Source organism: Gemmatimonadaceae bacterium, assembly GCA_037721215.1.
Classification (GTDB): domain Bacteria; phylum Gemmatimonadota; class Gemmatimonadetes; order Gemmatimonadales; family Gemmatimonadaceae; genus UBA4720.
Genome location: JBBJNV010000024.1, coordinates 1 through 57,671, shown reverse-complemented (window position 1 = coordinate 57,671; position 57,671 = coordinate 1). Strand labels below are relative to the sequence as shown.

52 protein-coding genes, 1 other RNA gene and 1 pseudogene (1 of these 54 running past the window's edge) are annotated in these 57,671 nt (G+C 59.9%); 22 read left to right on the top strand and 32 right to left on the bottom strand.

Going from position 1 to position 57,671, the window contains the following annotated elements:
• Positions 1 to 346 carry the 3' portion of a transcriptional repressor LexA gene (lexA, locus tag WKF55_13310; GenBank protein ID MEJ7760555.1) on the top strand. It extends 263 nt beyond the left edge of the window, so only the last 346 of its 609 coding nucleotides appear in the window; its start codon lies off the left edge, out of view; the stop codon is at positions 344 to 346.
• On the opposite strand, the gene trpD is transcribed toward lexA, so the two are convergent.
• Both trpD and WKF55_13300 read right to left on the bottom strand, forming a co-directional pair.
• A complete protein-coding gene (gene trpD / locus WKF55_13305; protein ID MEJ7760554.1) occupies positions 343 to 1,392 on the bottom strand; it encodes an anthranilate phosphoribosyltransferase in 1,050 nt (349 codons plus the stop codon). The two genes, lexA and trpD, sit on opposite strands and share 4 nt — an antisense overlap.
• Positions 1,393 to 1,402: 10 nt before the next feature.
• Positions 1,403 to 2,302: a hypothetical protein gene (locus tag WKF55_13300; GenBank protein ID MEJ7760553.1), complete on the bottom strand. Its 900-nt coding sequence runs from the start codon at positions 2,300 to 2,302 to the stop codon at positions 1,403 to 1,405.
• A gap of 184 nt (positions 2,303 to 2,486) precedes the next feature.
• Between WKF55_13300 and truA the strand changes: the two genes are divergently transcribed.
• From truA to WKF55_13225, 15 genes are read left to right on the top strand one after another with little or no spacing between them, the layout of a single operon-like run.
• Positions 2,487 to 3,260 (top strand): tRNA pseudouridine(38-40) synthase TruA, encoded by a 774-nt coding sequence (truA, locus tag WKF55_13295; GenBank protein ID MEJ7760552.1) that lies wholly within the window; start codon positions 2,487 to 2,489, stop codon positions 3,258 to 3,260.
• Positions 3,261 to 3,923 (top strand): transaldolase family protein, encoded by a 663-nt coding sequence (locus WKF55_13290; GenBank protein MEJ7760551.1) that lies wholly within the window; start codon positions 3,261 to 3,263, stop codon positions 3,921 to 3,923.
• On the top strand, positions 3,920 to 5,323 hold the full coding sequence (locus tag WKF55_13285; GenBank protein ID MEJ7760550.1) for a trypsin-like peptidase domain-containing protein: 1,404 nt from the start codon (positions 3,920 to 3,922) through the stop codon (positions 5,321 to 5,323). Before WKF55_13290 ends, WKF55_13285 begins: the two co-directional genes overlap by 4 nt.
• On the top strand, positions 5,323 to 6,756 hold the full coding sequence (gene purB / locus WKF55_13280; protein ID MEJ7760549.1) for an adenylosuccinate lyase: 1,434 nt from the start codon (positions 5,323 to 5,325) through the stop codon (positions 6,754 to 6,756). The genes WKF55_13285 and purB overlap by 1 nt, the downstream gene beginning before the upstream one ends.
• Complete coding sequence (locus tag WKF55_13275) at positions 6,756 to 7,709, top strand: phosphoribosylaminoimidazolesuccinocarboxamide synthase (protein MEJ7760548.1); 954 nt, start codon at positions 6,756 to 6,758, stop codon at positions 7,707 to 7,709. The genes purB and WKF55_13275 overlap by 1 nt, the downstream gene beginning before the upstream one ends.
• Positions 7,706 to 8,359 carry a phosphatidylserine decarboxylase family protein gene (locus WKF55_13270; GenBank protein MEJ7760547.1) on the top strand — a complete coding sequence of 218 codons (654 nt, stop codon included), beginning with the start codon at positions 7,706 to 7,708 and terminating at the stop codon, positions 8,357 to 8,359. Before WKF55_13275 ends, WKF55_13270 begins: the two co-directional genes overlap by 4 nt.
• The gene (pssA, locus tag WKF55_13265; GenBank protein ID MEJ7760546.1) at positions 8,356 to 9,312 is read left to right on the top strand and encodes a CDP-diacylglycerol--serine O-phosphatidyltransferase; all 957 of its coding nucleotides are present in this window, start codon (positions 8,356 to 8,358) and stop codon (positions 9,310 to 9,312) included. The genes WKF55_13270 and pssA overlap by 4 nt, the downstream gene beginning before the upstream one ends.
• Before the next feature lie 3 nt (positions 9,313 to 9,315).
• Positions 9,316 to 9,573: a phosphoribosylformylglycinamidine synthase subunit PurS gene (gene purS / locus WKF55_13260; GenBank protein MEJ7760545.1), complete on the top strand. Its 258-nt coding sequence runs from the start codon at positions 9,316 to 9,318 to the stop codon at positions 9,571 to 9,573.
• Positions 9,570 to 10,262, top strand: a complete 693-nt coding sequence (gene purQ / locus WKF55_13255; protein ID MEJ7760544.1) for a phosphoribosylformylglycinamidine synthase subunit PurQ — start codon at positions 9,570 to 9,572, stop codon at positions 10,260 to 10,262. The genes purS and purQ overlap by 4 nt, the downstream gene beginning before the upstream one ends.
• A 1-nt stretch (position 10,263) precedes the next feature.
• Positions 10,264 to 12,570, top strand: a complete 2,307-nt coding sequence (gene purL / locus WKF55_13250) for a phosphoribosylformylglycinamidine synthase subunit PurL (GenBank protein MEJ7760543.1) — start codon at positions 10,264 to 10,266, stop codon at positions 12,568 to 12,570.
• 2 nt (positions 12,571 to 12,572) lie between these two features.
• Positions 12,573 to 13,955: an amidophosphoribosyltransferase gene (gene purF, locus WKF55_13245; GenBank protein ID MEJ7760542.1), complete on the top strand. Its 1,383-nt coding sequence runs from the start codon at positions 12,573 to 12,575 to the stop codon at positions 13,953 to 13,955.
• Between the two features lie 4 nt (positions 13,956 to 13,959).
• Entirely contained in the window at positions 13,960 to 16,629 is a 2,670-nt protein-coding gene (ppdK, locus tag WKF55_13240; protein ID MEJ7760541.1) for a pyruvate, phosphate dikinase, read from the top strand.
• On the top strand, positions 16,604 to 17,809 hold the full coding sequence (locus WKF55_13235) for a glycosyltransferase family 4 protein (GenBank protein MEJ7760540.1): 1,206 nt from the start codon (positions 16,604 to 16,606) through the stop codon (positions 17,807 to 17,809). The genes ppdK and WKF55_13235 overlap by 26 nt, the downstream gene beginning before the upstream one ends.
• Positions 17,806 to 18,495, top strand: a complete 690-nt coding sequence (locus tag WKF55_13230; protein ID MEJ7760539.1) for a polysaccharide deacetylase family protein — start codon at positions 17,806 to 17,808, stop codon at positions 18,493 to 18,495. The genes WKF55_13235 and WKF55_13230 overlap by 4 nt, the downstream gene beginning before the upstream one ends.
• Entirely contained in the window at positions 18,492 to 19,484 is a 993-nt protein-coding gene (locus WKF55_13225; GenBank protein ID MEJ7760538.1) for a lysylphosphatidylglycerol synthase transmembrane domain-containing protein, read from the top strand. Before WKF55_13230 ends, WKF55_13225 begins: the two co-directional genes overlap by 4 nt.
• 5 nt (positions 19,485 to 19,489) lie before the next feature.
• On the opposite strand, the gene WKF55_13220 is transcribed toward WKF55_13225, so the two are convergent.
• The gene (locus WKF55_13220; protein MEJ7760537.1) at positions 19,490 to 19,864 is read right to left on the bottom strand and encodes a protein-disulfide reductase DsbD domain-containing protein; all 375 of its coding nucleotides are present in this window, start codon (positions 19,862 to 19,864) and stop codon (positions 19,490 to 19,492) included.
• 1 nt (position 19,865) lies between these two features.
• Here WKF55_13220 and WKF55_13215 point away from each other — a divergent pair, with 1 nt between their 5' ends.
• Positions 19,866 to 20,120 (top strand): hypothetical protein, encoded by a 255-nt coding sequence (locus WKF55_13215; protein ID MEJ7760536.1) that lies wholly within the window; start codon positions 19,866 to 19,868, stop codon positions 20,118 to 20,120.
• Positions 20,121 to 20,190: 70 nt separating this feature from the next.
• On the opposite strand, the gene ssrA is transcribed toward WKF55_13215, so the two are convergent.
• Positions 20,191 to 20,551, bottom strand: a transfer-messenger RNA (tmRNA) gene (ssrA, locus tag WKF55_13210).
• Between the two features lie 115 nt (positions 20,552 to 20,666).
• Positions 20,667 to 21,665, bottom strand: a complete 999-nt coding sequence (dusB, locus tag WKF55_13205) for a tRNA dihydrouridine synthase DusB (protein MEJ7760535.1) — start codon at positions 21,663 to 21,665, stop codon at positions 20,667 to 20,669.
• Positions 21,666 to 21,741: 76 nt separating this feature from the next.
• Here dusB and WKF55_13200 point away from each other — a divergent pair, with 76 nt between their 5' ends.
• Both WKF55_13200 and WKF55_13195 read left to right on the top strand, forming a co-directional pair.
• Positions 21,742 to 22,242, top strand: a complete 501-nt coding sequence (locus WKF55_13200; GenBank protein MEJ7760534.1) for a PTS sugar transporter subunit IIA — start codon at positions 21,742 to 21,744, stop codon at positions 22,240 to 22,242.
• Between the two features lie 191 nt (positions 22,243 to 22,433).
• The gene (locus WKF55_13195; protein MEJ7760533.1) at positions 22,434 to 22,808 is read left to right on the top strand and encodes a GxxExxY protein; all 375 of its coding nucleotides are present in this window, start codon (positions 22,434 to 22,436) and stop codon (positions 22,806 to 22,808) included.
• 275 nt (positions 22,809 to 23,083) lie between these two features.
• Here WKF55_13195 and guaA read toward each other — a convergent pair whose 3' ends face one another.
• From guaA to hisS, 5 genes are read right to left on the bottom strand one after another with little or no spacing between them, the layout of a single operon-like run.
• Positions 23,084 to 24,628, bottom strand: a complete 1,545-nt coding sequence (guaA, locus tag WKF55_13190) for a glutamine-hydrolyzing GMP synthase (protein MEJ7760532.1) — start codon at positions 24,626 to 24,628, stop codon at positions 23,084 to 23,086.
• A complete protein-coding gene (locus tag WKF55_13185) occupies positions 24,625 to 25,113 on the bottom strand; it encodes a YfcE family phosphodiesterase (protein ID MEJ7760531.1) in 489 nt (162 codons plus the stop codon). Before WKF55_13185 ends, guaA begins: the two co-directional genes overlap by 4 nt.
• The gene (gene lysA, locus WKF55_13180; GenBank protein ID MEJ7760530.1) at positions 25,110 to 26,441 is read right to left on the bottom strand and encodes a diaminopimelate decarboxylase; all 1,332 of its coding nucleotides are present in this window, start codon (positions 26,439 to 26,441) and stop codon (positions 25,110 to 25,112) included. The genes WKF55_13185 and lysA overlap by 4 nt, the downstream gene beginning before the upstream one ends.
• Positions 26,438 to 27,907: a proline--tRNA ligase gene (gene proS, locus WKF55_13175; GenBank protein MEJ7760529.1), complete on the bottom strand. Its 1,470-nt coding sequence runs from the start codon at positions 27,905 to 27,907 to the stop codon at positions 26,438 to 26,440. Before proS ends, lysA begins: the two co-directional genes overlap by 4 nt.
• A gap of 7 nt (positions 27,908 to 27,914) precedes the next feature.
• The gene (gene hisS, locus WKF55_13170) at positions 27,915 to 29,303 is read right to left on the bottom strand and encodes a histidine--tRNA ligase (protein MEJ7760528.1); all 1,389 of its coding nucleotides are present in this window, start codon (positions 29,301 to 29,303) and stop codon (positions 27,915 to 27,917) included.
• An 81-nt stretch (positions 29,304 to 29,384) separates the two neighbouring features.
• Here hisS and WKF55_13165 point away from each other — a divergent pair, with 81 nt between their 5' ends.
• Positions 29,385 to 29,792 (top strand): hypothetical protein, encoded by a 408-nt coding sequence (locus WKF55_13165; GenBank protein ID MEJ7760527.1) that lies wholly within the window; start codon positions 29,385 to 29,387, stop codon positions 29,790 to 29,792.
• A 99-nt stretch (positions 29,793 to 29,891) separates the two neighbouring features.
• Here the strand turns inward: WKF55_13165 and WKF55_13160 are convergent, their stop codons facing one another.
• From WKF55_13160 to WKF55_13095, 14 genes are all read right to left on the bottom strand, one after another.
• The gene (locus WKF55_13160) at positions 29,892 to 31,220 is read right to left on the bottom strand and encodes a folylpolyglutamate synthase/dihydrofolate synthase family protein (protein ID MEJ7760526.1); all 1,329 of its coding nucleotides are present in this window, start codon (positions 31,218 to 31,220) and stop codon (positions 29,892 to 29,894) included.
• On the bottom strand, positions 31,183 to 32,046 hold the full coding sequence (accD, locus tag WKF55_13155; protein MEJ7760525.1) for an acetyl-CoA carboxylase, carboxyltransferase subunit beta: 864 nt from the start codon (positions 32,044 to 32,046) through the stop codon (positions 31,183 to 31,185). Before accD ends, WKF55_13160 begins: the two co-directional genes overlap by 38 nt.
• Positions 32,047 to 32,142: 96 nt before the next feature.
• Positions 32,143 to 33,387 carry a rod shape-determining protein RodA gene (rodA, locus tag WKF55_13150; protein ID MEJ7760524.1) on the bottom strand — a complete coding sequence of 415 codons (1,245 nt, stop codon included), beginning with the start codon at positions 33,385 to 33,387 and terminating at the stop codon, positions 32,143 to 32,145.
• A complete protein-coding gene (gene mrdA, locus WKF55_13145; protein MEJ7760523.1) occupies positions 33,387 to 35,171 on the bottom strand; it encodes a penicillin-binding protein 2 in 1,785 nt (594 codons plus the stop codon). The genes rodA and mrdA overlap by 1 nt, the downstream gene beginning before the upstream one ends.
• The gene (gene mreD / locus WKF55_13140; protein ID MEJ7760522.1) at positions 35,168 to 35,656 is read right to left on the bottom strand and encodes a rod shape-determining protein MreD; all 489 of its coding nucleotides are present in this window, start codon (positions 35,654 to 35,656) and stop codon (positions 35,168 to 35,170) included. Before mreD ends, mrdA begins: the two co-directional genes overlap by 4 nt.
• The gene (gene mreC, locus WKF55_13135; GenBank protein MEJ7760521.1) at positions 35,656 to 36,822 is read right to left on the bottom strand and encodes a rod shape-determining protein MreC; all 1,167 of its coding nucleotides are present in this window, start codon (positions 36,820 to 36,822) and stop codon (positions 35,656 to 35,658) included. The genes mreD and mreC overlap by 1 nt, the downstream gene beginning before the upstream one ends.
• Before the next feature lie 10 nt (positions 36,823 to 36,832).
• Positions 36,833 to 37,867: a rod shape-determining protein gene (locus tag WKF55_13130; protein MEJ7760520.1), complete on the bottom strand. Its 1,035-nt coding sequence runs from the start codon at positions 37,865 to 37,867 to the stop codon at positions 36,833 to 36,835.
• 9 nt (positions 37,868 to 37,876) lie between these two features.
• Positions 37,877 to 38,992, bottom strand: coding sequence for an alanine dehydrogenase (gene ald, locus WKF55_13125; protein MEJ7760519.1), 1,116 nt, complete (start codon positions 38,990 to 38,992; stop codon positions 37,877 to 37,879).
• Between the two features lie 37 nt (positions 38,993 to 39,029).
• Positions 39,030 to 40,298: a pitrilysin family protein gene (locus tag WKF55_13120; GenBank protein ID MEJ7760518.1), complete on the bottom strand. Its 1,269-nt coding sequence runs from the start codon at positions 40,296 to 40,298 to the stop codon at positions 39,030 to 39,032.
• Complete coding sequence (locus tag WKF55_13115; protein MEJ7760517.1) at positions 40,295 to 42,577, bottom strand: polyribonucleotide nucleotidyltransferase; 2,283 nt, start codon at positions 42,575 to 42,577, stop codon at positions 40,295 to 40,297. The genes WKF55_13120 and WKF55_13115 overlap by 4 nt, the downstream gene beginning before the upstream one ends.
• 83 nt (positions 42,578 to 42,660) lie before the next feature.
• Positions 42,661 to 42,921 carry a 30S ribosomal protein S15 gene (rpsO, locus tag WKF55_13110; protein MEJ7760516.1) on the bottom strand — a complete coding sequence of 87 codons (261 nt, stop codon included), beginning with the start codon at positions 42,919 to 42,921 and terminating at the stop codon, positions 42,661 to 42,663.
• Between the two features lie 1,644 nt (positions 42,922 to 44,565).
• Entirely contained in the window at positions 44,566 to 45,393 is an 828-nt protein-coding gene (locus tag WKF55_13105; GenBank protein ID MEJ7760515.1) for a hypothetical protein, read from the bottom strand.
• A 243-nt stretch (positions 45,394 to 45,636) separates the two neighbouring features.
• Positions 45,637 to 45,933, bottom strand: coding sequence for an exodeoxyribonuclease VII large subunit (locus WKF55_13100; GenBank protein ID MEJ7760514.1), 297 nt, complete (start codon positions 45,931 to 45,933; stop codon positions 45,637 to 45,639).
• A gap of 1,063 nt (positions 45,934 to 46,996) precedes the next feature.
• On the bottom strand, positions 46,997 to 47,572 hold the full coding sequence (locus tag WKF55_13095) for a S8 family serine peptidase (protein ID MEJ7760513.1): 576 nt from the start codon (positions 47,570 to 47,572) through the stop codon (positions 46,997 to 46,999).
• On the opposite strand from WKF55_13095, the gene WKF55_13090 reads away from it, so the two are divergent.
• Positions 47,495 to 47,827: a hypothetical protein gene (locus WKF55_13090; protein ID MEJ7760512.1), complete on the top strand. Its 333-nt coding sequence runs from the start codon at positions 47,495 to 47,497 to the stop codon at positions 47,825 to 47,827. The two genes, WKF55_13095 and WKF55_13090, sit on opposite strands and share 78 nt — an antisense overlap.
• A 636-nt stretch (positions 47,828 to 48,463) precedes the next feature.
• Here WKF55_13090 and rpsO (WKF55_13085) read toward each other — a convergent pair.
• A pseudogene (gene rpsO / locus WKF55_13085) lies at positions 48,464 to 48,659 on the bottom strand (30S ribosomal protein S15).
• 248 nt (positions 48,660 to 48,907) lie between these two features.
• Positions 48,908 to 50,128 carry an exodeoxyribonuclease VII large subunit gene (gene xseA, locus WKF55_13080; GenBank protein MEJ7760511.1) on the bottom strand — a complete coding sequence of 407 codons (1,221 nt, stop codon included), beginning with the start codon at positions 50,126 to 50,128 and terminating at the stop codon, positions 48,908 to 48,910.
• 855 nt (positions 50,129 to 50,983) lie between these two features.
• On the opposite strand from xseA, the gene WKF55_13075 reads away from it, so the two are divergent.
• On the top strand, positions 50,984 to 51,295 hold the full coding sequence (locus WKF55_13075; GenBank protein MEJ7760510.1) for a hypothetical protein: 312 nt from the start codon (positions 50,984 to 50,986) through the stop codon (positions 51,293 to 51,295).
• A gap of 807 nt (positions 51,296 to 52,102) precedes the next feature.
• Here WKF55_13075 and WKF55_13070 read toward each other — a convergent pair.
• The 6 genes from WKF55_13070 to WKF55_13045 form a co-directional block, all read right to left on the bottom strand.
• Positions 52,103 to 52,486: a hypothetical protein gene (locus tag WKF55_13070; GenBank protein ID MEJ7760509.1), complete on the bottom strand. Its 384-nt coding sequence runs from the start codon at positions 52,484 to 52,486 to the stop codon at positions 52,103 to 52,105.
• Positions 52,487 to 52,747: 261 nt separating this feature from the next.
• Entirely contained in the window at positions 52,748 to 53,677 is a 930-nt protein-coding gene (gene folD / locus WKF55_13065) for a bifunctional methylenetetrahydrofolate dehydrogenase/methenyltetrahydrofolate cyclohydrolase FolD (protein ID MEJ7760508.1), read from the bottom strand.
• Positions 53,667 to 55,256, bottom strand: coding sequence for a ribonuclease Y (gene rny, locus WKF55_13060; GenBank protein ID MEJ7760507.1), 1,590 nt, complete (start codon positions 55,254 to 55,256; stop codon positions 53,667 to 53,669). The genes folD and rny overlap by 11 nt, the downstream gene beginning before the upstream one ends.
• An 82-nt stretch (positions 55,257 to 55,338) precedes the next feature.
• Positions 55,339 to 55,635: a cell division protein ZapA gene (locus WKF55_13055; GenBank protein ID MEJ7760506.1), complete on the bottom strand. Its 297-nt coding sequence runs from the start codon at positions 55,633 to 55,635 to the stop codon at positions 55,339 to 55,341.
• A complete protein-coding gene (locus WKF55_13050) occupies positions 55,632 to 55,925 on the bottom strand; it encodes a hypothetical protein (GenBank protein ID MEJ7760505.1) in 294 nt (97 codons plus the stop codon). The genes WKF55_13055 and WKF55_13050 overlap by 4 nt, the downstream gene beginning before the upstream one ends.
• The coding region (locus WKF55_13045) for a phenylalanine--tRNA ligase subunit beta (protein MEJ7760504.1) at positions 55,900 to 57,671 on the bottom strand (1,772 nt) is incomplete at its 5' end. The genes WKF55_13050 and WKF55_13045, both read right to left, overlap by 26 nt.

Sequence of the window (57,671 nt, the reverse complement as noted above, 5' to 3'; positions counted from 1 at the left end):
TATGCCTATCGAGGCGATTCAGAGTCAGGAGATGATCGACATTCCAGACAGCCTCGTGCGTGGCGGTGGCAGTCATTATGTGCTGCGGGTCCGAGGTAATTCCATGATCGACGAGCAGATCCGCGACGGTGATTTTGTAATTGTCAACGAGCGACAGAGCGCGGACAACGGCGAGATGGTAATTGCCCTTGTGGATGGCAACTCCGCGACGGTGAAAAAGCTCTACCGTGAGAAAGACGGCAGGATCCGGCTCCAGCCGGCAAATGAAGCGATGGCTCCCATCTACGTACACGAGAACGACATCTCCATTCAGGGCATCGTCGTAGGAGTGGTGCGTCGCTGTTAAAGGTGGGAACTGGGGCTTGCACGCCTGAGCTTCTCGAGGGCTTGGAGGCCGAGTCCGCCTGACAAGGCATCGCGAGCAACTTTGATTCCGGCTGCGTAGCTGTCGACACGGCCGCTGACGTATACCGCGGCCGCCGCGTTCAGTATCGTCGCGGCTCGCGCCCCCTCGCTTCCGCTGCCGCCCAGTACGTCCAGAATTATTTGTGCATTAGCGCGAGGGTCACCACCGGCGAGTTCCTTTGCGTCGGTCACTGCGAGCCCGTAGTCCGATGGATCGATGGTCCATTCGGTGGTGGCGCCATCGCGAATCTCGACGACCTGGGTAAGGCCAAGCGGTGAAACCTCATCAATTCCTGGCTCGCCGTGAACGACGAGCGCATGAATCGCGTCCAGGTCGGCCAGGGCTCCGGCCATCGTCGCGACGCGGTTTGCATCTGCGACACCTACAACCTGCCTTCGCGCGCCTGCCGGATTGGCGAGGGGGCCGACGATGTTCATGACAGTGGGTATCGCGAGCTCGCGCCGTACTGCACCCACATGCTTCATGGCTGGATGCATTAACGGGGCGTACATAAAAACGATTCCCGCGTCTTTCAGAGCGGCGGCCATTGACGCGAGTGGGGCATCGATCATCACGCCGAGTGCTTCGAGAACATCCGCACTGCCGCATCGAGACGAAAACGAACGGTTGCCGTGTTTGGCGATGCGAACGCCGGCACCCGCAGCGAGCAGCGCCGCGGCGGTAGAAATGTTGAACGTCGGTACAACGCCCCCGCCAGTGCCACAGGTATCGACCAGGCTGTCGGGGTCTATTGCCGGCAACCGTACCATCACCTTCCTCAGCGCTCTGACTACCCCGGTAATTATCGCCGCATTCTCCCCGCGTACGCGCAACCCCATGAGCATCGCAGCGATCTGCAGCGCGCTGGCCTCTCCGCGCATGATCACGCCGAACGCCTCGGCCGCATCGTCACGGGTCAGCTGCTGATGATGAGCGAGCTTTACGATTGCCGCGTGAAGCGGCGTGAAACCCTGAATCGACGTCACGGGGGGCGAGCTAGGCGCGTCGAGCGAGGATGGTTCTGATCTTCTTCAGTACGGCAGCCGCATCTGCCCCGCCGTTGTCCTCGTTCAAGGCGCGCTGCACGTCATAAATCAAGTCGGCGTCGATGCGCGACTGCTGACTTTGAGAACGAAGATCCGCATGGGCCTTTTGCAGTTTTTCCACGGCAAGCGAGACCTGATCTTCGACTGCGGCGAGTGTTTCAGCCCGCCTCTGTGCCTCCGCGAACGACGCTCTGGCGGCGTTCTCGAGCTCCGCGATGCGTGTTGCATCCCGCGCGGCTGGGAGGACGGTGTTCGCCCGCAATTCGGTCACCTCCGCCTTCAGGTCCCGCACCGCCCGGTTGTACTCGGCGTGGATGTTCCGGGTCAGCTCCTCCAGAACGCGTACGGCCTCAAATCGCGCGTCGTGTTCGGCAATCCGTTCGAACGCGAGGGCAAAAAGGTCAAGCGCCGGGGAGATCCGCTCGACTACGCGGGGGCCGAACCGGCGCTTCGCTTCATGCATTGCGACAAATCCGGCCAGCTCGCCGTCGAGTGTCAGGCCGCGGACCGTGAGAATTCCCCCAGGCTGCGCGGCCGTCACACCAAGAAGCTTCATGTAGTCGTCGGACTCGGCGCCAAAATCGGCGAGAGTCGTGCCGAAGTTCAGTGCCCGCCGGATGGGTGCAGGCAGGTGATCGATCGCGACGTTCATCGGAGTTCGAGCTACACCGCCGGCATTGGGCACCAGCTTTTCCGTAATCAGCTGACGTCTCGAGTCGCACATGAAAAGCGCCAGCTGCGCGGAGCGATCGATATCCCACGCTTCGGCTTGCAGGAGCGTGAAGGCAGCGTCGGCGTCACGGGCCCCGGAAAGTACTGTGGCGAGCGTAGCTAGTGTGCGTGGTGCCATCGAGTCAGTAAGGAGGAGCGGATGTCAGCGTGCTGAGTCTGCTGTTTCACGATTGGATTGTCAACGCCCCACGACGGCGGTGTCCCCACGACGGCTGCAACGACTGGAATTCTTCAGGGGCGCAGCCAGAGAGGGCCGGCTGAGGCAAGTTTGCCGCTGGGGAATTGGAGCGATAGCTTGCGAAATGCCGTCACGAAGCGTCCAACTCGTTCTGCAGTACGACGGCGCGCGCTTCGCGGGATGGCAGCGTCAGCGGAATGTGAGGACGGTTCAGGGAGCTCTGGAGGACTGTCTTTCCCGACTTTGCGAGGAGCACATTGCCGTCACCGGGGCCGGTCGCACCGACGCCGGGGTGCACGCGCTGGGACAGTCGGCTGGAGTCAGGGTGAGAGATACATGGGACCCCATGGAACTGCGACGGGCGCTGAATTCGATCTTGCCCGATGATCTGTGGGTCGCCGCAGCGCACGAAATGCGGGACGAATTTCACGCAAGATTCAGCGCAAGCTCGCGGGCGTATCGCTACCTGGTCGGAACGGACGAAAATGCGGAATCGCCATTTCGAAGGCGGCGCGAGCTCGTGTGGCGCCGTCCGCTCGATCGGGCTGCGCTCGATACCGCCGCACTGGCGCTCGCGGGGCGGCACTGCTTTCGTGGCTTCGCGGTGAGGGGCACAGCTCCCGCCGCTGACAATCACATCTGCGATGTTCATGAAGTGTCCTGGCGTGACCGTGAGGGTGGGATGGTTTTCGCCATTCGCGCGAACCGTTTCTTGCACCACATGGTGCGGTTTCTCGTCGGCACAATGCTGGACATCGCCTGCGGCCGAAAGAGTGCCGGCACACTTCGGCGATTGCTGGAGGCAGAAGACAACAAAGAAGTATCTGCGCCAGCGCCAGCGCACGCCCTGTATCTGGAACGCGTCGAATATCCACCGGACCTTTATCTGAGTAACTGAATGAACATTTTTGTCGAGAGTACATCGGTCGAGGAAATTCGAAAATCCTGGTCGGCGGGTTTGGCCGACGGTGTCATGCTGGGAGGTGGCGTGCGCGCCGGGATCACTTCCGGCGCCGGATTCGAATTGCTCGAGACCATCGCCAGCGAGTTTGCTATTCCGATATGCGTCGAGGTCGGAGCGATCAGCGAAACCGATATGTACAATCAGGCGCGCGAACTATCGAAGATCTCTCATCACATCGTGATTCAGCTTCCGCTCGTTGAAGATGCCGTGGGACCGATGCACCGCCTCAGTATGGAAGGTGTTTCAGTGTGCGCAAACTTCGTTTTCAATGGTGCTCAGGCGGTGCTGGCGGCGAAGGCTGGCGCATCCATGGTTCGGGTTTCCCTCGACGATCTCGATGCACAGGGCCAGACAAGTGCCGGCACCGTCAGTGAGATAAGGGCATTGCTCGAAGCCAGCAATTGCGAATGCGACGTCATGGTGGCGTCGCCTCACACCACGGCGCAGTTCACCGAGTGCGTATCAGCGGGTGCTCAGATTGTTTCGATCCGGCCCGAGGTTCTCAATTCGCTGCTTCTCCATCCGCTCACTGATCGAGGAGTGGACCGATTTCTGAGCCAGCTCGGCCGGCGTTCGCCTCCCCGGGACGATACGTGAGATCAGTCTGTCTGGGCGCAGCATTGATTTTATGCGTCTCGGGCTGCGAGCGCAGCACGACGTCCACAGCGCAGGCCAGTCAGGGGGCGGCAGATCGTTCGGCTGAAGTTTCGGCGGCGCGCCGTACCGCGATCACCTCTGCGGTGGAACGCGTCTCACCGTCGGTAGTCACTGTTCAGACAGAGGTAGTCGAACGGGTACCCGCTGATTTCTATGAGCAATTTTTTGGCGGCAGATCAGGCCGCCGGTCTTCCGAAGGACTCGGGTCGGGATTTATCGTCTCGGCGGATGGGGTGATTGTTACGAATGCTCACGTGATCAACGGAGCGACGCGAATATCGGTTGCACTCCGCGACGGCACGCGATACCAGGCCCGGCTTCTCGGAGCGGATGAATCGAACGATCTCGCCGTTGTGAAGATCGACGCCCGGGGCCTTCCGGTTGCTCCGCTGGGCAATTCCTCCAATCTGCTGGTAGGCGAATGGGCAATAGCCATTGGAAGCCCCTATGGTTTTCTCCTCGACAATACAGAGCCAAGCGTGACGGCAGGCGTGGTGAGCGGAACCGGCCGCAATCTTCCCGCCGAGAGTGCCGGCGCCGGAGTTTACGTAGATATGATCCAGACCGACGCATCGATCAATCCTGGAAATTCGGGCGGCCCGCTGGTCAATGCGCTGGGCGAAGTGATTGGAGTCAACAGCTCGATCTTCTCCCCCAGTGGCGGCTCGATCGGACTGGGCTTCGCAATCCCCATCAACCGCGCGCGGCGGGTAACTGAAGACCTGCTGGCCCATGGCGTTGTGCGTCGGCCCTGGGTGGGCTTCAAGCTGAAGGCCCAGCCTCGGCGGACGCAGGGGACGCAGGGCGCAACACTCATGAGAGGCGCTCTCGTAAGCGCCGTTGTGCCCGGATCGCCTGCCGCGCGCGGTGGAGTTCAGGTGGGTGATCTACTTGTGCAGTCGCGCGAGCGAAGCGTCAGGACTCCCTACGACTGGGAAGCAGAGCGCCTTGAGCTGCGTGTGGGTGAGGAGGTTCCACTGCTGATTGAGCGCAATGGCAGAGAAATTCGCGTGAGTGTCAAAGTGGCCGATTTGCCGGAGGTAAATGCGCCCAAGGTTACGGTTCTGCGTGAAATTCAGCTTGTGACACTGACGCCGGCGATTCGAGCCGAGCGAAATGTCCGCCGTGCCACCGGCGCACTCGTGCAGAGCGTCAGTGAACGGGTGGCGGGACAGCTGGGCATTCAGGCAGGGGATGTAATTCTGCAGATCAACAGGGTCCCGATTGCGGATGCCGAGGCGGCCGCCAGAGCTCTGGACTATTATGGCGGCCGGGGTGCGATCGTGATGTATCTCGAGCGACAGCGCCAGGTGTACACCACTGAATTCGTGATTCAGTAATGTTGCACGACGTTTACAGCTCCCCCCTTGCAGAGCGCTACGCATCGCGCGCAATGCTGGAACTGTGGTCGCCGCAAGCCCGCTACAAACTTTGGCGACAGCTCTGGCTTGTGCTCGCAGAGGCACAGCGGGAGCTCGGCACGGACATTCCTGTTGACGCAATCCAGCAGATGGGGGAGCATCTCGACGACATTGACTTCGATGCTGTCGCGGCCTACGAGCGAAGGTTTCGCCACGACGTCATGGCACACATACACACGTTCGGCGACGCGGCCCCGCTGGCCAAGCCTTTCATCCATCTCGGCGCCACAAGCGCGTACGTTACGGACAACGCCGATCTCATTCTCATGCGGCGGGGGCTCGACATTCTGCGTGGCCGGATCATCGGCGTCCTGAGGTTGCTGGCAGCATTCGCGCGTCAATGGCGAAACGAGCCGACACTTGGATACACACATCTCCAGCCAGCGCAGCTCACGACCGTCGGCAAGCGTGCCACGCTCTGGATGCAGGATCTGGTTCTCGATCTGCAGGAAATCGACTTTCGTCGCTCGACGATGCCGTTTCGGGGAGTGAAAGGCACGACTGGCACTCAGGCAAGTTTCCTCGAGCTCTTCAACGGGGATCATGAAAAAGTGCGGCAGCTCGACAGCCTGGTGACCTCCAGGATGGGTTTTTCTGCGTCTCTTCCTGTTACCGGTCAGACGTACTCGAGAAAAATCGACGCGTTCGTTCTTTCGTCGGTTTCGGGCGTGGCCGCGAGCGCTGCCAAGTTCGCGAGCGACGTGCGGATGTTGCAGTCGTTTGGAGAAATCGAAGAGCCGTTCGAGACTGAGCAGATTGGATCTTCGGCAATGGCGTACAAGCGGAATCCGATGCGCTCGGAGCGCATCAACTCGCTGTCGCGATTCGTACTGTCGCTGGAAGGCAACGCCAACCAGACGCACAGCGTTCAGTACTTCGAGCGAACACTCGACGACAGCGCGAACCGGCGCATGTCGATCCCCGAATCTTTCCTCGCAACCGATGCGATAGTGGTTCTGATGGCAAACATTGCGGGCGGCCTCGAGGTTCACCGTGCACGGATACGCCAGCGAATCGAGGCGGAGCTCCCCTTCATGGCGACTGAGAAGCTCATCGTCCAGGCGGTGCAGGCGGGTGGTGACAGGCAGGCCGTACACGAGGTGATTCGCCGGCATTCTATCGCTGCTGCACGGGCTCTCAAGGAGGGCGCATCGGGCAACGATCTTTTCGGCAGGCTCGCGAGTGACGGGGCGCTTGGTCTCAGCGCCGGGGAAATCGCAGCTGCCGCCGACCCACGCCACTTTATCGGGCGTGCTCCCGAGCAGGTCGATGAGTTTCTGGACGGCACGGTGGCAGGCGTGCTGGCTGGTACTTCCCGGAGTGACTTGAGCGACGCCGAAATTCGCGTCTGATGCTGCTCTCACACACTTCGTTGCCACTGCCGCTGTTGAGAAGAGGAAAAGTGCGGGATGTATACGAAGTGGATGCGGAGCGACTACTGATAGTAGCCACCGACCGCGTAAGCGCCTTCGACATCGTGATGGCGGAAGCCATACCCGAAAAGGGAATGGTGCTGACACAGATTACTGCGTGGTGGTTGCGCCAGATGGCACCGCTGGTCCGGCACCACCTGCTGTTGGACGACGCAGTCGCTATATGCAGCGATCTGCCGGAGCTCGCGCCGCACCTCGAAGAGCTGACAGGACGCGCTATGCTTTGCGTGCGCGCCGATGTGTTTCCTGTTGAATGCGTGATGCGGGGCTATATCTCGGGGTCGGCATGGAAGGAGTATGCATCGACGGGCACGATGGCCGGGCAACCACTGGCCCGCGGCCTGGTGGAATCGAGCCGGCTGCCAGCGCCCATTTTCACTCCCGCAACAAAAGCACATACCGGACATGACGAAAACATCACCGTCGGCAGGTTGAGGGGAATTGTCGGTTCAGAAACGGCAGTTGAACTGGAGCGTTTGACTCGGCTTATCTATGATTTTGGACAAGGCCTTGCGGGTGAACGCGGCATCATCATCGCCGACACCAAAGTCGAGTTCGGCTACCTCGCGAATGCGTCGGGTGCGGTCGAAGAATTCGACCCCGCGCGTGTTATATTAGTCGACGAGGTACTTACGCCAGACAGCTCGCGCTTCTGGCCCGCCGACCGTTACGCACCGGGTGGACCTCAGCCAAGTTTCGACAAGCAGCCGTTGCGGGATTACCTGGAGGCAGAGCGTGCGGCCTGCCGCTGGAATGGCGAGAATCCGCCCCCGCCGTTGCCGGAGGAAGTGATCACTGCCACCAGTGAGCGTTACCTCGATATTTACCGCCGCCTCACCCATGCCCGGCCAGATACTGGAGCGTTGATTTGAGCATTGCCCGCGAAGGATACGTGTTCATCGCTATCGCTGCCGTTGCGGCCGCAACCGTGTTTGCCCTCGCTCTCTCGCGCAGATCGTGGGCGCTCTGGCTTCTGGCAATCGTGCTTACAATTCTCTCGCTGTGGGTTGCGTGGTTCTTTCGCGACCCGGAGCGTTCCGGCGAGCGAGGTTCCCAGGTTGTGGTGTCGCCTGCGGACGGCAAGCTCATTCTGATCACCGAAGTTGACGAACCCAATTTTGTGAAGGGGCGGGCGCTTCGCCTGTCGATTTTCATGAATGTCTTCAACGTCCATGTCAACCGGTATCCTGTTGATGGGATCGTGCGGTACGTGCACTACAACAAGGGAAAGTTTCTGAACGCGGCCGCGGAAAAATCGAGCCTGGAAAATGAGCAGAGCTCTGTCGGTATCGAATCGGGGCCGCACCGGATACTCATGCGGCAGATCGCCGGACTCATTGCGCGACGCATTGTCACGTACAGCAAGGCCGGAGATGTAGCGAAACAGGGGGAGCGCATGGGAATCATCCGGTTCGGCTCGCGCGTCGATGTGTTCCTGCCGGTTGATTCGAAGCTGCGTGCCAAGCTCGGCCAGATCACATCCGCCGGCACGACGGTTCTGGCCGACCTTCCCCAGAGATGAGCCTGACGGGCGATTCAGGCGGCGCCGAGGCCGCATCGCCGAGGCGAATGCGGCGGGCGGTGGTGGTGCTGCCGAATGGTCTGACGCTCGCAAATCTGTTTTGCGGTGTATTCGCAATCGTCTCTGCGTCCCGCGGCCAGTTCGACTTTGCCGGCACCCTGATCGTGCTCGGGGGAGTTGCGGACGCACTCGATGGACGCGTCGCACGCGCTACTGGCAGTGGCTCGCGGTTCGGATCAGAGCTCGACTCACTCGTCGACGTGATCTCGTTCGGACTCGCGCCGGCGATGATCATGTATTTTGCCGTCCTGAATCGCGAAGGCTGGGAATGGCTCATCCCGTTTTTCTTCGTTGTGTGCGCGGCGATACGCCTAGCCCGTTTCAATGTGGAGCAGGCAGGCCGGGCCAAACGCTATTTCCACGGTCTGCCAAGTCCCGCCGCTGGAATGACACTGGCGACGTACTACTGGTTCAGCCAGTCGACACTCTACAACGAAACAATTCTGGCCGATCTGCCATGGCATTTCTGGCTTCGGTTCCTGATGCTCGCGCTCGCGTTTCTCATGATCAGCAACGTTTCCTACCCCGCCGTTCCCACCATCGGGTATCGGAAGTTAAGCGAGATTCTGGGCTCCATTACTGTTGTTGCCGTTGTGCTCGGCGTGATTCTGCTCAAGAAGCAGTTCTACTTCCCTGCTCTCATTGCGTATGTCTTATACGGCGTTGGCAAAACGGTCCTCTTCGGAATGATCGGCAGGCTTCCGCGAGGCGATGTACAAGTCATATCGGATGATGACGAGGAGTTCGACCCGGAGCCGCCGGAGATTTCCGTTCCTGACATCGGTCCCGACGAAAAGCTTCAGCAGCAGCGCCGGAAACGCAGGCGTCGCCCACCCCCGCATGGCGACAGGTCACCCCCGCGTGGCTTTTCTCCCCGGCAGCCAGAGCCCTAGCACGTGACCGCATATCGCGTGTCGATTCACATCACCCCGAGGCGGGGCTTGCTGGATCCACAGGGCAAGGCAGTTGAGGGAGCGTTGCATTCACTGGGGTTTGACTCGGTGCGTGAAGTGCACGTCGGCCGGCATATCATAATCGTCACCCAAGCGCCCGACATGAGTGCAGCGACCGACTCAGCGCGCGTGATGTGCGAGCGATTACTGGCAAATCCTGTCACTGAAGATTTCGAGATAGAGTCGGCGGCGATGGTATGAAGTTCGGCATCGTCACGTTCCCGGGCTCCAACTGTGACTACGACGCCTATCGGGCAATCGTCGACTCCCTTGGTCAGGATGCCATTTACCTCTGGCACAAGGATTACGATCTAGCGGGGGCAGACGTGGTGATTCTGCCAGGCGGGTTCAGTTACGGCGATTACCTGCGCCCCGGCGCGATCGCGCGGTTCAGCCCGATCATGCGGGAAGTCGCCAGCCATGCAAAACGGGGGGGGCCCGTACTCGGGATCTGCAACGGATTCCAGATAGCCTGCGAAGCCGGACTATTGCCTGGCGCTCTGTTGAGAAACGAGAGCCTGCAGTTTGTGTCCGCACCTGTTCAGCTGCGGGTCGAGAACAATCAGACAATGTTCACGTCAGGCTATGCCCATTGCCAGGTGCTGACGCTTCCCGTGGCGCACGGAGATGGCCGATTCACTGCCGATTCATCCACTCTCGCAGAAATTGAGTCTGCCGGCCAGGTGGTGTTCCGTTATGCGGGTGCGGACGGCGAGGTCGGTAAACATGCCAATCCGAACGGGTCAAGCAACGATATCGCCGGCATCGTCAATGCGAACGGCAACGTACTTGGCATGATGCCCCATCCGGAGCGCGCGCTCGACTGCCTGTTCGGTTCGGACGACGGGCTTCCGTTGTTCGAGTCTATTCTCGCGACTGTTGCCGCCTGAAGTGGCGACTGTCCAGCCCCGGCTCGGCGACCCCGACATCACTGCCGCGCTTGTAGCCGAGCACGGCATTACAGCCGAAGAGTTCGAGCGGCTGGTATCGATGCTTGGCCGGCAGCCGACTTTCACCGAGCTCGGAATCGTATCCGCGCTGTGGAGCGAGCATTGCTCCTACAAGCACTCGCGTAATCTCCTGAGGACACTGCCTGTTGCAGCGCCTTACGTTCTTCAGGGTCCCGGCGAGAATGCCGGCGTCATTTCGATCGGCGACGGAATGGCCGTCGCATTCAAGATAGAATCTCACAACCACCCGTCGGCAGTCGAACCCTATCAGGGGGCCGCGACCGGTGTTGGCGGCATCCTGCGCGACGTTTTTACAATGGGCGCCCGTCCGATCGCGATGCTCAACTCGCTGCGGTTCGGATCGCTTGAAAGCGCACGAGTCAGATACCTGTTCGCGAGTGTCGTCAAAGGCGTTGGCGACTATGGCAACTGCGTCGGCGTTCCGACTGTTGGCGGTGAAATCGTGTTCGACCCTGCGTATGAGGGAAATCCGATCGTCAACGCAATGTGCGTTGGTCTGATGCACGAGGACGATCTGATCAGAGCCAAGGCGGAGGGCGTCGGCAATCCAATCATTGCGGTCGGTGCCCGCACCGGCCGGGATGGGATCCATGGCGCTTCGTTCGCTTCCGAGGACTTGTCCGAGGCAACCGAGGCCAAGCGTCCCCGAGTGCAGGTGGGCGATCCGTTCACGGAGAAACTCCTCCTCGAGGCTAGTCTCGAGTTGATCAAGAGCGGGCACATCGTTGCCATCCAGGACATGGGGGCGGCTGGACTGACGTCCTCGTCGGCCGAAATGGCCGAGCGAGGGGATGTGGGCGTGACGATCGATGTGTCCAAGGTGCCGGTTCGTGAATCGGGCATGACCCCGTACGAAGTTCTGCTCAGCGAGTCGCAGGAACGAATGCTGGTAGTGGCTCACCGCGGTCGTGAGACGGAAGTATCGGCGATCCTCGCAAAGTGGGACCTCGCGGCGGCCGTGATTGGCGAGGTTATCTCTGATCCTGTGTACCGGGTGACCGAAGGTGACACGATAGTCGCCGAATTCCCCGGTTCCCGACTTGTTACCGACTGTCCGCGCTATGCGCCGGAAGCAAGAGAAGACCCGCACATTGCCGCACTTCGAAACACTGATGTCGGTGCGATCCGGGAGTTGCCCGAAGAGAGTGAGGCCGCGTGGACGCTGATTCGTCTACTCTCCTCCCCCACCATCGCGAGCAAGGCCTGGGCATATCGCCAGTACGACTCAACCGTCCGAACGAGCACCGTTATCGGCCCGGGCGGTGACGCTGCCGTGATCCGGATTCGCGGCACAGACAAGGCCATCGCAATGAAGACCGACTGCAATGGTCGCTACGTTTATCTCGATCCACGCACCGGTGGCCGCAACGCTGTCGCTGAAGCGGCACGGAATGTCGCGTGCACCGGGGCAACACCAATGGCCATCACCAACTGTCTCAATTTTGGCAATCCGAAGCGCCCGGAGGTTTTCCATCAGTTGAAGGAAGCAATCCTGGGCATCGGCGAAGCGTGCATCGAGCTCTCTACACCAGTGACAGGCGGGAACGTTTCGCTCTACAACGAGAACCCTGCGGGGGCAGTCTATCCGACGCCGGTAATTGGAATGATCGGTCTGATCGAATCACTCGCGCATGTGACGCGCGCGACCTTTCAGAATGAAGGCGATGCGATCGTACTCCTTGGGGATTGTGCCGATGATTTGGGCGGAACCGAGTATCTCCAGCGAATTCACGGAATCGTTACCGGCCGTCCCCCCGAATGCTGCCTTGACCGCGAACGCGCTGCCATCGCGGCGCTGCTCGAGGCCATTCGCGGCGGTCATGTCACTTCAGCGCATGATTGCAGCGACGGAGGCCTCGCGGTTGCACTTGCCGAATGCTGCATGGCGAACACTGCGAGAGTATTCGGTGCTGAAGCAGACATCAGCATGTTCGCCGGCATTCCATCACGCGCGGTGTTGTTCGGCGAATCCGGAGCCCGCTTCGTGGTCAGCTCGGCTGACCCGCAATCCGTCGTTGACACAGCGCACAGGCATGGCGTGCCGGCCTACCGTATAGGCACGGTCACGTCGGTGGCGATGGGTTTTCGGATCGCGGCCGGCCGCGTTTCGCTGGTCGCGAGCATTGATAGTCTTTCAGCAGCTTATCATGATGCCATTCCTGACATCATGCGCGGCGCGGTTGCCTCAACTGCCGCAGCAACCCGTTCGACTCTCGTACCGGTTTAACCATGTGCGGCATCTTCGGAATTCACGGGCATCCCAATGCTGCCGAAATATCACATCTGGGACTGTACTCTCTGCAGCACCGGGGGCAGGAATCGGCGGGGATCGTCGCCTCGGGAAGTGGGGCTGGAGCCCGCGCATCCAGAACGATGGGTCTGGTATCGGAAGGCTTCAAGGGAATCGACGCCGGCGCACTTGCCGGCGACGTGGCTATCGGGCACACGCGCTACAGCACGGCCGGTTCATCGACCATCGAGAACGCGCAACCCATGCTGGCCCGATTCCGGGACGGACACATCGCGCTGGCTCATAACGGCAACCTCATCAACGCTACCGAACTCAGGCGCGAACTGGAGTCCGTTGGTTCGATATTCACTTCGACGATGGACAGCGAGGTGCTGGTGCACCGAATTGCTCGCTCCACCGCCGAAAAACCGGAGGACAAGCTTGCGGACGCATTGCGCAACGTCGAGGGGGCGTATGCGCTCGTGGTTCTGATCGGCGAAACTCTGCTGGCGGTACGCGATCCGCGCGGATGGCGGCCGCTGGTGATGGGAATACTGAATGGATCATACGTTTTCGCGTCGGAAAGCTGCGCACTCGATATTGTCGGCGCTTCAGCGATTCGGGAAGTCGGCCGCGGCGAGATTGTCGCCGTCGACAGTTCCGGCATGCGCTCGTCTTCCCCCCTCCCCGCTGAAACAGGACATCAGTGCGTGTTTGAGCATGTTTATTTCGCACGGCCCGACAGCCGGGTATTTGGCGGATCTGTAGATCGGGCCCGCCGTTCGCTTGGCCGCAGACTGGCGCAGGAGCATCCGGCCGAGGGCGCGGACTTCGTTTTCAGCGTTCCCGATTCATCCAATTCGGCTGCGCTTGGTTATGCGGAGGAATCAAAATTGCCATTCGAGCTCGCGCTGATACGCAATCATTACGTGGGTCGAACCTTCATTCAACCATCGCAGGCGGCGCGCGATGCGAAAGTGAAGGTCAAGTACAACGCTGTTCGCGAGGTGCTGAATGGCAAGAGCGTGGTGATGGTCGACGACTCGATTGTCCGGGGCACCACGACACGGGGCCTCGTGGCGATGGTTCGGGCTGCTGGCGCACGCGAAGTGCACATGCGGGTCAGCTCGTCGCCGATTACCGGGCCCTGCTATTACGGGATAGATACACCAAACCGTGAGGAGCTGATCGCGGCAAACCTGACTGTCGATCAGATAGCAAGCACGCTTGGCGTGGATTCTCTTGGATACCTGTCACTCAAGGGAATGCTCGAGTCGGTGCCCGACGGGCCGGAAGGTTTCTGCCACGCATGCTTCTCCGGCGACTACCCTACACCACCTCCTGCCGATCCACAGAAACTCCGCTTCGGCTGCGGGTGCTGATCTGATGGCACAGTCAGTTTTTTTCTTTGGCAATGGTTCCGCCGAAGGGACGCGCGAGATGAAGGTGGAACTGGGCGGGAAAGGGGCCAATCTCGCAGAAATGACGAATCTCGGGGTTCCCGTTCCGCAGGGATTCACAATCGCATGCCGTGAATGCGTCGCGTATCTCGCGGACGGCAAATACACTGACCGCTTGCGTGCGGAGGTCGAGGGCAACATCGCCCGCCTTGAGGAGGCAACGGGCAAACGGCTCGGCGACCCCAGGAATCCGCTGCTGGTCTCAGTGCGATCAGGTGCTTCGGTTTCGATGCCCGGGATGATGGAGACGATTCTGAATCTTGGACTCAACGATCGTACTGCCGAGGGACTCGCGGCGCAGAACAACAACGCCCGGTTTGCGTACGATTCGTACCGTCGGTTTATCCAGATGTATGCGGACGTTGTGCTCGGCGTGCCGATCTCGAATTTTGAGCACGTGCTGAAAGCCCGGCGGCTGACCAGCGGTGTGCAGAATGACTCCGATCTCAGCGAGGATGTGGTCCGCAATCTCGTCGAGGAATACAAGTCACTCGTTCGCAACGCAACAGGAGCGGATTTTCCTTCAAACCCCGTCGTACAGCTCTGGGGCGCCATCGAAGCAGTGTGGAAGTCGTGGACCCTGAAAAAGGCGCGCGACTATCGCAAGGTCAATGGCATTCCGGAGAATCTGGGGACGGGAGTCAACGTTGTCGCGATGGTCTTTGGCAACCTCGGCTCCGACTCCGGCACAGGGGTCGCCTTTACGAGAAATCCGTCGACCGGCGAGAAACGTTTTTACGGCGAGTTTCTCGTCAATGCGCAGGGCGAGGATGTGGTGGCGGGTATCCGCACGCCGCTGCAGATCGACGAAATGGAGCACATGCTCCCGGGCGCCTATAAAGAGCTTCTGGAGACGCAGGACAGTCTCGAGCGCCACTTCACAGACATGCAGGACTTGGAGTTTACGGTCGAGCGCGGGAAACTCTTCCTGCTGCAGACACGTAGCGGAAAGCGTACAGCGGCTGCAGCTGTCCGCATCGCCCGCGACATGGTGGCGGAGGGGTTGATCGATCGCAATGAGGCCGTCAGACGAGTGCCGGCAGGCCAGCTCGACCAGCTATTGCATCCGATCATCGACCCATCAGTGCGTGCGGTGCCGCTTTGTATTGGGCTTCCTGCAAGCCCAGGCGCAGCAAGTGGCGTTGCCGTTTTCGATCCTGACAGCGCCGAAGAGCGCGGCGCGGCGGGTGACGCCGTCATTCTCGTCAGAGATGAGACTACCCCGGAGGATTTCCACGGTATCGTGGCGGCCCGTGCGGTATTGACGGCCAGGGGCGGAATGACCAGCCATGCAGCCGTGGTCGCGCGAGGGATGGGCAAGTGCGCGATCGTCGGATGCAAGGATATTGACGTCGACATCGACCATCGTCGATTCAGTGTCAACGGCACCGACATCAGCGAAGGCGACTGGCTGACGCTCGACGGTGCGACGGGCCGCGTCTTTGCCGGGAATCTGCCGACGATTCCCAGCGAGGTGGTGCGCGTAACCAGCGGTGCCATCGCAGCGGCTTCCGCACCGGTGTATCAGTCGTATTCGGAGCTGCTTGGGTGGGCAGATGACGTGCGAACGCTGAAAGTTCGCGCAAACGCGGATACGCCGCGCGATGCGCGCACTGCCCGGGCGTTTGGAGCAGAGGGCATCGGGCTCTGTCGCACCGAGCACATGTTCTTCGAAGGCGACCGGATCACGGCGATGCGCGAGATGATAGTCGCTCGCGATGGAAATGGCCGCAGGCGTGCACTGGCCAAGCTGCTCCCCATGCAGCGTGGCGACTTCGAGGGAATATTCGAGGCGATGAACGGGTTGCCGGTGACAATCCGGTTACTCGACCCTCCTCTGCACGAGTTTCTTCCTCACGGCGGCGAGGAGAGCAAACTCCTGGCTCGAACTCTGAACCTGCCACGCGCGGAACTGTCGCGCATCGTCGAATCGCTTCGCGAGACCAACCCGATGCTTGGCCACCGCGGATGCCGGCTGGGGATCACTTTTCCGGAGATCACCGAAATGCAGGGCCGCGCGATTTTCGAGGCCGCTGTTCGAGCGATGCGGCGCGGCATCGACGTTCAGCCCGAGATCATGGTGCCGCTCGTCTCGACCGTTGCCGAATTCGACAACCAGCGCGCGATACTGGAAGAGGCCGCACAGCAGGTGATGGGCGTGATGGGTGAAAGCGTAGACTACCTGATCGGAACGATGATCGAACTACCGCGCGCCGCTCTCACCGCCGATACCATCGCCGCGAGCGCTCAGTTCTTCTCGTTCGGCACGAACGATCTGACGCAAACCACCTACGGGCTGAGTCGCGACGACGCGGGGCGGTTTCTGCCGGCATACATCGAACGTGGAATTTTTGACGATGATCCGTTTCAGGTACTCGACGCCACCGGGGTGGGTCGCTTGATCCGAATGGCAGTGGAAGATGGGCGACGCGTGCGCCCGGATCTTAAACTGGGAATCTGCGGCGAGCATGGAGGCGAGCCACGGTCAGTTGCCTTGTGTCATCAAATGGGCCTCGACTACGTATCATGCTCGCCATTTCGCGTGCCGATTGCTCGTCTGGCCGCAGCACATGCCGCCCTTGATTCGCCGAAATAACCTCGCGCGCGTTGCGGATCTTACGCCCGCCGCGCCATTGCCGCGGATCGGCAGCGAGTATAAACGTCCACTTCGAATCGCACTCGTTACCGAGTACTACTACCCGCACCTCGGCGGCATCTGCGAGCATGTTCACTTCTTCGCCAGAGAAGCTCGGCGTCTGGGCCATCACGTCGATATTATCACCTCGAGAATCGAGGGGGCGGTTGAAGAACCCCACGTGATCCGAATCGGAAAAAGCCATCCGGTTTATTTCAACGGGTCGCAGGCTCGGGTGACGATTGGCTTCTCGCTGCGGAACGAGATGAAACACACGCTGAGGCGCGGAAACTACGACGTCGTCCACGCTCATTCGCCACTCAGCCCGATCCTGCCGGTCCTCGCCATCGAGGAAGCGGATTGTCCGGTAGTCGGCACGTTCCACACGTATTTCGACCGTTCGTTCTGGTACGGTTTCGGACGTAAGTACTTTCAGAGCCGGCTCGACCGACTCTCAGCAGCGATAGCAGTCTCGCATTCAACCACTGTTGCGCTCAACCGATACTTCGAAGCGAACTGGACGATCGTTCCCAACGGGATCGATCTGGATCTTTTCAACCCGAATGTCCCCGCGCCGCCCGGCATCCGCACGGATATGCCCGCAATCCTGTTTCTCGGCAGATTCGATCCGCGCAACGGCCTCACCACTCTCATTGACGCATTCAAGCGCGTCCGGTCGCGCGGCCGCGAAGCGCAACTGGTCGTAGTCGGCGACGGCCCACTCAGAAATCATTACTACAGGGCCGCCGGCAGCGACCGCGATATCACCTTCGTCGGCTCGGTGCTCGGCCAGCGGCCTGGCTACTATGCTCACAGTGCGATCTATGCCTGCCCTACGACGAAAGCATCGTTTGGAATCACTCTTCTGGAGTCGATGGCGTGCGAGACTCCAATCGTCTGTTCGGATATCCTCGGCTTCCGCGATGTGGTGAAGCACGAGCGGGAGGCCCTGATGTTTCATTGCGGAGATCGCGGTGCGCTCGCTGACAATCTCGTGAGGTTGCTCGAGGACGAGACCTTGCAAGCCAGGCTTGGAAAGACGGGGCGGCTTCACGCGCAGCAATACGGATGGCCGACGGTTACCGAGGCTGTACTCGATGTATATGCGGGCGTCCTCGGCGCTTCGAGAGCAAGCGCGTGATCCTTCCGGCGGCAGTCGGTATCTCGATGCTCGGTGGCGCGGTTCACGGCGCGTATCATCGCAACAGCTTTCTTTTCGGCCCGGTGCTCGGTCATCTGCCGACTCGTGAACGGCAGGTGTCGCTCACCTTTGACGATGGACCGAACATCGACGCCACGCCGTTGATCCTCGATGCCCTGCGCGATGCCGGGGTAAAGGCGACGTTCTTCATCCTTGGCCGACACGCGGAGCGCTGGCCGGAGCTCGTGCAGCGAGTGGTAAAGGAAGGGCATCAGGTGGGGAACCACGGTTACTTCCACCGCAAGCTTCATTTCAAATCGCCCCTCTATGTGAAGCGCGATCTTTTTCTCGGGAAACGGGCAATCGAACGGGCGAGTGGAGCGACGCCAGCTTTTTTTCGCGCGCCGCATGGCTTTCGCAGCCCCTGGGTCACGGCCATCGCCGCCGCAATGGGCGAACGGACGATAGGGTGGTCGCTTGGAGTATGGGACAGTGATCGTCCTGGCGCTGAACAGATTGTCGCGAGGACTTTGAACGGGGTCGCCCCGGGTTCGATCGTCTTGTTGCACGACGGCGATGGCTACAACGCTGATGGCGATCGCACACAGACGGCGGCTGCACTGCCCGAGATCATCACCGGACTGAGGTTACGTGGGTATGAGTTCGTAACGCTGCCGGGAAAATGAGCCCTGGCGTCACGCGCCTGTTGCGCTGGGTGCTCACCGCGACGATCGTCGCCTTCCTCATTGTCTTTGCGCGCACCATCGACTGGACGGCTGCGTGGCAGTCGATACGCGGCGCCTCGCTCTCGCTCTTCCTAGCCGCGGTTGCGATCAACCTGTTGACGATAGCTCTGAAAGGGGTGCGTTGGTGGTTATTCCTCCGGCCCGCCGGCGCCCCCTCCCTTTCGCTCGCACTCCGAGCCACGGTGGCAGGGGCCGGGCTGAACAATGTCCTGGTCGCGAACGGTGGCGATGCCGCAAGAGTTGTGTTCGTGTCGCGCGCAACCGGAATACCGAGTTCAACTGTGCTTGCTACACTCGCACTTGAAAGACTTTTTGATCCGGTGGGCTTCGTGGTGTTGCTCGCGTACGGCGTAGTCGCGTTCTCGATGCCGCCGGCACTGGAAGCCTGGAAAGCGCCTGCGTTGGCGCTGCTTGCTGCAATTGCGGCACTGCTGGTGTGGTTCGTGTACAGCGCACGGCACGTTTCCCCGGAGGACGTCTGGGACGTAACGGGCGAGACAAAAGGCGTGTGGGCCAGTGTTCGATCCTACATGGCAAGATTCGCGAGAAGCAGCCAGTCGCTCACTTCCGGACCACGCTTCCTTGGGGCGCTGACACTATCGATGGTCGCGTGGATTGGACAGATCGTCACATTTCAGCTCGCAGCGGCGGCAGCCCATGTATCAATTCCAGCCGCGGGAAGCCTCGCCACTCTCCTGGCTACAAACCTTGGTCTGGTGATCCGCGCCACGCCAGGCAATGTCGGATTTTTTCAGTTCATATATGCGCTGACGGCCGGACAGTTCGGTGTGCCGAGAAACGATGCGATTGCCGTGTCATTGCTGATCCAGACCCTTCAGATTCTTCCGGTTACGCTGGTGGGCGTCATGCTCGCGCCGGAATTCATATTGAGGAAGCGACGGCAACCGAGCGAAGTGACAGCAAGCTGACGGAGTTACTTCCGGGTGATGGACACTGCCACGTCGACGTTCGTAGTCACGGCCTCGAGGCAGACATTGTCGCTGCACGCCTGCGATCGCACTTTGAGCTTGAGCACTGCCGGCCCGGGCATGGCCGAATCTGAAACACGAACCGGGACGACGAAGACTGGGCTGGCCGCGTATGTCTCAGTGTCGATGCCAAATGTGGCATCGCGCTTCACTTTCGGGGCCGGGCCTGTTGCTAATGCAGCGAGATCGAACGGCGGCGTCGGCGAGACTGAAATTTCAAGGGGTGCGGGACCGCCTGATTTCTGCGTCAGCGAATATATCTGCCAGCCGGGCTGGATCGTGGCGCGTACCGTCACCGGCACTACCTGTCCAGCGATCATTGTGACAGCCTCCCTGCCACTGCCGGCCGCAAATTGCGCTACTGATTCCGCGGCAGGCTTTGCAGGCGGGGCTGACGAGCAGGACAAGGAGCCGGCAAGCGTGAACGCCAGGCACATCTGGCGTTTCATAGCGCTGGGCAAATATCAGCGGGCGCCATCACGAACATCAGGACAGATACCGGAAACTTCATTCGAGGGAATGGGCGGCCATTGTTTCGAGTTTTCCGCATACCTGACGCTCCTGCAGAACGCATAAACATCGGAGGGCCGGTACAGGAAAGGGAGCGGACAATTGCCCGCTCCCTTTGACCCGATATTCGGATATAAAGTGGAGGCGCGGGGATTCGAACCCCGGTCCGAGACTGAATTCACCACAGCGTCTACGTGCGTATCCCACCGATTGAGGTCTCCAGCCGCTGGCCAGTGGGCAACCCACTGCTGGACAAGCCTTTTAAGCTTTTGCCGAACGCCCAAAGGCGAAAACGTTCGACTATCCCGAATTTGCGATACCCTTCAAACCGCCTCGGGCGGGCTTCCTGAAGGGCAGGTGCAGCAGCTCCTAAGAGCTACGCAGCCAGGGCCAAGTTGTTGTTGGCAGGTAAAAATTATCCCGAAGGTTTTACCAGGATCCGAGAACCTGGGCACGCGGCCATGACTTCACCAACCCCGTCGAAGCCAGTCGCCCCCGTAACGGTTAATAGTAGCGACTCCACGCGGGAAGTCAACTGGAACGAGCTCCCAGAGTACTCGAACCGCGCGCCGTAAAGTGTTGCAAGACACCACGCTCGGTGGTTCTATGCAATCAGGCTGCGCTTTCCATCAACCCGTCGCCGCGCATATCGAGGTAATCGGAAAAAATCCCGGCGATCTCGCCAAACGACTCCACCGCATAGAGGCGTTTCCGCAAATCGGCCGAGCCAGGTAGCCCCTTTACATACCAGCCCAAATGCTTTCGAAATTCAATCGCCGCGCCTCGACGGTCCACCTCATACTGCTCGACCATCAGGGCATGATCGAGCGCGATCCTGAAACGTTCCTCGACTGGGGGAGCAGCGAGTTTCAACCTGCCTTCCATCAGCGCGCGTGTCTGATCGAATATCCATGGCTGCCCGAAAGCTCCACGTGCGATCATTACCGCGGCGCATCCCGTCTCCCGATGCAACCGCACCGCATCCTCGGCTGTTTTGATGTCGCCGTTGCCGATTACAGGTATTTCGAGCGCGGCAACCACTTCCGCTATCTCTTCCCATCGAGCAGCCCCCGAATACATCTGCGTACGCGTGCGCGGGTGCAAGGCCAGCGCGGTTGCACCCGCATCCTGACAGCGAAGGCCGATTTGAACGGGGTCGCGCATCTCTTCATTCCACCCGCTTCGGATCTTGACCGTTACCGGCAGGTGTGTACTGGAGGCGACCGACCGAATTATGGTCTGGACCATGTCCAGATCCTTGAGACAGCCAGAACCACCGTTTCGCTTGACGACCTTTTTCACGGGGCAGCCAAAATTGATGTCGATGAACTCTGGTTGAAAGACATCGGTTACAAGCGCCGCCGCCTCCCCCATCCCGACAGGATCGGCGCCGAAGATCTGGACGCCAATTGGCCGTTCGTCGGAGCCGAAGCGCAGCTTGGCCAAGGTTACCTTGTTCTCGCGCCGAATTGCTTCTGCCGACAGAAATTCGGTCACGACGACGTCCGCACCGAACCGCCTGCAGATGCGTCGAAAAGGCGACTCCGACACCCCCGCCATTGGAGCGAGATACAGCGGAACTTCGGCTTCGACGGGGAACGGAAAGCGCATGTGCTCGAACCTAACGAACGCTACAAGTGCTTGCAACATCGTGGTTTGACACTCATAAGCGCCATCGGTAACTTGCGTGACCGCCGCAACCCGCGTCGGTTACGGTCAACGACACGGGATGTGGATGGAACTGCGCGAGTTTTTTTCTGAAGACGCAATCAAGCTCGAGCTCGATGGCATCTCGAAGGACGACGTCCTCAAGGAGCTCATCGGACTGCTGGGAATGGACGAAAAGGCTGAGGGAATGCTTTTCAAGATGCTTAAACGGCGGGAGAATCTGGGTTCGACCGGGATTGGACGCGGCATCGCGATTCCGCATTGCCGCTCGCTGGTCGTGAGCAAACTGCGGGTTGCGTTTGCAAGGAAGAGCGGTGGACTCGACTTCAAGGCAATCGACGAAAAGCCGGTGAATTTTTTCTTTCTGATCGTCGCGCCCCCCCTCGAAGTCTCCAATCAATATCTTCCCGTGCTCGGCAAAATCGCCCAGTTCAGCAAGGAGGCCGATGTCCCCGATCGGCTTTTCGGTCTGCGCGAGCCAGCGGAATTCATGGCCCTCCTAGAGGAGAAAGGGGTCTAAGCATAATTGGTCTACGGGGTTGCGGAACCACAGGTGGCACCGATGAGCACAGACGACACCGATTAGCACAGACGACACCTGATGAGCGCTATGACGCGGAAGAACGCAGATGATACGGATGGGCTGCTGATCGGATTGCACGCGGAAGGCGACGGTGGATGAGACGCCCGTGACGGGGGTATTTTGCCGGGATGGACAGCAGAGACCCCCTGACCGGCAAGATCATCGGAGCGGCGATAACTGTATCGAAAGCGCTGGGCAACGGACTTTTCGAATCTGTCTACGAAACTTGTCTCGCGTACGAGTTGACCAAACAAGGGTTTGATGTCTCAAGTCACCCCGCGCTCCCAGTTGTCTATGACGGCCTTCGAATGGAACTGGCTTTCCGGCCTGATCTGATCGTTCACAGGACCGTCATTGTGGAAGTCAAGGCGGTGAACGCGCTGCTCCCAGTGCATCAGGCGCAGCTACTGAACTATCTTCGCCTCTCGAAATTGCGAGTGGGACTACTCATCAATTTTCATTCAGTCCCTTTCTCGGAGGGAATCGTGCGAATGGTATTCTAAGACAGGTTCGTCCATCCTTAACGCAGATGACACAGATGAGCACAGATGAGCACAGATGAGCGCCCATGACACGGATGCGTCCAGATCACGCCCATGCGTCCAGATCACACCGATGCGCTCAGATTACACCGATGGCTGCTAACGGATTGCACGGGGAGGGCGACAGTTGGCTCCGCTTATCAAAAGGATGCTAATGGTCTTTTTAGAAACAGATTTTTCATCCACATCTGTGTCCATCTGTGTCATCTGTGGTTTCAACCCGTAGTTAACGCCCCCTACTCCCACTCGATCGTGGCTGGCGGCTTGGAACTGATGTCGTAGACCACGCGGTTCACTCCGTCAACTTCATTGATGATGCGGTTGGAGATCTGGGCCAGCACATCGTGCGGAAATGGAAACCAGTCGGCGGTCATGCCATCAGTGCTGGTCACCGCGCGGAGGCCAAGTACGTTGTCGTAAGTACGTTCATCCCCCATCACGCCAACGCTGCGCACGGGAAGCAGAACGGCGAAAGCCTGCCAGATCGAGTCGTACAGGCCAGCCGAGCGAATCTCTTCGAGGTAGATCGCGTCAGCTTCACGTAACACTCGCAGCTTGCCACGCGACACGTCGCTGAGAATGCGAATCGCCAGGCCGGGCCCCGGGAATGGATGCCGGCCCACCATCTCCTCGGGTAATCCCAGCTCTCTCCCGACATTTCTTACCTCATCCTTGAATAATTCGCGCAGTGGCTCGATGAGTCTGAACTTCATTCCCGGCTTGAGCCCGCCAACGTTGTGGTGAGTCTTGATGGTGACAGACGGCCCTCCCGTTGGCGACGCCGACTCGATGACGTCCGGATAAAGCGTGCCCTGAACGAGAAACGCAGCGTCGCCGCCGATATCCGCGGACGCCGCTTCGAACACATCAATGAATGTGTGTCCGATAATCGTGCGTTTTTTTTCCGGATCGTCGACACCTTCCAGCGCGAGGAGAAAGCGTTCAGCGGCGTCGATTGTAATCAACCTGATGCCCAGATGCTGCCTGAAGGTCTTCTCTACCTGCTCGCGCTCATGCAGACGAAGCAGGCCGGTGTCCACGAAGATGCAAGTGAGCTTGTCACCGATGGCGCGGTGGACGAGAGCCGCTGCAACAGCGGAATCCACGCCGCCTGAAAGTCCGCAGATAACCCCGGCGTCGCCGACAGTTTGATTGATTTTTGCAATCTCATCCTGTACGAAAGCGCCTGCCGTCCACGTTCCCTCAGCCTTACATGCTCCGAAGAGGAAGTTTGCAATTATTTCTCCGCCTCGAGGAGTATGGGCTACCTCAGGGTGGAACTGCACCCCGAACACGGGTTTGGAAACATGACGAAACGCGCTAACCGGATTACTGGGACTTGAAGCCGTCGCGACATAATCCGTTGGCGGCGCCTCGATATGATCGCCATGACTCATCCACGCAGTCAGGCGCTCTCCACCGGCAAATCCAGCGAACATCGTATTGGATTCTGATATCGTCACTTCCGCCCGGCCGTACTCCCGGCGCCCGCCCCGTTTCACTTCGGCGCCCTCCATTAACGCGATCATCTGCATACCGTAGCAGATGCCGAGTATCGGGGCAATGTCCAGGAGCGCAGGTTCGCCGATCAACGCGTTGTCGGCGTAGACGGAGTTGGGCCCGCCGCTCAGAATGATTCCCGCCGGATTCCATTCCCGGATCCAGGCGATCGATCTGGTAGGCGGGTGAATCTCGGAGTACACACGCGACTCCCGAACCCGACGCGCAATCAACTGGGTGTACTGCGATCCATAATCGAGAATGAGGATCCGGCTCGTCACAGCGTGACGATCTCGACTTCCCTTGTATCCAGGTCGAGTATCGCGGCGGTACAGACTCCCTTTATCCATCCGCAGGCTTCGCCGGGATTCACCACCAGAGCATCGCCACGGACAATCGTTTCCTGGATGTGTGTGTGGCCATGCACTACGAACTCGTGCGATTCGACAGACCGCCGGTTGACCTCGCCGATGTCGTGCACGAGCAGAATGCGATGACCACTTACATCGAAGCTGTGAGGAGACTCATACAGTTCCATCCCCATGCCTCTCGCCGCATGTGCCTTCAGTCCCTCGTGATCTCCATCGTTCCGGCCAAAAATGCCAAGCAATGCAATATTGGTCTCGTGAAACGGTTCGAGTGAGAAGGGTGAGCAGTAATCGCCCGCATGCATCACCAGGGTCACGCCTTTCGCGGCCATCCTCATGATGAGATCGCGAACGGTGGGGATGCGGTCGTGCGTATCGGCCAGCAAACCGACTTTCATGACGCCTCCTGCCATGCCGGTTCGAGGCGTTCGTGGCGAATGAGGTCCGAGTACTGCTCACGCTCGGTCACGATGCCAAACTTGCCGGCGTCGACGAGCACCTCCACTGGACGGGGCCGGGAGTTGTAATTGGAGGCCATCACAAACCCGTATGCACCGGCTGAGTGAATGGCTACCAGATCGCCGGGCGCTACATCGTCCACATCGCGATGAAGACCCATGAAATCCCCGCTCTCGCAGATTGGACCGACTACATCGGCAGTGGTCTTCCGGCCATTAGGGGTGACCGCCGCGATCCTGTGAAACGCGTTGTAGTGCGACGGACGCATGAGGTCGTTCATGCCGGCATCGATGATGATAAAATCCTTTCCGCCACTGCGCTTTCTGTAAAGAACGCGCGTCAGGAGGACGCCCGCATTTCCAACCAGAAACCGACCCGGCTCGAGTAGAAGCGTCATGCCCGTGGGGGCCACCAGTCGCCTGATGACTCGCGCGAATGCAGCGACATCCACCGGGTGCTCGTCATCGTACGACACGGCAAGGCCGCCTCCGATATCGAGGTAGCGCAATTCGTCCGCACCAGCGGCTTCAATCTCTATTTTCAGAGACAGCAATCGTCCCAGGCCGATTTCGTAGGGCTCGAATTGTGAAATCTGCGAACCCACGTGCATGTCGAGGCCGGCGAGGCTGATGTTCTTCATCTGCAGCGCCTCTCTTGCGACCACGAGCGTCTCGTCGAAGGGTATTCCAAACTTCATTCCCTTCTCACCCGTGCGGGTGTAGGGATGCGGTGTGTCTACCATCACTTCAGGATTGACGCGCAGTGCGACGGGCGCGCGTACACCGAGTTTCCCGGCAACTGCATCGAGAAGCGCGAGCTCTTCCTCCGATTCCACGTTGATCAGGAGAACGCCAAGTGTGAGCGCTTCCGTCATCTCTCTTTCGGTTTTGCCGACGCCGCTGAATACAATGTCACTGCCGCCAAAGCCGGCCGACTGTGCCCGGTACATTTCCCCACCGGAAACGATATCGACCCCGGCGCCCAGTCGACGGAGAATTCCCAGGATGGCGATGTTGGAGTTCGCCTTTACGCTGTAGTGGAGCCGGTGCGGCAATCCCTCGAGCGCAGACGAAAGCCGCCGGTATTGCGAGCGTATTCCCTCGACACTATAGGCGTATGCCGGCGTGCCCACCGCGAGTGCTAGCCGTTCAAGCGACACGCCGTCGCAGCAAAGCACGCCATTGGTTGGCGAGAAATGGGATTCGACGACCGCGGCGTGTGGTGAGGGTGGGACGGGGGCCGCCGAGACACTACCCGCCGCGCTCAATATGCTTTTGCCCAGAGCGCTTCATGCATCGACTTCCCGCCACATTTGAGACAGGTGGCCGGTGCATCGGCGGATCGGAACTCTCCGTCGGGTAACACGCGGATAGTCGCCTTGGTCTCTTCCTTGATCGCGAGCTCGCATGCCTCACTTCCACAGAATCCGGCGTAGACGAAAGCGCCATTCCCTTCCATTACTTCGCGGAAGCGGTCGTAGCTGATGTCACCTCGCAGGCTGTTTGCCTCGCGTCTCTCATACGCTGCAACTCGCATATCGGTCTGCATCACACTCAAGAGGTCAGCAACATCCTCCCCGATGGAATCCAGCGTCACGGTGCGCTTCACTCTGTTGTCGCGTCGCACGAGAACGCATTGGTTGGCATCCAGGTCGCGCGGTCCGACCTCGAGGCGCAGCGGGACGCCGCGCAGCTCCCATTCATAATACTTGGCCCCCGGTTTGACACCTACCCGGTCATCCAGATGCACCCGGAGTTTGCCAGTCTTTCGACGCTCCCAGCCACTGAGATCGGCGCGGATCCTGCCTGCCGCTTCGAGCACCCGCGCCTTGTCTTCGTCGCTGCGCCAGATTGGGACGATTACGAGTTCAGTTGGCGCGAGGAATGGAGGTATGCGAAGCCCGCAATCGTCCCCGTGCGTCATCACGAGCCCGCCGATCAGCCGAGTCGATACTCCCCAGCTTGTGTTCCATGCAAACTCCGTGTCGCCATTTTCAGTCTGAAACCTGACCTCGAAAGCCTTCGAGAAGTTCTGGCCAAGATTGTGGGACGTGCCGGCCTGTAGCGCCTTGTTGTCCTGCATCATGGCTTCGCACGAGTAGGTCCGGAGAGCACCGGCGAAACGTTCTGAATTTGTCTTGATACCGGTGACGACGGGCATTGCCATCCACCCCTCCATGAAGTCTCGGTACACGCCGAGCATGCGGCGTGCTTCCTCTTCCGCTTCTGCTTCAGTCGCGTGCGCCGTGTGGCCTTCCTGCCAGAGGAATTCCAGCGTGCGAAGAAACAATCTCGTTCGCATCTCCCACCGCACGACGTTCGCCCACTGATTAATGAGAAGGGGCAAATCGCGATAGCTCTGGATCCACTTCGCAAACATCGCGTAAATGATCGTTTCGGAAGTCGGCCGGATTACGAGAGGTTCTTCCAGTTCCTTTCCCCCGCCGTGCGTGACAACGGCGACCTCAGGTGCGAACCCTTCGACATGCTCCGCTTCCTTGCGAAGAAAACTCTCGGGAATCAGCAGCGGGAAATAAGCGTTCTGATGGCCGGTTTCCTTGAAGACGGTATCGAGGCGACTTTGCATGCGCTCCCATATACCGTAACCGCGTGGCCGGATGACCATACAGCCACGCACGGGCGAATAGTCAGCGAGCTCGGCGCGAAGCACGGTCTCGTTGTACCAGGCACTGAAATCGGCGGCGCGGGTTGTCAGTTTCTTGTCGTCAGCCATTTGTGAGTTATCGCTGTGAATCAATGAAATCTTCGAGCAGCAATGTCTGTTCACTGCCGTCACGAAGATTCTTTATCGTTACTTGGCCATCGCTGAATTGGTCGCGCAGCAACAACACTGCCGAAGCCGCGCCGGCGCTCGACGCTGTCTTCAACTGCCGCGCCAGCTGTTGCGGCTTGAGAGCGTACTCGACACTTCGGCCGTGTCCCCGAAGCCTTGTTGCAACAGACATGACCGAACTGGTGAGGCACTCATGGTCGCCTGCAATCCAGAAATCCGCTCCCGCGGACGTTGTCGGCAGAAGTCTTCTCGAACGCAGCAGATCACCCAGCACGACATCGCCCATTCCAAAACCAAGAGCGGGAAGGTCAACCCCGCCAAGCGTGTTGAGGAGTGCGTCGTACCTGCCACCACCACAAATCGCGCGAAACTCACCACGTGCGTCGAACAGCTCGAAAACAATACCAGTGTAGTACGCGAGCCCGCGCACGATCGAGAGATCGAGTTTTACCCAATCGGACACACCGAGCGCCTGGAGGTGACTGAAATACTCGCGGAGACGATCCACGTGCGGAGCAACTGCTTCGACACCCGCATACGTTTTCGCGAGGTCCTCCAGGCCGGAATGGTTGACGATTACAAGAACCCGGTCCGCCAATGCGGCACCCACGGCACTGGTCATCTTCTCGCGAGACACATCAACTGGTTCTCTGCCAAGCTTGTCGATTACTCCGTAAACATCCGGAAACGAGTCTCCACTCACGCCCTCGGCTGTCAACACCGCCTGGAGCAGACGCCGGTCCGAAACGCGCGCCACAACATCGGACACACCGAGCCCAAGCGAGCGCACCACGTCAATGGCGAGCGCAAGCAGCTCGGCATCCGCCGCCACGCTCCCTTCACCGACAATATCAGCATTGAGCTGGAAGTGCTCACGCAGCCGGCCTTTCTGCTGGCGCTCGTACCGGAAAAGCTGTGGGATGGAGAACCAGCGCACGGGTTTTCTCAGACTGTTCGCACGGGCAGCGACCATGCGGGCGAATGTAGGCGTCATCTCGGGACGCAGAGCGACTTCACGTCCACCTTTGTCGGTAAAGGTGTAGAGCTGGCCAACAAGCTCATCGCCGCTCTTCGCCCGATACAGGTCGAGCGGCTCCAGCGGCGGCCCGTCGTACTCGACAAACGCGTAGCGACGCATCACGTCGCGCCACGCACGCATGATGTGCGCACGCTCGGCGAGCTCACTTGGATAGAAGTCTCTGAACCCGGGTAATGCTGCCTGCGCCATCGGTGGAAAGCTAAGCCTGCAGTAGATGCCACGCCACGAATGACTATCGCAATCGGGCAGAATTTCATGGCGAACACGCCATAGCTTGCCACTCGCGATTTCAGTCATCTCGCATACATTCAGGCTTTCGATTTACGTGGCCACTGCGGCCTCGCCTGTGAGGTTCGGGGCGACGTTGCGACACACCGAGTGGGGGCACCGTTTCCCGAAGCGCGTCCGATCGATCTGCGCCGGCTCGCTACGGTTGACCGCTGGTGGCGCCTGGTTGCGGTATCGTCGCTCGCGGTAGCTGTTGCATGGAGTGTGGCATTCTTCAGCGCCCGAAATCCAAATCAGTTCAACCCAAAGGCGTCCACGCCATGGACTGCTGTTGAGGCGCTCAGCGCATGGGATGGAGAGCCGTACACGGCGTCACTCGTCCTCATGCATTCATACCTGCCGGCCGGCGGAAGCGGTCGGTACGAAGTAGTTCTCTTCCCGGTCTTTTTCGCTCTCGCAACTACACGGCTTGCGAAATCGAGGGCGTGGATTCCCCTCGCCATCACCTTTGGCGTTTTCTGGGTTGTGTGTCTTTATCGCTTTACGACATGGCGATGAATCAGTTAGGGCGGTCAACACGCGATGGGCCAGCCGGACGATCCCGCAGGTGCGCCCGGTAGAACGAACCGTGGCGGCGCACGCTGGCGCGATTAAGCGTCAGAGCGAATCGGCGAGGGTCAGCGCATCGCCAACGGTGTGAAAAGAGCCGGTGACTACAACGCTGTTGCCTTCAGTAACAGCGCTGTGGAGCGCGCGACGGAAATCCGGTTCCGCCGCCGCGGTCCAACCCTGTCCAGTGGCGAACGCTGCCGCATCCGATACGTCCCAGGCCCGCGTATCCGGCGCGCTTGGGGGCTGCGTGAGAACGATGCGGTCCGCTATCCGGGAAAACTGCCGAATCATTGTCTTCCAGTCCTTGTCCCTGAGAATCCCCAGCACGCCGACAATCGGACGCGGCGGGCCGACCGCCGCAAGTGTTCGAATCAGTGCCGCCATGGAGTCGGGATTATGAGCCACATCAAAAATGATTTTGCCGACACGCTGAAAGCGCCCCTGCAGGTGTACGGCTAACAGTGCCGGCGCCGCCTCCCGGGCGATCGTTCCAAACCCGGGTCCGGCTGCATTCAGCATTGTCATCGCCGTGCAGGCATTGGCCGCCTGTTCCGCACCGACAAGCCCCGTTCGAAGATGAACCAGCTGACCACTTTCGTATACGTCGAAACCAGTTCCTTCGAACGCCACGTCGATATTCAGTGGACGAAGCCGGTCCGACCCGCAAATGAGTTCGGATACGCCCACCCGTGCTGCTGCGGCGATGAGGGATTTCCTGGCCTCGTCGGGCATCGGACCAAACACGGCCGGCACGTTCCGTTTGAATATCCCTCCCTTTTCAGCAGCAATCATCTCCAGTGTGTCGCCGAGATATTCGGTATGCTCGACGGAAATTGACGTCACTCCGGCGACGAGGGGTGTGATGACATTGGTCGCATCCAGCCGTCCGCCGAGCCCGGTTTCGATGATGGCAATGTCTACCGCTTTGCTGGCGAAATGATGAAATGCCAGGGCGGTCGTGATCTCGAAGAATGTCGCACCGAGTCGCTCGCAATCAGGTGCCCACCGCGACAAAAAATCGACGACCTCGGCACCACTTATCTCTACATCGTCAACGACTATCCGCTCCCGAAAATCGATCAGATGCGGCGACGTGTAACGACCTACGCGCAGTCCCTTTGCTCTCAGCAATGCATAGAGAGTGGCTACGACGCTGCCTTTACCATTTGTTCCGGCAACGTGAATCGTATCGATTCGGTCATGTGGGTTGCCAAGCAGCGTGAGGAATGCCTGTGTCCGTTCGAGTCCGAATTTTGACGTGGCACCAGTGCGCGCAAAAAGCGTCGCGAGTGACTTCTCATACTCGCTCAGACTGTGTTCCGCTGGTCGATCCTGATCAGGTCGCAGTCCACCCCGACGACGCGGGCTTCCCACTCATGTGCCGCAATAACTGGCCGACGGTCTGCTTGAGGTCACGACGGTGAACGACGGCGTCGACCATTCCATGCTCGAGGAGAAACTCCGATGTCTGGAAACCTTCGGGAAGATCCTGACCGATAGTCTGCTTGATGACCCGTGGCCCGGCGAAACCAATCACTGCTCCGGGCTCTGCCAGAATCGCGTCGCCAAGCATCGCGTAACTCGCGCTCACGCCACCGGTGGTCGGGTTGGTGAGTATGGACACATACGGAATGCGACGTTCGGCGAGCTGCGATAGTATCGCAGCAGCTTTCGCCATTTGCATAAGGCTCAACACGCCTTCCTGCATACGTGCTCCCCCGGACGCCGACACGAGGATAAATGCAAACTTTCTCTCGAGCGCTTTCTGTCCAAGGCGCGCAATCTTTTCCCCCACCACCGAACCCATCGACCCGCCCATGAAAGCAAAGTCCATCACACCCAGACACGCAGGAAGCCCCGCGAGTTGGCCGGTGAACGTCATGATGGCGTCTCCCTCCCCCGACTTTGTGGTCGCCTTCACCAGCCGCTGGGGGTATTCAGGGAAGCCGAGCGGATCGGTGGAATGAATCTCTGTTTCGGTCTCTTCGGTGGTTCCTTCGTCGAGCAGCAGATTCACATACTCGATTGCCCTGATGCGCCGATGATAGTCGCAACTGGGGCACACATTGAGATTGCGGATGAACTTCTCGCGAATGTCCGTGTGGTCGCATCGTTCGCATTTTTCCCAGGCGTCGGGCGGAATTTCGTGCTTCTCGCGCCGCGGCTGCCGGGCCTTCTTCTCTTTACGAAACCATGCCATTGCACGAAATGTGTTCGGCTCGGCACGGGCAGGCAAGGCGGACGGGCCCCGTGGGCAAAGCGTTAGCGCGGCTAAGTCGCTGCGCGGTGGTGCTGATCAGCTCGTCTGGAACGCGGCCTTGCCCCTGCCCTCACCCGAGATACGAGCCAGTATTCCGACCGCCAGCCAGCAAGCCAGCATGAAGGACCCGCCGTAGCTGAAAAACGGCAGCGGGATGCCGGTGATCGGCATGAGGTTGAGCGTCATTCCGACATTTACGAGGACGTGAACAAACCAGCTCGTCATGAGGCCGAACGCAACCAGCGAGCTGAAAGAATCGTTCGCCCGACCCGCGATTCGCGTAATGCGGAGGAAGACAATGAGGAACAGCGTCAGCGCGAGAGTCACGCCGATAAAGCCTATCTCCTCTCCGACCACGGCAAAGATGAAATCGGTGTGTTGTTCCGGCAGAAACGCCAGGCGCTTCTGCGTTCCCAGTGTAAACCCCTTGCCGGAGAAGCCGCCCGAGCCGATCGCGATCTTGGATTGCAGGACGTGGTAGCCGGACGCGCGTGGATCGGACGATGGATCGAGAAACGTCAGCAGCCGGTTCTGCTGGTACGGCGCAAGCTTCTCCCAGAGTATGGGCGCGATGATACCGGTGCCGATGTTGGCAACCATCAACACGATGCCTTCGACAAGGTAAGGCCGGTAATAAAGCACCAATGCAGCGAGCACCAGAAACCAGGCGCCCCACAACCCGGTGCTGAACGCAAGGATACCGCTCACCAGCGGGCTGCCGAGGAGGAGCAGGAGGGGCCAGGAAACGCCCGACCAGTACAGCATTCCGAAGAAGATACCGATGAAGACGATTCCCGTGCCGAGATCCGGCTGCAGCATGATGATCAGCCACGGGACGCCAACAACGAGGGCAGGCTTCCAGAGATCGAGCAGAGACTTTGGCGGTTCCTTGCGCGCGGCAAGGACGTGGGCAAGCATCATCACGACCGTGATCTTTGCCAGTTCTGAAGGCTGGCCAAGCCGTACGCCGCCGATGGCGATCCAGCTCTTCGTACTTGCGGCCGTACCGGCACCGGCACCAATGACGAGGGTGAGCGCGAGGAGAAGCGTGGAAAAAATGTACGCGGGAACGGTCACCCACTCGAGAAACCGCACCGATGACCTGCTGATCCCGTAAGCGCCCAGCATCCCGAAAAGCAGCCAAACAAGCTGAGACTTGTAGACTTTTGCAACCGCGGTGGGTGTATCAGTCTGACCCGCTGAGTAGACCATCGCTACACCGAATAGCGATAGGATGAGCGCGGTAAGTACGAGCGGATAGTCCGCGACAGTGCGTCGCATCACTCGATTTCAGTCGTCGCAATCTCGATTGGCACCGCACCCGTGTAGCGGCCCATGATCTTCGACGCAACGCGCGCGGCCAGCCAGCCATGGTCGCCGAACTCCAGGAAAACAGCAACCAGAATCGTGGGCTTTTCCGCCGGCGCAAACCCGACGAACCACGCATGATCGACGTTTGGGTTTTCACTGTTTTGCGCGGTGCCGGTTTTTCCCGCAATCACCAACCCCTTGATTGCCGAGCCACCGGCAGTTCCGCGCGAGGAGACGACGCCGGCAAGCGCGGTGCGGATCGTAGTCCACTGGTTGGGGGAAAACGTAAGGACTTTTTTACGATCCGGATCCCGCTTCACTAGCGCCGGCGTTGCCGTGTGGCCGTCGGTCGCGAGCGCCGTGTAGAATTTCGCCATGTTCACCACCGTCTGCGAATTCTCGCCCTGGCCAATCGAAAGGTTCAGCGAGTTCGCTCCCGCCGTCCATCCCCGGGGGCCGTACCGCTTGTTGTAATAGGTTCTTACATCCCGAGCTGGAAAACGCGGCTTGTACTCGTTGGGAAGGTCGATGCCCGAACGATCCGCGAACTGAAGGTCGATGCCGCCCCCAACCAGTTTCGAAAGTCCGATCCGCAAGCCGAGCTGATAGAAGTAGACATCGCAGGATTTTTCAATCGCACCCGAAAGCGTCTGATAGCCATGCCCCCGTTTTTCCCAGCAGCGGAAGTATCGGCTGCCATACTGCATACCCCCGTTGCACGGAATGGACATGCGCTCTTCCAGCTTCACCACCTTGTTCTCCAGCCCTATCGCCGCTGTTGCCAGCTTCCACGTGGAAGCCGGCGGATACGTTCCCTGAATGACCTTGTTGAACAGCGGACGCCACGGGTCGGTATTCAGCTCCTTCCAGTAGTCTGCCGGTATTCCACCGGTGAAGCGGTTGGGATCGAAGCTCGGATTACTGTATAGCGCGAGAACCGCACCGGAATTCGGCTCGAGCGCAATGGCGCCGCCGCGAAGCGAGTCACCGAAAACGGAGGCTACGAACTTCTGCAGATCGAGGTCGATGTTGGTCTGCAGCGGCGGCGCGCCGCGAGCGTCCTTGTCAGGCCGCGGCCCCACTCCCTGAACGGCTCGCCCTCGTGCGTCAACCTCATCGTAGCGAACTCCCTCGATTCCACGGAGTACCTTTTCATACTGTTTTTCAAGGCCGCCCCTGCCAACGCTCTGTCCTGGATTGTATCCCTCGTACTGCGGCAGATTGAGATCGGATTCGGAAATCTCTCCGGTGTAGCCAACGAACGACGCGACCAGCGGTCCATCCGGATAGAATCTTTTCGGGACAGACTGAATGATCAGCCTGGGATAGTCGATCCGATGCTCCTCGAGAACCGAGATCACATCGATCGACGCGTCGGCAAGGATCACCGTCGGCCGGGTAGGTGCCCGCCGGTAGCGGCGCACGGCCCGGTTGATATCGGTTTCAGTGAGCTGAAGCGTCGGCTGCAACTGCTTGAGGGACGCGCGGAGGGAGTCCAGACTCGGCGCAGTGATAGAAACCGAATACGCCGGCAGATTCTCTGCGATAATCTGGCCCTTTCGGTCGTAGATGATTCCACGGGGTGCCGGCAGCGGTATGGGCCGCAGCCGATTTTCCTGCGACTGCACAGTATAGGCAGCGGTCTCGAGTACCTGTGCCCGGAAAAACGCGCCCAGCAGGAGGACGAATCCGACTGCCAGCGCAACCGAGCTGAGCCGGGTTCGCCGCGCGATATCATTAGGATGAAAACTCATGTGCGCGCCGGCTCGAGGAGGGGCCGCATGACAAGAATCAGCACCATGCCGGCGACCGCGGTTGCAGCTGCCGATAGCGGAGACCACAGCAGCAGTTGCTGGACAAGCTCGATTCCACCAATTCGGTTCTCAACCACGAAATAGATGACGTCAAAGATCCATTTGCCCAGAAAGAAAAAGAACGCGTTCAGTGCAATGTTGTCAGCGAAGAAGACGGCTTTCAGCCAGGAAGCCAGATACCCCACAACCGTCATTGCGGCCGCTCCGGCTCCCAGTGCGTCAGGGGTAAGCGAATCCGACACAAGACCGAGAGCCAGTCCAATAAGGGCGCCAGCCGCAGGCCTCACGCGAATCGCCGAAAGCAACAGTGCAAGCACGAGAAAATCCATCGGAGCGCGCCAGCCGAGTAGCGGGCGAAGCGTGTAGTGCAGCAGTACCAGAATCAGGAACAACATCGCCGCGCGGAGAGTGCTGGCGAGGTTCATCAGTTGCCCCTCGTAGGGCTAGGCCTCGGCGCCTGTCGTTCCAGTGAATCGCGTCGCAGAGAGTCACGACGTGCGGCTGCCCGACGTATTGCCTCCCGCCTGGCGACTGCTGCGGCACTTGTATCCAGCGGCAATCCGGCTTCTTCATTGATCAACGTATCGGGCATCAGCTCGGGCGGCAGTCCGCCTGGAATCGGGCTTGGCACACCCACTTCGCGGCGGGTGGTATCAAGCGCGGCACGTCGTGCCGCTGCCTCGGCCAACGCCGCGCTTTTCGCCGCCGAATCACCAGACACAACAATCCGCTGAGCTGCGGCCTCGGCAGCGGCAACGCTTGTCCACACGTTCTCAAAGCCTTTGGTTACGCGATCGGTTCTAAGTATCATCACCGCGCCAACGTCTGCTGGCGAAACCGCGGGCTTCAGAAGATATGTACGCGCCCAGCCTTCGGCCGTCTTGACCTCTTCGAGCACCGTTCCGACAGGAATGCCGCGCGGCCACACGCCACCGAGTCCTGAGCTGACAATTAACACGCCCGGCTTGAGCGCGCTTCGGAACGGTATTCCCCGCAGTTCCATCAGGTAGCCTGTCGTTGCGCTGGGGAGATGGGCCTGAACGATCCCGAATGCGGCTCCATCTTCCGACATTGCACTCACGCGGAAATCGGGGTGAGTCCAGATCATGGCCTCGCTCATCGTCGGATCGACAGTGCTGACCATGCCGACGACGCCCTCCGGGGCGATGACGGGACTCAGACGGCGCACCCCTGCATTTGACCCGGAAGTCACCGTCATCGTGGTGACATCCCGGACGCCGCGTCCATGGATCGCCTCTCCCGGAATGAACCCCCACCTCAGTCGCGCGCCCAATCCAATCAGCTGGCGGAGCCGGTCGTTCTCGTTCTCGAGCGAAGCGACGGTCATGGCTCGCAGGGAAACGCTGTCGCGGATCGCGGTGCGCGCATCATCGAGGAGGAGCGAACGGCGGCTTGCCTCCGCCCGCTCCTGGAGCATCACTAGTGGTGCGAGGAAAGTAGTTCGCATCGAGCTCGCCACGGGGTCGCGAAGATTGGGTGGCAACCCTCTCGCCACCAGCGCCAGAACAGCAGCGCCGCCGAGTATGATCAGATCTATGCGGCTGTTGCCAGCCCGGACAGCGCGTGCCACGACAGGTACCTCAGGTTGCCAGAACGGACCAGTATTTCTCCTCGTCATCGAGGATACGACCAGTGCCGCGTACCACGCAAGTCAGCGGATCCTCATCCACGTGAATGGGCAGACCCGTCTCCTGCGACAAGAGGACGTCCAGACCGCGAATCAGGGCGCCACCACCGGTCATTACGATGCCCCGTTCGACGATGTCGGCGGCGAGCTCGGGCGGCGTAATCTCGAGTGCGCGGCGGACAGCGTTCACGATCTGCTGAATCGGCTCCTGCACGGCGTCGCGGATCTCGGCGGAATGGATTCGAACGCTCTTGGGAATTCCCGACACCAGATCGCGTCCGCGAACTTCCATCTCGCGCTCTTCGCCAATGGGATACGCAGATCCGATCTGTATCTTCACCTGCTCGGCGGTAGACTCGCCGATGAGAAGGTTGTAGTTCTTGCGCATCGACTGGAGTATCGCCATGTCGAGCTCATCACCACCCGTCCGGATAGACGTGTCGCTGACAATACCAGACAAAGCGATGACCGCGATTTCGGTGGTGCCGCCCCCGATGTCGATCACCATGTTGCCGGTGGGCGTCTCAACGGGCAAGCCCACACCGATTGCAGCCGCCATCGGCTCGGCTACCATGAAGACTTCCTTGGCACCAGCGCCGAGCGCCGAATCGCGCACGGCGCGTTTTTCGACTTCGGTGATTCCTGACGGCACGCAGACGATCACTCGCGGCTTCACCTTGAAGACGTGATTCTCGATGATCAACGCGAGAAAATAACGCAGCATCTTTTCGGTAACGTCAAAGTCGGCGATGACGCCGTCCTTCATCGGTCGCACGGCAATAACGCCCTCAGGCGTACGGCCCAGCATGCGTTTGGCCTCGAGGCCCACCCCCTTGATCTTCTTGGTCTCGCGATCCAGTGCGACCACTGAGGGCTCGTTCAGCACGATGCCCTCTCCCTTCACGTAGATGAGCGTATTTGCGGTACCGAGGTCGACGGCGATCGCGTTTGCGGGAAAGAAAGATCCCGACTTGAAGGGCCAGCGCATGATGTCTCGTTAGTTCAAGAAAGAATCGGCATCTTTAAGAGGCAAGCCGAATGCCTCCGCAACAGCCGGGTAAACAACCTGTCCGTCAATCACATTCAATCCCTTTCGCAGGGGAACGCTGTCGCGCAATGCGGCTTTCCAGCCGAGGTTGGCGAGACGTAACGCATATGGGAATGTGGCGTTTGTAAGGGCGAGCGTCGAGGTGCGGGGCACACCTCCCGGCATGTTGGCAACGCCGTAATGGATCACGCCATCAACTACATACGTCGGATTCTCGTGCGTCGTCGCCTTGATCGTCTCCACACAGCCGCCCTGATCGATTGCAACGTCAACGATGACGGATCCCGGTTGCATCGTCTTCAAGTCCTCGCGGCGAACGAGCCGGGGGGCGATGGCGCCCGGAATCAGTACTGCACCGATTACCAGGTCAGCCGTGGAAATCTGCTCCAGAATATTATGACGATTCGAATAGATGAGTGTAACGTTTGCCGGCATCACGTCGGAAAGGTAACGAAGCCGCTCGAGCGAAAGGTCCAGCACGGTAACCTTCGCACCCATGCCCGCCGCCATTTTCGCCGCGTTGATCCCGACTACGCCACCGCCAAGGATGACCACCTTCGCCGGCGGCACGCCCGGTACTCCCCCGAGGAGCACCCCCCGTCCACCGTACAGCTTCTCCAGATACTTTGCGCCTTCCTGCACGGCCATTCGTCCGGCGACTTCAGACATTGGCGTGAGCAAGGGGAGCTCGCGCGAGGGAAGTTCGACCGTCTCATAGGCGATACAGGTTGCACCGCTGTCCATGTGCGCACGGGTAAGCTGCTCATCAGCGGCAAAATGGAAGTACGTAAAAATGGTCTGGCCACTCCGCATATGCATCCACTCGGGCTGGATCGGCTCCTTCACCTTCATGATCATGTCTGCGCCGGCCCAGACGGTAGCGGCATCCGGGGCAATCGTGGCGCCCACGTCGATGTAATCCTGATCGCGGAAACCGCTTCCTTCACCAGCTCCCTGCTGCACCGCCACGCTGTGCCCCGTGCCAACCAGCGCTTCCGCGCCCGCGGGCACGAGAGCGATGCGGTTTTCATTGGTCTTGATTTCCTTGGGAACACCGATCTTCATGCGATCTCTATTTTATGAATTTGGACAGAGTGCGCCACTAGGCTGCGGCGCGGGGACCCAGACTTACAATAGTTTGCGCGTCGGGCGCAAAGAATTCGGCGCAGACTTCGTCAACAGTGTCGCCGTCGATTGCATCGACGAGCGCAAGCAATTCGTCCAGCGTGCGATACTGCTCATCGTAGAGCTCAACTCCCGCCGCCCGGTACATCCGGGATGAGACGCTTTCAAGAGATAAGGTAATCTGACCCTTCAGCTGGCTTTTTCCACCAGTGAGCTCGTCGAGCGGTATCCCTTCGCGGGAAATTTTCTCGAGCTCATCGCAAATCGCCTCCGTCGCGAGTGCTGCCGTTTCAGGTGCCGTTCCAACGTAGATGCCGTGATCGCCTGCGTCTCGGTGGTAGGACTGAAATGTGTAAACGGAGTACGCCAGCCCAAGCTCTTCACGAATCCGCTGAAAAAGCCGCGAGCTCATGCCACCACCGAGCAGCATGCCGACGAGGCTCATCGCGTACCTCCGCGGATCTGCATGATTCATTGCGCGCGACCCGAGTATGATATGAGTCTGGGCACCCTCCCTCTCGAAATGGCGTACAACAGGGGGCAGAGGCGACGCTGGCGGGCACTGCAACCGCGATTGCCCCCCCGCAGGCACATCCGCCCATCCGGTCTGCTCGAGTACCGCAACGAGACGATCGTGCTCGATGTTCCCCGACGCTGCAACTACAATCTGATCGGGATGGTACGCACGTTTGTGGAGCGCGAGAAGGTCATCAACGCCGAGTGCCGCAACTGTATCCCGCGTACCGAGAATAGGCCGCCCCAAAGCATGCTCTCCCCACAATTCGGCACCGTGCAGCTCGAAGACCAGATCATCCGGCGTGTCATCGACGGTGTTGATTTCCTCGAGAACTACCTTGCGCTCCAGATCGAGATCGGACTGCCGAAGCAACGGATTGAAGATGAGGTCAGCCAGTACTTCGGCGGCAATCCCCACGTCGTCGTCAAGGACCCGGGCCTGATAGGCGGTGTGCTCGCGTGATGTATAAGCATCGAGAGAGCCGCCGAGAGTCTCGAGCGACAACGCGATGTCTTTCGCAGAGCGGGTTGACGTCCCTTTGAACACCATGTGCTCGAGCATGTGCGACACGCCCACCACGTCAGCGCCTTCATGAAGCGATGCGGCGCGCACCCATCCCCCCAATGCGACCGACCGTACTCCCGGCATGTGCTCCGAGAGTACGGTCAGACCGTTTGGCAATACAGTGCGGCGAAGTGCTACATCATCCGTCGTCGCCAGACCGCTCACTCTCGGCCGCGACCTCCGCCGCCGCGAGGCGGACGACTTCGTGGACGCCGGGGACGATCGTCGGACTGCCCGCCGGCTTCGGCCGTAACCCCTTCGCCGCTCTCGACGGCCGTCCCGTCCATTGTCTCGGGCGGTGAACCATTTCCTCTGGTGCTATCCGATGAAGGCTGAAATGGCGATTCGCCACTGCCCGCATCTTCCTTGGGAACAAGAGCCTTCATCGACAGACGAAGGCGCCCGCGTTCATCGCGCTCGAGAAGCTTGACCTTTACGCGGTCGCCTTTCTTGACCACGTCTTCTGTCTTGTCGGTACGGCCATGCTTGAGTTCCGAGATATGAACGAGGCCTTCGGTGCCCGGCATGATTTCCACGAACGCGCCAAAGGCAGTTGTGCTCTTGACGGTTCCTTCGTACGTATCGCCGATAATCGGTTCGGCGGTGAGAGCCTGCACCATCTGACGCGCGCGCTCCATGGCGTCTCCACCCACGGCCGCGATCGTAACGAGCCCCGAGTCGTCGACCGTGAGCTCCGCACCGGTCTCCTCCTGAATTCCACGGATCGTCTTGCCCTTGGGGCCGATGAGCTCGCCGATTTTCTCGGGGCTGATGTTCATCGTCACGATGCGTGGTGCATAAGCGGAGAGGTCGGCGCGCGGACCGTCAAGCGCCTTTTTCATTTCCTCGAGAATGTGGAGGCGGCCTTCGCGCGCCTGCGCCAGGGCCTCTTTCATGATCTCGAGCGACAGGCCCTGAATCTTGATGTCCATCTGGATGGACGTGATGCCGGCTTCCGTTCCAGCAACCTTGAAGTCCATATCACCGAGGTGATCCTCGGTGCCCAGAATGTCGGTGAGGATGGCGTACTTGTCGCCCTCCTTGATCAGGCCCATTGCGACGCCCGCGACAGCGCCGCGAATGGGCACGCCGGCATCGAACAGGGACAGCGAGCCACCGCACACAGAGGCCATCGACGACGAGCCATTGGACTCGAGAACGTCGGAAACAATCCGGATGGTGTAGGGAAATTCTTCGAACGGAGGGAGCACGCTTTGCAACGCACGCTCGGCGAGATTTCCGTGGCCGATTTCGCGACGGCTCGTGCCGCGCATTGGGCGGACTTCACCTGTCGAGAACGGCGGGAAGTTGTAGTGCAGCATGAACGACTTTGTGGTCTCGCCGGCATCGTCGATGGAGTCGAGACGCTGGACGTCCTGCGCGGTTCCAAGAGTGATGGCAACGAGTGCCTGCGTCTGGCCGCGAGTGAAAAGCGCCGAACCGTGTGCGCGCGGCAAGACCGACGTGTCGATGGTGATCTCTCGAACGTCCTTCGGGCCACGGCCGTCGACGCGGGCGCCGCTGTTCAGGACCTGCGCGCGAAGACTATCGTACTCGGCATCTCCGACGAGCGTCGAAATGTCCTTCCCGTTGTCCGGAAATTCAGTGAGCAGTGCGGTCGAGACCTCGGCCTTGACGCGCTCCACTGCCTGAATGCGGGTGTGCTTGTCTGCCTGATTGATCGCCTCGACAATCCTGCCTTCCGCGAGAGCCTTGACGCGGGTGACGAGACTCCCGGATGGTTCCGGCTTCTTCCACGCCATTTTTTCGGTGCGTCCCTGGGCAAGCAACTCTTCCTGCATGGCGATCAGTTCCTTGATCCCGCCGTGCGCAACCGTGATTGCTTCGAGCGTGTCAGCTTCGCTGATCTCGATGGCGCCACCTTCCACCATCATGATCGAGTCGTTCGAGCCGGCAACGACGATGTCCATGTCGCTGTAGGGGAGCTGCTGAAATGTCGGGTTGAGAATCCAGTTGTCCTGAACCCGCGCGATGCGAACGCCTGCGATCGGGCCAGCAAACGGGACTTTCGATGCGTTCAGTGCAAAGGATGTGGCGAGGAGCGCCAGCATGTCGCCGTCATTCTCCTGATCTGCGGAGATGACGTAGATGAAAACCTGGATCTCGTTCTTGAATCCTTCCGGGAACAGCGGGCGGATGGACCGATCGATGATCCGGCACTTGAGGATCTCCGTATCGTGTGGCCGTCCTTCACGCTTGATGAAGCCGCCCGGAATTTTTCCGGCTGCGTAGGCCTTGTCCTTGTATTCGACTGTCAGGGGAAAGAATGGGAGCGGGCTTTCCTTTTCGCTGGCGGTGATGGCGGCGAGGACCATCGTATCGCCAAACCGTACCAGGGCCGAGCCTGCTGCCTGTTTTGCCATGCGGCCGGTCTCGATTGAGAGCGTGCGGCCGGCGAACTCACGTTCGATGCGTTGTATCATTGACCTTGCTTTTTTCTAGAGAACACAAAGCGCGCGCGGACAGCAGAGTGCGTCCGCGCGCGCAACATCGTCAGAAGAGCCAGCTAGTGGCGGAGGCCAAGATCGGCGATGATCTTGCGGTAGCCTTCGAGGTCTGTCCGCTTGAGGTAGTCCAGCAACCGACGACGCTTGCCGACCATCTTCAACAGGCCCTGCCGGCTGTGATGGTCTTTCGCATGGGTGCGAAAGTGCTGGGTGAGGTAGTTGATGTTCTCCGTGAGAACTGCAACCTGTACCTGGGCCGAGCCGGTGTCTGTGTCGTGGGTGCGGAACTTCTCGATCGTCGCGGTCTTCTGAAATGCCATTGTAGCTGTGATCTCCGCGCGCGTTGCGCGCTGGTGTCTTTGGTGTCGTGGTAAGCCTTTAAGGATAGCCAGGCCATGGGGTTGTGTAAAGTAGGCGGGCTCCCGTGTGGCGGGCAGGCGTTGGTGCTGCAAATCAGATCCGCGTCAGACCGGGATGGGATAACTCGACACGGAGCCACGGAGGACACGGAGGAAAGGCAACTGCAACTGCTAAAGATTTGGGAACTGCGTGCGGGACAGGGGATGGGTGGTGCTGAGCGACTGAAGTCGTTAACCAAAGCGGCCAGCCTGGGCTCAAAAGATGCCAAGCTTCAGCTTCAGCGAGCAGCAATAATCTTGAGGACTGGAGTGCAGTTGTAGTTCCCCCCCAATAACCGATGGTTGCGTTGCGCTGAACTGCATGCGAGAGGAGATGCTCGAGTTCGCGGCAGTACTCTGTGTCTCCGTGTCCTCCGTGGCTCCGTGTCGAGTTATCCCATGCCAGTCTGCAACGGATCTGATTCCTGGCGAAAAGGCCAGCCTCAAACCCTCCGAGCCGGCCGAATACCCGGCGTACGTTCCGGGACTGTCCCCCAACAGAACTCCGGTCAACTTATCCGCGGAGCCCGAAAATCACCCCCGACAGACGACACGAGATACCTGTATGCTGCTGGTCCGCCAGATCATGTAGTAAGCCCGGCAAGGTCAAAAAGATGGTCGAGAAGTCGCTCGAAATGGCCCGGCTCAACGAAAAATCAGGGCTCGGTAAAAGGAGGATCATGACTGACTTCTGCTCGGAGCGTTACTCGACCATCGTGACAGAGGATTTAGCCGTCGAAAAACACCGGCCGACGGGATAGCACTTGCCAACGCTGGTTTGTCCAGCCGACGAGCACGTCGTAAGCAATCGCGGTGGCCGCGGTCGGTGCGGCATTAGTCTCAATCATTCGCACTGTTTGGCGCGACCGCGCATCCCGAGGCTGACCAGCCCGGTCATACGTGCCGGGGGGCAGAGTCGGCCGCGAGCGACCAACCATAACGACCAAGGTCCGAACTGCGGGACACCCAACCGACGGCATATCCTCGCCGGGCGCGGCGACAGCATTTGTGCAACTTGAGAACACGCTTGCATCCGCAACATCAACGCCTCTCCGCGCCAGCACGCGCAGCCTTGCACCTAGACCCATTGTGTCAGCCCGTACCCGAGCGTCCTGAACCGAGACGGTACCAGAATCAGATAAAAAGGGTCTCGGGTCAACGCGAAAGACCTGACCCGCTGCAGGCTGAACGCTCCGAACGATGGCTTCGAAGGTGACAGTGTCGGCCACTAGTCCCGTTGAAGGATCGACGCCGGACTTCACCTGGTTCCCGACGCAGGCGCTCGTACCTATACTGACGGTCAGGAGAGCTCCGAAATGGAGTGCAGCCTGACAGCCTAAGGAAGTCCTGAGCATGTTTGCGAGTTAGGCGTCTGTTTTCCTGCTGAGTCACTATGATTCAGCAGGAGAACGTAGTGGTCAAGTTCGTGTGCGAGAGCTTGGTCAAGATTCCTGCCGTCGCTCGAGACTTTGTTATGGTAATGATCCACCCAAACATCCTGCAGAACAATGCCAATCCTAGGCCCCGCCCAGCCGCCCTGATTATCGGGGAAAGAAGGGTAAAAGCCTAGTTTTTTTTCGCCCGTGCCCGCCAGTAGCGCGATTCCTGCATCCGCCAATTTCGAACAAACATCCCCTCGCTCTTTGATTCGCTGCAATGCGGCAATTGTGCGGCTGTGTCGCTCACTCTCCGGTGCAGGAACGGATGCATCACAGTAGCCACGTCTCCATGTGTTCGGCTGCGGTTGAGTGCAATCTGGTAAATCCTCATCAGGAACCTGATCGTCGTCGGTCCGAGCAGGCTCATAGGGATCACCGGGATCCGCGCCCGGCCCCCCTCCTCCCATATCGTCCCCCAAGTGCCTCCGCTTCCACACTGGTCGGTTCCGCAGATAGGAGCATCGGGCGGGTAGCAGTGCGGGTAGAGGCCACGGTCCCGACAGGCGCGAACCGTATCGGGCGGCAGGTCCATCGTGCCGATCTCTCCATCCGAACCGGGCGCGGCAGACTGCTTCGAGCGCTTTACGCCTAACTTGTGCTCTGTGAACCTGACCGCAGCATCCGTCCGCGGGATCACACAGTTAGCGACCATCACGACCTCTCCTTCTGCGTACGCTCGATATCTATAGGGCATGCTCGCGCCATCGCCAGCCAGTGCCCCCGCGGGAAAGCTCAACTGAAGCCGCCCATATCGGTAATAACCATTTCCTTCGCCAGTACGGACGCTAGTAAGGCAGTAGTATCGAAGCTCCGCGCTCGCAACTTGCTCCGCCAGTGGCGTAGCCCGTGTTCGTAATGAACCCTTGGGCCGAGGCTCTGTAACGCCATCGGTGCAAGCAGCCATTGTAACGAGGACGGTCGCGATGATTGATAGACGGGAGAAAAGCTTCGTCATTCGAATCCGGTTAGTGGTATTGTTACTCGCCCATGCGAGAGGCCGTTGTAGATCCGTAGAACAGAGAGCGTGAACCACCGGAGCCTTCGGCCTGTTACACGTCAAAAGCCGCGCCTGCAGCCGGCAATCCCAGACTGCCCAAGCGAACTTGATCTCATTCCATTGTCGCTTGAAGCTTCGCATCAAGTCTCGTGCCGGGGCCTCCGAAAACCCCGGCGAGGAGAAACACTCTCGCGAAGGTAGTTACGCGCCCGCGTCAGTGCGCGCGATTACCGTCCCATCGTGAAGCACCAGAATAAATTTCTGGTCCGCAACAAACTGCAACGCTGAGGTTAGCGCCCCGCCGGCCAGGTTTCTCGCGACGGCGTAACCCCGCTCCATCACGCCCAGCGGGCTTAGCGCGTTAAGACGCCCTGCCGTACCACCCACCTTTAAGCGCCGTCTCTCGGTGCCACGCACCATCGCCGCGCGAAGGTCGCGCTCGACGGTCCGCATATCGAGCAGCGCCGATGTCGTGCGCTGCTGTGCGCAACTCGAGATACGAGCGCGCTGCGAGTGGAAGCATGGCGAACAGGTCGACCAGCGCGTGAATCGCAGGTTCGGCCGCGACGGACGGCGTTGTTCAAGGTGTTCAAGGGGTCAGAGTTGTTGAAACTCAACATTAACTTCTGCCAGCGCGAGCACTCGCAACCTTGCGCGTCGGGCCGCGGTGTCTGCTCGCGCGCAGCGGGGCGTTAACGCCGACGGTACCAAAATCAGACGCCAGAAATTTTGGGCCAACGCGAAAAACCTGGCCCGCTATGGTCTGAACACTCGAACGACGGCTTCGAAGGTCATGGTTTCTGACAGTAGTCCCATTGTAGGGGCGAAGCCGATTTGGGCCCGGCTTCCGACGCATGCGCTCATTCCTGCATCGAGGGTCAAGCGCGTTCCGAAACTGACCGGAACCCTGCAGGTCGCCGTTCTAATCAAAAGCGCTAGTGTGACCACCAATGGCAACTGCAATAAAGGAAGTCGTAAGCCCGTTTAGGGTTCACCTATGCTGACCCATTGACGGCCCCTTGGCCGCGGAAAGTGCGAACTATCAGCTGAAGACGGGCCGAACCAATAACTATTGACGGTTTTTAATGAATACTCCAGCCAAAGCACCGATTAACGCACCCGAGACTGCGCCCTTTACGGCAGGGTATTTGGTCGACCCACAAGAGTTATTCGGCGAATTGGGACAAAAAACCGCGCCGCCCCATACCGCATGTCCAATCAGAGCGCCGGCGACCGCCCCCACGGCCGTTCCGAGGATGATTGGGCGGTTCGTTTGTCGACGCGTAGCGAGTCCAACGCTCCAGACCACACCGGGCCTTGGGTCGGCATAGGGCCGCACCGAGGTATAGGCAGGAGCAATTTCTAATGAGGGAACGATGCTTGGGTTCAGCAGCTGAGTTGAACTCTGACAAAACGCACTACTGGACGGAACAACGACTGCAGCTATAAGCACAAGCATCGCGGCGAATGAGCGGCGAGAAAATCTACTAGTGTTCGACTCTAGGGAGCTTGGTTCCGCCATAGTTTCTGACTCCACAAACCGAAGATGTTCAAGAAATTGCTACCATCGCGAAAGAAACAGATTCGGATCGCCCGGCATCGTGCCGGAAATGACGCCCGGTGTCGAATTCGCCTTGATCCAATACTCAACGTCGGCGGGCGAAAGAGACGGATACGCCTCCAGAATCTGTGCCACTGCTCCAGCGACGAATGGCGAAGCGCCGGACGTGCCTCCGAAGGTGCCGAAGGCCTGGCTCGAGGCGTTGATGGCTGCGTAGGTTCCATCGCCGGGCGCAAAAAGGTCGACGGTCGAGCCGAAATTGGAATACGCCATTCGATAAATAGATTGATCGAAAGAAAGCCAGCCAGCGGCAGCTACTACTAACCCAGGTGATACTCTGTTCGCGCGCCATAAATACGCATCACGGTTGTGGTTTCCAGCAAGCACCACAACGACAACGCCGTTGTCGGCTAGACTCTGTAAAGCCTGCAAGACGGCAAAACTGCCGCCGGTGCTACCATCGTCGCCGTAGCTCAGATTGACGACCGCAGGACTAATGTGATTTTGCAACACCCATTCCAGCCCATCGACGATGTCACCCGCACGCGCGTTACCGCTACCATCGTCATCGTCGATGCGAACGGAATGAATCGTGGCTTACTGATTGTCGATCGGGGGAGCACGCTGATCGATTCGATCAAGTCCCCACTGACTGGAAAACGTCAACGTCTGAACGTCGCCAGCATAGCTGAAGCCTTCTTTTTCGATGTATTCCACGACAGGACTCTTTGCCAGAAGAGCTGCCGCGGCGGGTGTCAGACCTTCAGCGACAAAGCCCTGAAACACCCTTTCGAATACTATCGACAGCTTCCCGCGATAAGGAAGAATTAAGCTTTCAGCTCGATTGGCAACGCCTCCAGGTCCATTCTTCAGTCGTACGATATATCGAATGACCGTGTCGCCGTGCGCTACGCTCCGCGCTGCTGCAGGCTGTCGGCTCGCCGCGGCCCCTTGCGGTTCTGTAGGTAAATCTTCAGTCGTACAGCCAACGCCAATGGCAACCGCGCCGAGGCATAGGATACGGCGAGGACTCCAGATCTTACTGATGAGTCTTTTCACAATCGTTCCCTGGGTAAAGGTGCACGTAATGAGGCCTTGCGGAGCGTTCCAGCCGCTACGCGCGCAAACATGTGTCCACCCTCCCCCCGCGTCAATAGCTTTGTCGATTGACCTCTCTCGGACAGGATGAGTTCCGCTCACTGGCTCTCGATGACCTGCATGGCAAAAGAGAGGATCGTGCATCCTCCAAGCGGACCAATTCCAGAAGTAAGGCACCGCGGGGAGCGAAAATGGTGATCACCACCTAGGCGATCACTAGTCACGCACTAGGACCCCATAAAGAGTTCGCTGAGTCACGCGCCGCCCGCAGGGCAGCCTCACGAGGTTACGAGCGCGCCTGCTGCTCCCTTTCCTCGACTCGCGTCGCCACCTCTCCGTCGCGAAGCAGAAGTTTGAATTGCCGGCCGGGTAGTCCAGCAGCCGCCGACGCTTGCCCCATCTTCAGCAGGCCCTGCCGGCTGTGATGGTCTTTCGCATGAGTGCGAAAGTGCTGGGTGAGGTAGTTGATGTTCTCCGTGAGAACTGCAACCTGTACCTGGGCCGAGCCGGTGTCTGTGTCGTGGGTGCGGAACTTCTCGATCGTCGCGGTCTTCTGAAATGCCATTGTAGCTGTGATCTCCGCGCGCGTTGCGCGCTGGTGTCTTGGAATCCTCGTAAGCCTTTAACGATAGCGGGTTTAGGGGTGAGTATAAAGTATCCTGACTGCGATTGCGAGGGCGATTCAAGGATCGGGACGGGCTGTCTGCTCACGGCGGGCCCGCCGTCGGCCGGGCGGCTGTATCGCAATGCGACGCTACAATCGGCGACAGGTCGAACGCAATGCGGAAGCTGGATGCTGCGGGCGGTGCTGCGTCAGGCGGGTTCCCGTGCGATCGCCGCCACGCGCGCTTCAACGACCCCATCCTGCAGCAGCAGATCGAATTCCTGGCCATGGCTGAACTGCGAGGCCGAAGCGAGAGTTTCGCCGCTCAGGTTTCTCGCAACCGCATAACCGCGGGCAAGCGTTGCCAGCGGGCTGAGCGCGTGGAGGCGGCCGGCTATGGCCGAAACCTCCCTGCGCCGTCTTTCCGCACCCCGATTTGCGGCGGCACGAAGGTCACGCGCGGTGTTGCGAAGACCCCCCAGCGCGGTCGCGTTTCGCCGCTCGGCGGCCGACGTGATACGAAACCGCTGCGACTCGAGCACAGCCAGTAAATCGGCAAGCGCCAGTACGGCGGTCTCGGCTGCAACCGAGGGGGTCGCCGCGCGAAGGTCTGCTACGAGGTCGCACACCGAAACGTCAATTTCATGCCCCACTGCAGTGATGACCGGAATCGGGCAAGCTGCGATCGCGCGGGCAACGCGTTCATCGTTGAATGCCCAGAGATCTTCGCGCGATCCGCCGCCCCGGCCGATGATGAGAAGGTCAGCTTCTCCCCACCGCATCACCCGCGCGATCGCCCGACATACCTCCCGCACTGCCGTGTCGCCCTGCACCACTGCCGGGCACACCACGATCTGCACACCCGGCCGCCGGCGGCGCGCAACAGAAATGATATCCTGCAGCGCAGCGCCTCCGGGGCTCGTAATGACAGCGATGTTTTTCGCGAAACGCGGAATCGGCTTTTTTCGCTCCTGCGCCGTGAGACCCTCGGCATTTAGCCTCGCAATGGTCAGATCCATTGCCTTTCGCCACAGACCCTCGCCCGCGGCTTCGAGGCGAATGACCTTGAGCTGCAGCGTTCCCCGAGCGACGAACATCGTCATCTGCACCAGAGCGACTACTTGCATCCCGTCGTCAGGAGGCGCGGGAATTCGATACTGATCCCGCGACCACACCACGCAAGCCATCTGCGCCATCCTGTCGCGCAGGGAGAAATACCAGTGTCCATTCCGATGCGGCTTGAAGTCCACCACTTCTCCGCGCACCCAGAACTGACCAAACGACCGCTCGACAAGTGCCCTGGCTGTCTCGTTGAGATCTCCGATGCTTACGGCCGACTCACGGGTAGCACCGGGCACCGCGCCCGGTGCCCCAGTATCTGCCGGCGGTCCGGCAAAATCGAACGATAGGTGTCCTCGGGGCGCTTTCATGACGTCCCGTCGAACTCCTCATTGGGGTCACCAGGCGATTCACGTCGCGTCGCCGCGCGGATCGTGTTCGACAGCAGCATCGCGATCGTCATTGGCCCCGACACCCCCAGCACTGGAGTTATCGGCGACGGGTGTGCTCGCCCAAGTCGGCCGTGCGCCGGTGACAAACGGTCACGGTGCAATTGGCCGTCTTTGAGTCCCGGCATCACAAGGTAGCCGCCGGGGCAGCCTCGCCCTCCACCGCGGCCTCACAAACGACGATCTGCGCAGCCTGAGTTAGAGCAAGCCGAAAGCGACCAGCGCGTCTCGATAGTGTGTCGTTCCTGCATCAATCACGTCATCGCTGAACCAACCTGCAAATTTCGAATTGTACGCTGTATTGAAGTAACACTCGGTTCCTGGCCGATTGCCGGGATCGTCAGATCTAGTGCAGTCTGGGGATTGCGCCCCAAACAATTCGTCAATGTCAAACGGATGAGCCTCACTTCCTATGTTGTTATCCGGCCGGATCCCGTCACCGCCAGCGTACCCCCAACCGGCTCGTTGGTTGTACCCAACGCCAATCGCATCGCAGTCATCGTACGAGCGCTGATCGCAGCGGTATTCGGTGTTGTAGTTCCCATGATGAGCGCCAGAGACGTAGATCCAAGGCCGGGGGCCTGTATAGGTATACTCGTGGTGGGCATACGTCCTCGTTTCGTCGAACCACCATCCGAACGTCGCGCCCCAGTGAGCGGAAGTTGTGATGGCCTTGATAGCCATGGCGCCGGGGTGAATTACCGTGATGATAAATTCCGAGTCGCCATGATGCGACACTGGCCTGCCATCGTAGTAATAGGACAAAAGGTAGCCAATGTGGATATATCCATTGACAAGCGTTGCTGTGTAGTGCGGTTCGCGACCGGCCAGTGTTTCCCCAACCGCGAAAACCAATTGCGGCTCGAAAGCCTTGGCAAGAATTTGCTCGCACTCGTCCTTGATCCCATCGACATCTCTATCATTGGAACCGTCAACAGCGCTGTATCCGCCGGCGACAGCTTGGCATCCCGGTTCGATATTCGCCGGGGGTCCGAGGGGTTGATATCCGGGCGCCGGCTCTCCGATGCATTCGTCCATCGTCTCGTCGCAGCAATACGGGTCACCGTCGGGTTCGCAGGTGCCACTTGACTGCGCGGAGACTCGCTCGTATGGCGCGCTAATAGTGCCCCTGTTCGCCCTCCTTCCCTTGGCCCGTGCACCCTCGGGATCCGACGGAAAAGCGAACGGGACCGGAGAAATTACAAGTACTGGCCACGGCGCCTTCCCCGCGAGCGAAACGTTCTTGGGTCTGCCGGCGCCGTCATACCCAGTAACCCGTATTCGGCCTGGCGCCTCACGCTGAGTCAATGCAGTTCCCACCACAACGAGATTGCTTGATCCGGTCCAAGCTATTCGATCGGCGGCGGAGCCCACCCCCATCGCAAGCGGTGGGAGGGATCGCACTAAATCCCAAAACTCTCCGCTTGTAATGCCGATATAACGTGCGGCGGTTTCTCCTATGGCGCGCCCTCGAGGCCCTTGCAGATAGCTCGAAAAATGGACCGCGTGGTAAGGGAAGGGGCTGTCTCGCAAGTCTTCGAGCAGCCGCATACGTAGCGCAGTGTCGGCTAATGCGATCGCAAGCCCACGCGCGAGTTGGGCAACTGACGTGTCCGTCACGTTCGCAGCCGTATTACTGGTCTGCGCTAATGCAATATTCTGGGTCTTCGCGTCAGTTGGTATTTCGCTGGAGCAAGCGGCCCCAGCCGCTATTGAGAAGAATGCGGCGATTGTTCTCAGGCGAGCTTCCATAGTTCAGTTTCCCGATGTCGAGTTGGACAAGCTCGTTATGACCGCGGACAAATAACATCGCTCACCCATCCGTGGAAAATGAATCTGGTCGAAAGCCTTAAAAACCACCAGCGCCGGGAGCGACGTGGCAAGCAACGACAAACTTCACCGAGCGGCCCCGACCACAGCGCCAACGACGACTCCTACCGCAAGTCCGATGGCCGTCCCGGCATAGACAGGCGCCGGGTCGTCGCACCGATTGCAGGCCGCGCTCACCGCTAAGAACCCGGCTATAGCGCCGATTATCCCCCCGATTGCTCCTCCTTTGATCGCGGACCGTGCACGTAGGCTGGGCCTGATGCCGTCGGCTTGGGCGGCTCCATGCATTGTGGCGATCTGCCGACGTTCGGTAGGCAGATACCTTAGCTCGACTGTTTTCTGCGGCATAGCAACACGCGCCAGTTGTTGCGCAAGGATCGGCGTGGGCCGACCGAACCCTGCTACCAAGGCGGCGAGCAAGACCGCTATCGGTGCTTTTCTGATTGGCATGTGGACTCCTCCTCTCGAGCAAACTCGACCCATCCCCATCGGCGATGTTACCTCACCGATGGGGTAACACTGTCCAGCGGACGCTGTTCGAAAAAAGTGCCACCGGTTGCCGCAAGAATGTACTCAAACTTTGAGGGTATGGGAATCCAGACTTTTCCCTGCCAAAGCGCAAACTTTCACTAATTGAATCATTGACCGGCAGGGAGGCGCAGCCGGGTAGCCAAGATAGCCGGAAGTCGACTGGGTGGCGATCCCGAGGTCTCATGCGAACGTCCCCGAGTGCCCGGCGCTTCGGTGTGCTGGGATGAGCAACGCCGCTCGCGCCGCAGAGCGAACCGTGTTGGAAAGCAACATCGCAATCGTCATTGGGCCGACGCCTCCTGGGACGGGGGTGATTCGGGAGGCAACTTTTCGTACCGATTCGAAGTCGACGTCCCCGACGAGCCGGAAGCCCCGACTTGCACTCGCGTCTGTGACGCGATTCACGCCGACGTCGACAACCACCGCACCGGGCTTTACCATATCGCCTGTAATGAGGCCGGCCCGCCCCGTAGCCACAATGAGAATATCGGCGCGACGGGTATGCTCGCTCAAGTCCGCCGTATGCCGGTGGCAGACGGTCACGGTGCAGTTGGCCGTCTCCGTGTCCTGCATCATGAGGGCAGCCATCGGCTTGCCGACAATATTGCTGCGTCCGACGATCACGCAGTGCCGGCCACCGGTTTCGATCTGCGAACGCTTCAAAAGCTCCTGAACTCCGGCAGGAGTGCATGGCACGAAGCCATCGCGTTCGCCCACGATCAGCTTGCCGACATTCACCGGATGAAAACCATCGACATCCTTGGCCGGGTCAATCCATCGGATCACGGCGTCGGCATCCATCTGCGGCGGCAGAGGCATCTGAACGAGAATGCCATGAATTAATGGATCCCCATTCAATCCGCCAATGATCTCCAGAAGCTCGGCCTGGGGCGAGGTTGCCGAAAGCCTGATGGTAACGCTGTGGATTCCGGCCTCCTCACAGGCCTTGCTCTTTGCCCGTACGTATACCTCACTGCCGGGATTCTCACCGACGAGTACTACCGCCAGGCCGGGCCTCACTCCCCTGGCGACCAGTGCTTCCACATCCGTCGCAATGTCGTTGCGGATCGCGCGTGCAATCGCTACACCGTCGATTAGCTCAGCGGGCAAAATCCACCGCGCGGGTCTCGCGGATGAGCACGACTTTTATCTGTCCGGGATACTGGAGCTCGGCCTCGATTCGGCGCGCAATCTCTTCGCTCAGCGACGACATGCGAACATCGTCCACCTCGTCGGGGGTGACAATGACACGCACCTCCCGGCCGGCCTGAATCGCAAACACTTTCTCAACGCCGCGGTAACTCGATGCAATCTTCTCGAGCCCTTCGAGCCGCTTTACATAGGTCTCGAAAGCCTCGCGCCGAGCCCCGGGGCGCGATCCGGAAATAGCATCCGCGGCCTGCACCAGAACCGAAATCTCGCTCTCGTGGGGAACGTCGTCGTGATGCGCCGCGATACAGTTGATCACCAGCGGGTGCTCGCCGTATCTGGTGGCCATCTCGACACCGAGCTGGACATGAGTGCCCTCGTGTTCATGCGTGAGGACCTTCCCCATATCGTGCAGCAACGCACCGCGGCGGGCCATCGCAACATCGAGCCCGAGTTCAGCCGCCATTATGCCGGCCAGCCACGCGACTTCCTGCGAGTGATTCAGAATGTTCTGGCCATAACTTGTCCGCCAGCGCATGCGGCCGATGAGCTTGATAACTTCCTGGTGCAGCCCGTGGACGCCGCTCGCGTATGCCGCCCGCTCGCCGGTATCGATGATTCCGATATCGACTTCCTCACGCGACTTGGCAACCACCTCTTCGATCCGCCCCGGATGGATTCGTCCGTCGGCGACCAGTTTTTCCAGTGACAGCCGTGCGACCTCTCGTCGTACCGGATCAAAACATGAAACCACCACGGTATCGGGCGTATCGTCGATGATGACGTCGACGCCTGTGGCGAGCTCGAACGCGCGGATGTTTCGCCCCTCGCGGCCGATGATGCGGCCTTTCATCTCGTCATTTGGCAGCGATACTGCGGAAACCGTCGTCTCGGCGGTCTGGTCGGCGGCAATCCGCTGGATGGCCAGCGCGATGATCTTCTTCGCTTCCCGGTCAGCGTTTCGCTTGGCCGTCTCGCGGATATCACGCAGCCGGTTGGCGGCGTCTGCCTGAGCCTCGTCAGCCAGTCGCTGCATCAGCTCGTTCTTCGCCTCCTGGGCGGAAAGTCCGGCGAGCTGCTCGAGCCTGCGCCTTTCTTCGGCGACCAGCCGGTCGAGCTCCTGATCGCGGGCGGCAAGGGACTCGTGCCGGCGCGTGACTTCAGCAACCTGCGCGACAGCGTCCCGCTCGCGCTGTTCGAGCACATCGTACTTGCGGTCAAGGAGGCCTTCTTTCTCCACGACGCGGCGTTCCTCTACCTCTATCTCGTCACGCCTTTTTCGGGCCTCGAGCTCCCAGTCCTCCCGAAGCCCGATCAGTTCTTCCTTCCCGGTAAGAACCGCGTTCTTGCGCATCGACTCGGCTTCGCGGGCGGCGTCGTCGAGGACGCGCTTTGCGGTCTCCTCGGCCGTCGAACGGGCGCTGAGCTGCCTCGAGACCTCAGAACGTCTTCCCCTGCCCTGCCCAACAATAAAAAAAACCGCGGAGGCGGCGGCGACAAGCAAAGCGCCGGCCGCGGTAAGCCACGCCGAATCAGTCATTTGACAGATCTATGTAGAGCCCGCGGCAGCGCCACAGGCGGCCCCAATCGCGCCGAAAAGTCGTCGCGTGTCTGGCGTAAACCTAATCGCGCCGCTTTGCGGGAGGGAGCCAGGGACGTATTTCCTCGGCCAGACCATCGATTCGTGCCGAAAGGCGGCTGGCTTCAGCACGCGCCTCGAACAGCTCGCCGGCAATTCTGAGCGCCGCGAGAATCGCAGCTTTGTGGATCTCCAGCCTTGCTTCGCTCTCCATCGTCTCGCCAATCGCTCGATCGACGTAGGCAGCAACCGCCTGCGTGTGTTCCGGGCTGGTCTCCGTTTTCAGGGTGTACTCACCGCCGACGATGGTGACTTTGACCGTGTTCCGGCGTACCGTCACTTGGCGGCGGCCTCGTGCTGCTGGCGAAGGAAGCGGATCCGGTCGAGCATCTGCCGGGTGCGTATTCGAGCCAGGTCGACCCTTTTTCTGAGATCGGCATTTTCACGCTCGAGCTTGTCGACCCTCTCCGGGCTCACCCGGGCCGACCCCGCAGCGGCATCGAATGCCTTCACTCGCGACTCCGCCTGCAAAGCCCGGCGCCGGAACGTCGTGAGTTCGTCACCCAGGTGACGCACGAGTTGCTGCAGGTCCTGAAATGCCTGATCAGGACGTTCGTTGTCTGATGCCAAGTGCTGTCTCGAGCGATTTAAGAATCTTCGCGATGCGACCCTCAATTTCCCTGTCACGTAGTGTGCGCTCGCGATGCCGGAACGTCAACGCCCACGCAATACTTCTGTTTCCCGACTGAACACCGGGGCCGCGGAACTCGTCGAACAGCACGAGTGACTCGAGCAGCTCTCCGGCCTGCTGCCGTATATGGGTTTCGACAGTGGCAGCGGCTACGGAATCGGGGACGATCAGGGCGAGGTCTACCTGCATCGCTGGATTCGCGGGAATAGGCGAATAGCGCCTGAATGTTGCTACAGGCGTCTCGCGGACAGTCCCCGTTTGAGGAGCGGCGTGGCCGGGCGCCGGTGATACTGAGGGAGCAGGGGCAACCTGTGGATTACTCTCGAGGTCAATCTCGATGCCGAAGGCAGCTGACGCCCAGACAGGTGCATCGAGTGGAAGAAGTGCCACCGAGCCGGCCTTCACCGCGTCGACAGTCAGGGTCCAGAGGTCGCCATCACTTGCCGGGACCGCGTCGATGATTGACACAGGGTAAGCGGCACGGGCCAGAGCCAGTCCAAGCGCTTTCGCGTCCCATTCATCAAACACGGGAGGCCGCGGCTCGGTGAAATGAGCAGGCCTGCGCTCGCCCATCACGACTGCACCGACACGCAGTCTTTCGGCCGGGGCACCGGTATGCGGGTCGCGCTCAGCGCTAAACACCGTCCCAACCTCGAACAGTCTCACGTTTCGCTGCATGTGCGCGAGGTTGTACTCAGCTCGGCTCGCAAGCGACTCGAGAACCGAGGTCCGAAGGAACGCTTCGTCATCAGCGAGCGGATTCCGAACGCGCAGGATATCGTCGCCAGTCCGGACGAACGGCATGGGCCGGGCCTCGAACAGACCGGCGGCCAGCGCAGCAGTGCGAACACGGTCTGTGGCGAGGTCAAGCGGTGCGTCGGGCACGGTGCCAGGCCGAAACGGTCGAATGTCGGAAGGAAACTCAGAGTATCCGTAAAGGCGGGCGACCTCCTCGACCAGATCGACTTCGCCGACCACGTCTGCCCTGTAGCCGGGCACCGTCACAGTCATGGCGCCGGCACGCATATCGACAGTGAAGCCAACGGTCGACAGATGGCTCGCAATTACATCCGCGGGAATGTTGACGCCAAGGATCTGAGCAACGCGGGCAGGTCGAAGGGTGATTGCTCTGAACGGGGGAATAGACGCACCCACGTCGATGATATCCCCGGCGAGCCTGCCCCCCGCAATCGCAATGATGAGATCTGTCGCGTACTCGATCAGCCCGGACATCGCAGACGAATCCACACCGCGCTCGAATCGGTAGCTGGCGTCGGTGGAGATACCAAGCCGGCGACGAGTCGCTCGCACGCCGGCGGCGTCGAACGCCGCCACTTCGAGGAAAATATCTGCAGTCGCCTCGGTGACTTCGCTTGTCCTGCCGCCGATCACGCCGGCGATCGCCTGCGCGCGTGCTCCGTCCGCGATAACCATCGTTTTCTCGTCGAGGTGCCGGTCGACACCATCGAGGGTAACGAGATTCTCCCCTGGCCGTGCCCGTCGCACGACTATTTGCCGTCCGTCCAGTTTTGCCAGATCGAACGCATGCATGGGATGTCCGAATCCATGAAGCATGTAGTTCGTGGCGTCGACAACGTTATTGATCGAGCGCCCGCCTACCGCCTCAATCCGCTCGACCAGCCAGGCCGGACTCGGGCCGACCGTAACACCAGTTATATGGGCTC

What these genes read in the sequence shown, in the direction of transcription:
- WKF55_13300 (MEJ7760553.1), bottom strand. Translation starts at nt 2,302, where the DNA reads ATGGCACCACGCACACTAGCTACGCTCGCCACAGTACTTTCCGGGGCC.
- truA (MEJ7760552.1), top strand. Translation starts at nt 2,487, where the DNA reads ATGCCGTCACGAAGCGTCCAACTCGTTCTGCAGTACGACGGCGCGCGC.
- WKF55_13290 (MEJ7760551.1), top strand. Translation starts at nt 3,261, where the DNA reads ATGAACATTTTTGTCGAGAGTACATCGGTCGAGGAAATTCGAAAATCC.
- purB (MEJ7760549.1), top strand. Translation starts at nt 5,323, where the DNA reads ATGTTGCACGACGTTTACAGCTCCCCCCTTGCAGAGCGCTACGCATCG.
- WKF55_13275 (MEJ7760548.1), top strand. Translation starts at nt 6,756, where the DNA reads ATGCTGCTCTCACACACTTCGTTGCCACTGCCGCTGTTGAGAAGAGGA.
- pssA (MEJ7760546.1), top strand. Translation starts at nt 8,356, where the DNA reads ATGAGCCTGACGGGCGATTCAGGCGGCGCCGAGGCCGCATCGCCGAGG.
- purQ (MEJ7760544.1), top strand. Translation starts at nt 9,570, where the DNA reads ATGAAGTTCGGCATCGTCACGTTCCCGGGCTCCAACTGTGACTACGAC.
- purF (MEJ7760542.1), top strand. Translation starts at nt 12,573, where the DNA reads ATGTGCGGCATCTTCGGAATTCACGGGCATCCCAATGCTGCCGAAATA.
- ppdK (MEJ7760541.1), top strand. Translation starts at nt 13,960, where the DNA reads ATGGCACAGTCAGTTTTTTTCTTTGGCAATGGTTCCGCCGAAGGGACG.
- WKF55_13235 (MEJ7760540.1), top strand. Translation starts at nt 16,604, where the DNA reads ATGCCGCCCTTGATTCGCCGAAATAACCTCGCGCGCGTTGCGGATCTT.
- WKF55_13225 (MEJ7760538.1), top strand. Translation starts at nt 18,492, where the DNA reads ATGAGCCCTGGCGTCACGCGCCTGTTGCGCTGGGTGCTCACCGCGACG.
- WKF55_13220 (MEJ7760537.1), bottom strand. Translation starts at nt 19,864, where the DNA reads ATGATCGCTGGACAGGTAGTGCCGGTGACGGTACGCGCCACGATCCAG.
- dusB (MEJ7760535.1), bottom strand. Translation starts at nt 21,665, where the DNA reads ATGCGCTTTCCGTTCCCCGTCGAAGCCGAAGTTCCGCTGTATCTCGCT.
- WKF55_13195 (MEJ7760533.1), top strand. Translation starts at nt 22,434, where the DNA reads ATGGACAGCAGAGACCCCCTGACCGGCAAGATCATCGGAGCGGCGATA.
- WKF55_13185 (MEJ7760531.1), bottom strand. Translation starts at nt 25,113, where the DNA reads ATGAAAGTCGGTTTGCTGGCCGATACGCACGACCGCATCCCCACCGTT.
- proS (MEJ7760529.1), bottom strand. Translation starts at nt 27,907, where the DNA reads ATGGCTGACGACAAGAAACTGACAACCCGCGCCGCCGATTTCAGTGCC.
- hisS (MEJ7760528.1), bottom strand. Translation starts at nt 29,303, where the DNA reads ATGACTGAAATCGCGAGTGGCAAGCTATGGCGTGTTCGCCATGAAATT.
- accD (MEJ7760525.1), bottom strand. Translation starts at nt 32,046, where the DNA reads ATGGCATGGTTTCGTAAAGAGAAGAAGGCCCGGCAGCCGCGGCGCGAG.
- rodA (MEJ7760524.1), bottom strand. Translation starts at nt 33,387, where the DNA reads ATGCGACGCACTGTCGCGGACTATCCGCTCGTACTTACCGCGCTCATC.
- mrdA (MEJ7760523.1), bottom strand. Translation starts at nt 35,171, where the DNA reads ATGAGTTTTCATCCTAATGATATCGCGCGGCGAACCCGGCTCAGCTCG.
- mreD (MEJ7760522.1), bottom strand. Translation starts at nt 35,656, where the DNA reads ATGAACCTCGCCAGCACTCTCCGCGCGGCGATGTTGTTCCTGATTCTG.
- WKF55_13130 (MEJ7760520.1), bottom strand. Translation starts at nt 37,867, where the DNA reads ATGCGCTGGCCCTTCAAGTCGGGATCTTTCTTTCCCGCAAACGCGATC.
- ald (MEJ7760519.1), bottom strand. Translation starts at nt 38,992, where the DNA reads ATGAAGATCGGTGTTCCCAAGGAAATCAAGACCAATGAAAACCGCATC.
- WKF55_13115 (MEJ7760517.1), bottom strand. Translation starts at nt 42,577, where the DNA reads ATGATACAACGCATCGAACGTGAGTTCGCCGGCCGCACGCTCTCAATC.
- rpsO (MEJ7760516.1), bottom strand. Translation starts at nt 42,921, where the DNA reads ATGGCATTTCAGAAGACCGCGACGATCGAGAAGTTCCGCACCCACGAC.
- WKF55_13105 (MEJ7760515.1), bottom strand. Translation starts at nt 45,393, where the DNA reads ATGACGAAGCTTTTCTCCCGTCTATCAATCATCGCGACCGTCCTCGTT.
- xseA (MEJ7760511.1), bottom strand. Translation starts at nt 50,128, where the DNA reads ATGAAAGCGCCCCGAGGACACCTATCGTTCGATTTTGCCGGACCGCCG.
- WKF55_13070 (MEJ7760509.1), bottom strand. Translation starts at nt 52,486, where the DNA reads ATGCCAATCAGAAAAGCACCGATAGCGGTCTTGCTCGCCGCCTTGGTA.
- rny (MEJ7760507.1), bottom strand. Translation starts at nt 55,256, where the DNA reads ATGACTGATTCGGCGTGGCTTACCGCGGCCGGCGCTTTGCTTGTCGCC.